Here is a 57,671-nt window from a genome sequence, read left to right as displayed (position 1 = left end):
CACCTGCCCGGCGAAGCGCCCGTCGATCTCGATCACAGTGGCCACGCGATGCCCGGTGCGGGCATTGGTGGCCGCCTCCAGACATTCACGCACCCAGGCCTTCTCGGTGTGTCGTTCGGCCCAGCGCAGCGGCGAGGTGTGCCAGAACGGTTCCAGGAAGGCGCGATCCCGCAGCCGGAGCGCCCGCCACTGCGGGAAGTCGGTGTAGCGCGGCAGCCGCAGCAGCAGGGTGCTGCCGTGTAGTCGCGCCGGTCCCAGGCGCAGTGCTGTCGGCTGCCCGCTCACGAGTGTGGCCGCTGCTTTCCCAGCGACGTGGTCTTGACCGCGCCGTCGGTCCCCACCGACATCCGCCAGTACACCCCGGCCGAATCCTTCAACACGATTCCCCCTTCGCTGCGATCGGAAAGATAAGCCCCACTGTTCAATACGGCCGACAGCACCGTGCCGTCGCGGTCCTGGACCTGGAAGATGTCGGTGCCGGGCTGGAAGGCCTGCGCCACCGTGGTTCCGGCGAAGCGCGCCCCGTGGATCGCCCCGCGCCCGATCACGTGCCAGCCGTCGGGGAAGGACTTGGGGTCCACGTCCTCGAACGACCCGGAGATCAGATTGATGGCGGTGCCCTCGGCCACGCCCTTGGGATCGACCCGCACCTCGATCGGCGGCGCGTCCAGATCCGGATCGAACTGCACATTGGCCAGATACGGCTGGCGGCAGCGGATCAGGTCCAGGCACACCTTGCGCGCGGCCACCTTGCAGTTGACCAGACCGAACTGGGCGGGCCCGCCGGCCGGGCCGCCGATGGCGAGCGCGGTGTCGGCCCCCTCGAACCACACATTGGTCAGCCACCAGTCATTGGCCGGGCCGTCGACGAACACGTGCTTGTCGGTGGTGCGGGGGTCGTTGTCGGAGACGAATTCCACATTGGCCATGGCCAATCCGGCATTGTGGTCGCCGCCGGTGCCCAGCACGCCGATGCGATTGTTGGTGAGCTTCGACGACGTCACATAGTTTTGGATGCAGGAGGTGACGATGCCGTAGCCGAAATTGTTGATGTCGGAGTTGATGACGGTGGTGCCGCCGGTATTGCGGTCCAGCACCAGCCCCCGCTGCTCCTGGAACCGGGGCGCGTTGTCGCTGAGGTGATTGCCGCGCAGCACCACCGAGTCGAAGGTGCAGCGGAAGCACTCCGACAGCCGCACGGCGGTCACCTTCGCGCCCGAGAAGTAGAAACCGAGGCGGGAGAAGCGGACTCGCTGCTTGCGCTGCAGCGCGATGAAGGTGTCATCGCCGTCGTAGTTGATGGTGGTGACATCCGCGCCGTCGCCCAGCACCGTCGCGTAGTCCGACAGTGCCGGGAAACGGGTGAGCACATATTGACCGGCCGGAATGTAGAGCACCAGCGGCCGTCCGCTCACCGCGGCGGCCTTCTCGAAAGCCTCGGTGTCGTCGGCCTTCCCGTCCCCGACCGCGCCGAAGTCCTTCACATTGCGGGCCGAGGGTTGATCGGTGACGTGCGGGGACCGGAACTCGGTGCCGTCCCCGGAATCCCCGCTCGAGCACGCCGCCGCCACCGGCAGGATGGCCGCGGCCCCCAGCCCGGCCATGAGCATGCGCCGGCGCCGCACGCCACTGCTGGTATTCGCCTCGCCGTCCGCGCCCGACTGGTCCGTCCCCCCGCCGCCCTCGATCACCGCTTCACCAGATCGAGGGGATGCCGGACCAGCTCGCCGACGCTCTTGTGCGGTCGCGAGAACACCACGGTCCCGATCATCCGCTTGTTGTCGAGGCCGAAGGTGGCCACCGCGCCGCGTACCTGATTGGAGGTGGTCTGACCGAGTTCGATGACGCCGATGGTGCCGTCACAGCGCCGCGCCAGCGCGATGGCGTCGGCCGCCGCGGTGACCGGCGCGCACTCCACGACGATGTGGTCGAACTCGCTGCGCAGCTTGGACATGATGTCGGCGAACCGCTCCGAGTCGAGCAGGTCGGGGGTGCGGAAATCCACGCCGCCCAGCGGCAGCACATTGATCCCCACCTCGGGCCAGGGCATGACGGCAGCCGAGGGATTCCCGTTGCTGCGCAACAGTTCCGAGAGCCCGGCCGCCGCGGCCGCGGGCGTGCGCCGGGTGGAGCCGTGCCCGGTGGTGTCGGCGTCGACCAGCACCACCCGCGCGCCGGTGTCGGCGAAGGTGCGGGCCAGGCCGATCGACACGTCCGGTTCCGAATGCGGGGAGAGCGAGGTCAGCAGCAGACTCACCAGTTCGGGATCCTCGGTGAGCCGGGTTCGCAGCCGCCGCAGCTCCCCGGCCGCGCCGGGCCGCCCGTCGTCCACGATGCCCAGGATCGGCACCGGGAGAAAGGCTTCCAGCTCGGTGGACGTGCGCACTCGCTTGTCGAGTTTGTCACGCACCACCGCCGCGCCCAGGCCCAGCATCAGCCCGGCCAGCACGCCGAGGATGTAGAAGCGCGTCTTCTGCGGGGCGCTGGGCTGGGTCGGGGTCTGCGCCTTGTCGATCACCTCGGCGCGGGCGGCGGGCGCGGCGTCGGTCTGGGTGACCTCGAGCCGCGAGACCAGCGCCCGGAACTGGGAGACCACCTCGTCGGCCAGGGTGCGCGCCCCGGCCGCGGTGGAGTCCTTCACCGTGATGACGATGATCGTGGTGGCCGGCGGCGAGACCGCGGAGATGCGACCGCGCAAGTCGTTCACCGACGCCTTCAGGCCCAGCTGGTCGTGGACGAAGGTGGCGACGGTGACGGAATTGGCCAGGTCGACATACGAGCGCACCCGCTGCTGCGCGGCCAGCCCGCCCTGATAGGAGTCGTTGACCGAGGTTCCGGTCGCCATGGACACGTACACCGTACTCGTCGCCGTGTACTCGGTCGGCAGGGTGCTCGCGTAGCCGTAGGCCGCCCCCGTGCAGATCACCACCGCGGCAACGATTATCGGCCAGCGCCGCCGAAGCAGTCGCCAGTAGTCGATCAAACCCATTGCGCTGTCCTCGTTTTCCCGGATGGAACGCCGGCCCCCGGCGGCTGCTCCACTCGTCTTCGGAATTCACCAACTACCAGATACGCCGTCCAGGCCAGCACCACGGCCTGCAGGTATTTGCCGAGCATCTCGACGGTGCCGAGGATGCCGCGCTCGAACAGCACCGGCACCTCGATCACCGACAAGCCGAGAATGGCCATGGCCAGGTACTTGCTGTACAGGGCCCGGATCCAGATCAGCAGCAGCACGAACGTGATGGTGACCCCCACCGCAACCCCGATGTAGCCGCCCAGCACATAGCCCTCGTTGATATTGCCCTCGGCCAGCGACACCTCCACCGTCGACATGTCCACCGACCCGCCGCGCACCTGCTCGGCCCAGGCCGCGCCGGAGCGGAACTTCTCCGCGCCCAGCAGCTGGGTGGGGATGAGACTCTGGAAGGCGTGCACCGCCACCTGCTGCGGCGTGAGCCACGAGTGGGGGCCCGCGAACCAGGCGTCGGTGGCGGCCTCGAGCAGATCGAAGCGGCGCAGCATGCTCAGGAACGGGTGCACCACCGTCGGATACTGCGCATCCACTTGCGCCGCTTCGGCTTTGGCGGCGGAATCGGTCTTGAGCGACTGTAGCCAGCCGAACCCGCCCAGCGCCAGGGCGATGATGCTCAGCACGCCGATCACAGTGCGGCGGGTCCAGCCGGTCATGGCGAAGCGCACGGCGATGGCCAGGGCCGCGCCCATGATCGGCGTCTTGGACTGCACGGTCGCGGTCCACAGCAGTTCACCGCCGACGAGCGCGCCGACCACCAGCAGTGTGGTGCGACCGGAGCCGCTGCGGAAGAACACGATCAGGCCGACCGCGCCCAGGGTGGCCAGAATGGTGACCAGGTTGATCAGCGGGTTGGGGCTCTCCAGTTCACCGGCCTTGCCGGTGGAGCCGGTGGCGTAGGCGGCCAGCCGGCCCAGGGTGCCGATGCCGTAGAGCAGGAACAGGGTCTGGGTGAAGACCGGGTCGCCCGCGAAAGGCGCTGTGCGCGGCGGGTTCCGCGGCGGCCGCGACCGCACCCACAGGACGTAGGCGATGATCAGGCCCGCGTAGAACCACAGGCCGAAGATCACCGGCTGTAGCACCGCGGCGATGCCGTCGTCATAGCCGTACTCGTACAGCCGCGGATCGGGCACATTGTCGCCGAAGCCAGGCACGGGTTTGACCCACAGCAGCACCACCGGCCGCGCGATGAACGACAGCGACCAGTGCGCGGTCTGCGCGATGAGGAACACCCGGGCCACCCCGGGCAGGAACATCGCGGCCACGACGATTGTCGCCAGCGCGGCGGCGACCAGGAATACGGCGAACTGAGCGGAGGCCATCACTCTCCCATCACCCCCTTATGTCGCCGGGCGTGCCACGTCGTTACCCGCTTGCGGGAAGGTCTTTTTCGCCGAGACCGCGCGGTTCATACCAGGGCGTCGACGATCTCGCGGGCGCGGTCGGCGTAGCTGTGCGCGCCCGAGATGATCCGGTGGTGCCCGGCCTCGGCGACCTTGGCGGCCTGCTCGGGGTACTTGGTGCAGCGGCGCAGGATCTCGCGCAGTTCGGCGGGGCCGGAGAACAGGTAGCACTCGGCGTCGTCCTGGAGCAGTTCGGCGTGCTCGTCGGTGCGCTCGCCGACGAAAAGCCCACCGGCGGCGGGAACTTCGAAGGTGCGGCAGGTATGGGTGTCGCGGTTGTCGGAGTTCAGCAGCACCAGGTTCGCGGTGACCGCCGCGACGGCCGCTGAGAAGTGCTCGCCGTAGACCGCGCCGCCGACGTCCGCGCCGGTCTGCCACAGTGCGCGCACCCGTCGCCAGCCGGGGCCGCGCAGCAGCATGTCCCCGTGATGTTCGCGGGCCAGGGATACCAGGAGGCCTTCACGATCGGGCCGGACCGCGCCGATGAAGCCGAGCAAATATGGACGCACGGTGCGGCGGGCGGTGATGTGGTGCAGCGCCGGATCATAAGCACTACGAACGAATTTCACGTTCTGCGCGCCGCGCGCGGTGAGCTCGGGGACGTTGTGCCATTTGGTGGTGACGATGAGGTCCCATTCGGCCTCGTGTGTCAGGTACTCCGGGCTGGTGTTGTACGGATTGGAGACGTCGTCGGGGCTGTAGTGCACATGCAGGCCGGCGCGGGCCGTGAGCAGCCGCTGCTGATCCAGGTGCACGGACTTGAACGCGAACAGCATGTCCGGCGCGAATGCCTGTGCGGCGCTGTCGATCTCGCGGTGCAGGGCCTCGACATCCCAGGGGGCGCGGCGGTGCGCGAACTTCGAGTACACCCACGGCGGCGACAGCCGTGCGGGCAGCGTCACCGCGGTGGTGTCGATGACGACCACCTCGTGTCCGGCCTGCCGGAATCCGTCGGCGAGCGAGCGCGCGTTGCTGCCCACCCAGTCATCCCCGACGAAGAGCACCTTCACGCCACATCCCCCTTGGTCAGCAATGCGGTGGCCGGTTCGATCGGCCCGTCCCGCCGGGTCCGTTCCCGGACCATGAGCCAGCGCACCCGGATGATGTACCACAGCGCGACACCGAATTCCGCGGAAACGGTGCCATAGACCAGGCTCCATACCGAGCCGGTCCGCATGGCCACCACCAAGGCCGTCGCCGCGACGCAGGTGCCGATGATCGCGCCGATCAGCACGCCCATGGTGTCTTCCTTGACCGGCAGCACCGCGGTGGTCACATACGAGGTGATGGTGGTGGCGGGCAGAATGAGGATCTCCACGCGCAGCAGCGAGATCGCGCCGGTGAAGTCGTCGGTGTAGATCAGGTGGATCAGGGTCGGCGCCATGATCCAGACCGCGACCACCGCCAGGCAGGCCAGGGTCACGCAGCCGACGATCATCTGAATCTGATTGCGCCAGAACTGATCGTCGCCGCTGCGCCGGGCCATGCGCGGCAGCAGGGCGAAACCGATCGGGTCCAGGGTGGACTGGATGGCGCGGACCAAGCGGTCGCCCGCGGAGTACAGGCCCAGCGAGGCCGCCTCGAGCACCGCGCCGTAGACGGCGGCCGACCCCTGGCCGTAACCGGTGACCAGTAGCCGGGAGGTGAAAATCGGTGCGGCCATGCGCAGTACGGCCTTCACGCCATAGGGCCGGGCGGGCGGGCCGAACCTGCGGAAGGAATCCCACCAGGTCAGCGACACGGTGGCGATCGAGGAGATGAGCAGGCACAGCACGGCCATGGATGCGCTCGGGAAGCGGGGTAGCAGCCCGACCAGCAGTGCCAGATAGCCGATGCGCCCCACGCCCTGATACATGGTGGAGGTCCCGAACCTGCCCTGGCCGATCAGCAGCCAGTCCTCCGACACCGACCAGAAGCCGCCGGCGAACAGCCCCAGCAGCACCATGTGCAGTTTGGGGGAGACCCCGACGGTCATGGTGGCCAGCAGGGCCGCGCCGATGAGGGTCAGGGTGGTGGCCCGGATGGCGAGATAGGTGCCACGCAGCCGGTTCACTTCGCGGTGGCCCGGATCGTCCTCGGGGACCTTGGCGGCCAGGAACGAGGTGACGCCGAGGTCGACCACCAGGGAGCCGATGAAGTACGAGGACATGCCGATGGCCAGCAGGCCGGTGCCATGCGGGCCGAGCATGCGGGCCAGCAGCGGGACGGTGACCAGGGTGATGACGTATTGGCCGTACTTGCCGAAGGTCACCAGGCCGATGTCGCGGATGATCCCGCCGATGCCGCCCAGGCCTGAGGACGGTTGTTTGCGGTGTTTACCGGTGTCGGCGGAATGATCTGCGACGAAATCGGATTCGCCGTCGGCGGGGCGGTACGCGCCCGACGCGTCGCGCTGCGGGACGATGACGGGCAGCCGGACGGTCGGCGGTTCGATGGGGTCGCCATAGAAGGTGGGGAGCACCGGTCCCCGGGAGGGGGCCGCGTAGCGGGCGGCGCGAGTCTCCTCGAACGATGGACGGCCGAACGCGGGCCCGCGGTCGAATCCGGCCGGGTGGGCGGGCCGGTGCGCGGCCGGGCCGTGGTCGCGGCGTGATTCGTCGTGTTCGAAGGCGGTGGCCTGCTGGTCGACTTCGGGGATGCGGTGCCGCAGGTGGCGGCGTTGCCGCAACTTGCCCAGCGTGCCGAGGCTCTCCATCTGCACGGTGGGCGGGTCGTAGGGGAACGGGTCGGTCGGATCATCCACGACGCCACCGCTTTCCGGGCAAACCGGTCAGGAAATCGGTGACGGTCCGGCCCGAGGCGGCCACGTCGAAGTCCCGCGCGCGCAGTCGCGCGGCGTCGGCCAGTTTGGTGCGCAGTTCCTGATCGGCGATCAGGCGGTTCAGGGCGCGGGTGAGTTCGGCGCGGTTCCCGGCGGTCACCAGCAGGCCGTTCACGCCCGGGTCGACGATCTCCTCCGGGCCGCCCGGCCGGGTCGCGATGACGGCGCAGCCCGCCCGCATGCCCTCGACCACGACCTGCCCGAACGGTTCGGGCAGCACCGAGCAGTGCACGAGGATATCGGCGTGGCGCAGATAGGATTCCGGGTCGTCCACATGGCCGGTGAAGGTCACCGGGAGGCCGAGGGCGGTGGCGTGCACCTCGAGTTCGGCGCGGTAGGACTGCTCGCCGAAGAAGGTGCCGCCGACCAGGAACACCTCGCGCGGCAGGGTTTTCGCGTCGGCGAGGGCACGCAGGAACAGGTCCTGGCCCTTCCACGGGGCGAGACGGCCGACCACGGCGATGACGGTCTCGGTGGCGGGACGCTGACCCTGCGGGCGGGCGTCGCCGAGGATCCCCGAATCGGCCCCGGACTCCGCTGATTCGTCACCGGCCGGGAATTCGACGCCCGGGTAGGCGACCACGGCCCGGCGTCGCCAGGTGTGGAGCGAGGCGAGAGTGCCGCGGCTGTTGGCGATGACGCCGCGGGCCACCACCCAGCCCAGCACCCGGATGATCAGCGCCAGCGCGCGGCCGAAGTAGTCGCGGGAAACCCGGTCGTGCACATGCCATACCAGCGGCACCCCGGCCCGGCGCGCGGCCACCGCGCCCATGAGCATCGCCTTGGTGCTGCCCGCGACCAGAACCGTGGCGTCCAGTTCGCGCACGGTTACGCCCAGGGTCCAGCCCAGCCGCAGCAGGCCCGTCGCGCCGACCAGCAGGCTGCGGACCCCGGCCTTGTCGATGGTCATGGCGCGGGAGTCGAAACCATTGCGCACGACGCGGGTTTCGATACCGCGCTCGGCCATCAGCCGCAGCATCGGGCCGTCCTCGGTGTACACCACGGCGGTGCGACCGGCCGGCATGGCCGAGACCAGGCGCAGGGTCGCCAGTTCGGCCCCGGAGGGGGCCGCGGTGTGTGCCAGGAACACGGCCTTCAGGGTCATCGCGCGGTGAGCTCCGCATACAGGTCACGGTGTCGCCGGGCCGCGACGGCCCAGGAGAACGTCTCCGCATGGGCGCGACACTGTTTCGGGTCCGGCCGCACCCCGTCCAGGGCCGCGACCAGCCGGGCCGCGAGCGCTTCGGCATCGCCCGGCGGAACGATGAGCGAGGGATCGAGCTCCCGGACCGAGTCCGGCAGGCCGCCGCAGTCGGAGACGACGGGCGGGCGTCCGGCGGCGAGGGATTCGAGGGCGATGAGGCCGAAGCCCTCCAGGGCCAGTGACGGCACCACGGTGAGATCGGCCCGGGTGTAGAGGTCGGTGAGCTCCGCGTCCGACACCGTGCCGGTGAACCGGACGGGGGAGTGCGTCGCGTCGACGAACCGGCTCGCCGCCAGTTCCCGCAATTCGGTCTCGGCCGTACCGGTTCCGACGATCACCAGCCGCGCGTCCGGATGCCGGGTGGCGACCGCGGACCAGGCGCGGAGCAGGACGTCGATGCCCATGCGCTTCTCCAGCCGCCGCACGCACAGCACGATCCCGGAGTTCGCGTCCGGCTCGGTGGCGGTGAAGCGGTCCAGATCGACGCCCGGCGGAATCACCCGGACCTTGTCCGCCCGGATGCCGTAGTCGCCGATCAGCAAACGCCGGAAATGGTCGGACAGCACGATGAATCGGTCGGCGCGGGCGTACCGCACACGCTCCACGAGGTACTTGGCCCGGACCGCGCGCGGGCCCTCGCCCGCCATGCGGCTCTCGGCGGCCCACGGTCCGTGGAAATGGACCACCAGCGGGTTCCGCACCGCCGCCGGACCGTACAGGCAGAAGTGCCGGTCGATCACGGTGTCGCGGGTGAGCGCGTCCCGATCCAGGAAGGCGGTGCGACCGCGATCGAGGGTGGAGCCGCCCGTCGGTCCCCAGGAGCCCGCCCCGGCCGGGGATTCGCCGAAAGCTTTTGCGCTGAGCGCTATTCCGCTGTCGCGGGCGAGTGCCTCGTAGAGATCGGTGAAGTACCGATTCAGTCCCCCGTGAGCGGCCGTGAACCACTCCGACCCCGTCATGAACACCCGAATGGGCCGTGTCACAACCCTCACCCCCGGGTCCGTCACCCGTATTCGGACCGACATCCCGATCCGAACGCCCTTGCAGCGCAAGTGTATGCCAATCCGAGGGTGGAGGAGGGTTAACGAACGGCAATCATGCGACTGGCCAGTCCGTATGGCGAGAAAGATCATGTCGCGCCGGAGCGGGCCGGGACGAATTCCGAATTATGTTGTGACACAGAATAAGCAATTCGCTTCCATCCGGAAGAGCGTCCCGGGTGATTAACGCTCGCGTCGCCGAACGGGATCTGGGTTACGGTGATCGGCGGGAATGATGTGGTCGGAGAGGCAGGCTGTGGGGCGCACACTCGCGCAAGGGCAGGTATTCGCGGGGTACACCATCGAACGGCTGCTCGGCGTCGGCGGAATGGGCGAGGTGTACCTCGCCAGGGACCGCGATCTGCCCCGATCGGTCGCACTGAAACTGCTGGCCGCGGGCAAGGCCGACGATCCCGAGGTCCGGGCCCGCTTCCTGCGGGAAGCCGATACCGCCGCGCGGCTGTCGCATCCGAACATCGTCGCGGTGTACGCGCGCGGCAACGACGACCACCGGCTCTGGATGGCCATGCAGTACGTCGAGGGCACCGACGCGGCGGCCATCCTGCGCGACGGCCCGGTGCGGCCCGACCATGCGGTGCGGATCATCGGCGAGACCGCGCGGGCGCTGGACCACGCGCATCGATCGGGAGTGCTGCACCGCGACGTGAAACCGGCCAACATCCTGCTGGCCTGGGGGACCGAACAGCAGGTCTTCCTGGCCGATTTCGGGATCGCCAAGGCGGTCGACCACACCAGTACCCTCACTCGCACCGGTGAGATGTACGCCAGCTTCCAGTACGCCGCCCCCGAACAGTTCGAGCTGCGCGGCGACACCGACCACCGCGCCGACGTGTACGCGTTGGGCTGCACGCTGTTCCACATGCTCACCGGACAGCTGCCGTATCCGGGGGAGAGCACCGCGCAGCTGGTCGCGGCCCACCTGGGCGCGCCGATCCCCCGGCCGAGCCAGGTGCACGGCACCGTGCCCCCGGCCTTCGACGCGGTCATCGAACGCGCGCTGGCGAAGAACCGCGACCACCGCTTCGGCAGCTGCGGTGAACTGGCCGCCGCGGCCGAGGCGGCGCTGACCGCCACCAACACGGCGCACGGGCCGTGGGTGCGGCAGGAGGTTCCCGTCACTTTCACCGGGGCGACGACCCAGCCCAGCCCGATCGGACAGCCCGGTTCGACGCGGGAGCGGTTCGAGCAGATGCCGACCCAGCTCGGTGCGCGGTCGGGACCGCGCTATCCGATCGTGGGCGGCAGTGGACCGCACCAATTGGATGGCGCCCCACATCGGTTCGCGACGGGTGCGCCCGCCGCGCCCGCTTCGAGTCGCGGTCGCAAGCGGCTGATCGCGGCCTTCGCCGTCGCGCTCGCGGTGGCGGGTGGCGTCGGCATCGGATTCGGCACCGGCGCGTTCCGTTCCGTGGCCACCGGCGGTGGCAGCTCGATCGGTCAGACGCCGGTGCCCGCGGCCGCGTCCAAGGAGGCCGCGGTCCAAGCCGCCTGTGACTACGGCAAGCTCATGAGCTCCTACGACTACAGCAATGGCGACGGCTGGCAGGCCACGGTGATCGCGGGCGCGACCGGCCAGTGGAAGTCGCAGGCCCAGTCGCTGTTGCCGACCATCCGGCTGCTGCTCGAGAACGACGCCGAGCACACCTGGTCCGACACCGCGGCGTGCACGGTGACCTCCGGCGGCGGAACCCATTACGAGCTGGCGGTGGACATCACCGAGCTGACCGCAGCCACCAAGAACACCCCCGACAAGGCCAAGCACCAGAACATCACCATGTCGATGGATTACGTGGACGGAAAGTGGCTGTGCGGCAAGTGGGTCAGCCCCCTGTTTCCGAGCTGACCTAGATGGTCGTGCGCCCAGTTATGATCTTGCGGGCGAATCGATTTCGCGTTGCGTGGGCCCTGCGTTCGTGTAGCGCGAAGGACTGGTCGTGCGATAGATTCGCACCGGATTCGTGCTCGGAACGGGCGTCGGAAGGAATCGCGTGGGGAACTCTGGCGCGGGGGATGGTGCCGGGACGTTGAAGGTGCTCGTGGACAACGGCGAGTACTGGCTCCGCAATCGCGGTGACATCGCCATGATGGTGATGACCGTGGAACGACTGCGGGAACACTGGCCGCACGCCCGCATCGGCATGCTGACCGACGAGCCGCACATCCTGCGCGGGGTGCTGCCGCAGGCCGAGCCGGTGGTGGCGCACGCGGGCGGGTCGTGGGGGCGCGACGGGCTCGCGGGACGGCTCGAGGAGACCGCCGGAGTGCACGTGCTCGGCCCGGCGGCGCTGCGCTGGCGATCGGCCACCGAGGTGCCCAAACACTATCTGCGCGGCGTGAAGAACTGGGCGCGCAAGGAAGTTCACGCGCTCGCCACCGGAGCGCCCGAGCCCGAACCGACCAGCATTCCGGAACTGCCGCCGGTGCCGGCCGCGCTGGCCGGGGCGGACCTGGTCATCGCCCAGGGCGGCGGCTATATGACCGATGTCGACCTGTATCAGGCGCATCGCACCCTCAACCTGCTCGAAGCCGCGCAGCGCCAGGGCATTCCGAACGTCATGATCGGGCAGGGGCTGGGCCCCATGCGCGACGCCGACCTGCTGCGCCGCGCGGCCGAGGTGCTGCCGGGGGCGGATCTCATCGCCCTGCGCGAGGGGCGGCGCGGGCCCAAACTGCTGGCCGAGCTCGGCGTGCCCGAGGACAAGATCCTGGTCACCGGCGATGACGCGGTGGAGTTCTCCTACCGGCTGCGCCGCCCGGGCATCGGCACCGATCTGGGCCTGTGCCTGCGCATCTCGGACTACTCCAAGGTGACCGACTCGGCCCGCGACACTCTCGGCGAGGTGCTGCGCCGCGAGGCCGCCGCCCTGAACACCGCGCTGGCCCCGCTCATCATCTCCGAATACGACGACGAGGACCGCCGCCACACGCTGCCGCTGCTCGAGGGCGCCGCCCGCACCCGGCCCGTCATCGGCCGCGCGGGCACCGCCCAGGACGTGGCGCGACAGGTCTCGCGGTGCCGGGTCCTGGTGACCAGCGCCTACCACCTGGCGGTTTTCGCGCTCTCCCAGGGTATTCCGGCCGTGGCTGTAACGGCCTCACAGTACTACGACGACAAATTCTATGGGTTGGCCGACATGTTCGACGCCGATACCGCCGCCGGACTGCGCATCGTGCACCTGGACGTGGATAATCTCGACGCCGAGTTGACACGTGCGATTCGCCAATTGTGGGAGTCCGCTCCGGAGCTGCGGGATACCCTGCAGCAGAAGGCAGTTGAGCAGATCGACGCCGGCCGTGCGGGCCTGGATCGGGTGTTCCGGCTCGTGGCGGGAGGTGAGGGCTCACCCGGCGAACCGGCCGAACCAGTTCAGGGGGAATGATGAAGAACCTTTCGGTGTGCGTCCCGGCCTACAATTCCGGCCGCACCCTGGAGACCACGCTGCGCTCGATTCTGGACCAGGACACCGACATCGAGGTCCTCGTCCTGGACAATGCCAGCACCGACGACACCGGCGCCGTCGCGAAATCCTTCGACGACCCGCGGGTGGTCATCCACCGCAATCAGGAAACCCTGCCCATCGGCGAGAACTGGAACAAAGCCGTCTCGCTGACCTCGGGCCGCTTCGTCAAGGTCGTCTGCGCCGACGACATCCTGCTGCCCGGCTCGCTGGACAAGCAGCTGGAGATCATGGGCGACAACGGCATCGCCATCTGCTCCTCGAAATTCCAGGTCATCGACGAGAACGGCCGCGTCGAGGAGAGCGATCTGGGTCTGCCCGATCTGCTGGGCCGCCGCGACGCCCGCGCCCTCATGCGCACCATCGTGCACCGTGGCCCCGCCGACTTCGGGCCCACCGCCGCGGCCGTGTTCCGCCGTCAGGACTTCGACCGGGTCGGCGGCTTCCGCGGCGACCTGGTCTTCCCCATGGACGTGGACCTGTTCGCCCGCGTCTGCGCCTTCGGCGACTTCTTCGGCATGCCGGAAATCCTGGCGGCCTGGCGCAATTCGAGCTTCAACCTGTGCAGCCGGACTTCGACGGTCAGCAAGCTCACCGAGATGCTGCGCTTCCACCACCGGATGGGGTCGGAATACCCGGAATACGTGGGCCGTGGCGCGGTGCTCGGCGGGGACTGGCGGCTGGCCCGCGCCGCCGCCGAACGCGTTCGTGTGCGCACTGTCGCGACTGCGCTGCGCCGCCCTGATCTCCTGCACTGAGCGGGGCGAGGTGCGCGGACAACGCTGCGCCGCACCATGTTCCGATCCGCGGGCCCGGGCGGTCGCGAAGCGCGAGACCGCCCGGACCCGGGGAATCAGATGCGGGCCGGCGGGCCGTAGGCCACCACGGTGTCGCCGGCGCTGCTGATCAAGCGCACGAACGGGCGGATGGTGGTGGTGCCCAGCACGCCGGTCACGGTGCCGTGGAAGCCGGACATCATGATGCAGCCGTCGGACCCGGAGACATCGCCGCCCGCCACGTCGACCGACTGGATGCCCGGGCCGAAACCGACATCGAGCTGCACGCCCAGCGTCGGGATCAGGTTGTAGATGTCGACCTTGGGGCCGTCCCCGCCGATCTCGAGTTCGAGGCCCGGGGTCTGGTACTGGAACGAGATCTTGCCCGACAGGGTGGCCGGGTAACCCACCTGGTAGCCCATGGTGAGGTGGCCGCTCCACGGATCGCCGGAGGGCAGGGCCACCTTGAAACAGGCCTTGCCGCTGTGGAACCACTCGCGGGTCAGCGGATTGCCGTCGAGGGGCGGCACGAAATCGATACGGGTGTCCACCGACAGGGCCTCGACGGTCCGGCCCTGCTGATCGACGACGGAATTGTTGCCGTCGATGGCGGCATCGGACGCGCCGCCGCTCAGGACGACGCCGATGGTGCTCGCGACCGCCACGGCCGCGGTGCGCGAAAGCACGGACTTGGTGTTGCGCATGATACTTCCCATTCCCTCATCAGGTATTGCTGCGTAATTACATACGCTCGCTTGATGATTCCCCTGTGCACTCAGGGCACGGGTGAACGTCCACCCGTACCCCTCGGCCGGTGATCTACCCCACGCTGAGGCTATCCCACTCGATTACCCTGCGTGCGGCCGCAATCGCATGATCGCGCTCACGGACCGACGAGTCGCGTGCCGGTGCCCCTCAGGTAGCCGGCGGACGAGAGTTGCTGGGTTCATAGCGATTCACGCACGTCGATCACCCACTTCCCGTCGAGTTCGGGCCACCGGGAGGAAACCTCGGGGAGTAGGTCCGGTAGCGTCAGCAGGACCCGATCTGGCTGCGCCGCAACGAGTTCGGCAGGCGACAGGATCGGGACGTCGGTTCCGGGCATGCGGCGGCCCTGCTTGGCAGGGGAGGCGTCGGCCACCCCGGCGAGCAGTCCGCGGTGCGCGCCCGCGAGATGGAGCAGGGCGACCGCGCGGGAGGCCGCCCCGTAGGCGTAAACGGTGCTGCCGGAAGCGTTCTCCGATTCCAGCCAGGCGCGCAGGGCCCGCGCCTGCTCATCGGCGGCCGACTGGAGTCCGCGCACCACGGCCGGGTCCGCGACCGCCGCCTCCGCGACGCGAATCCGGGCGATGGCCGGATCGGCGTCGGCGGGGGCGTGGACCGCGGCCACCAGGACGGTGCCGCCGTAGAGCTCGAACTCCCACGCCGTTACCGCCGCCAAGCCCGCCGACCGCAGCAGGGCCCGCAGCGAGTCCATCGAGTAGTAGGCGAAATGTCCGTGCCGCAACGCGTTCCACTGCCCCTGTTCGACGATCGCGCGCAGCGAGTGGAACTGCATCAGCAGCACCCCGCCCGGCGCGACGGCCGCCGCCCGCCGCGCGAAGGCCGCGCGCTGATCGGGTTCGTGCATGATGCCGAAGCAGTCGATCACCACATCGGCGGGGCCCTCGGTGACGGAGTAGCCGCGGTCGGTCAGCAGTGGCAGCCAGCTGCCGCCGTGCGGGCTGCCGAACTCGCGCACGGTGCCGCCGCCGGGCAACCAGCCCCCGGCGGCCACCCGGGACACCGCGTCCGCGGCCTGATCCCGCAGCGCCCGCGGCTCCACGCCGCGCGGTTCGGCGGTGACCGTGTCGTCCTCGGCGAGCTGCGCCAGCCCGCAGCCGGCGCACAGGTCCATGGCCAGCGGATGCGCCGCCTCGTCGCCGCCGGATATCGATTCCAGACTCGGAAAGTCGTCCGCCGCAGGCATTTTCCCGAGATCGAGCACCCGGACCAGGGGGCCGTGCCCGCAGCCGCGGCACCTCCGGCCCGGCTCCGTCCGCACGGCCTCCGCCGCCGTCCCGCTCATGGCAGCATGGCCTGGTGCGTATCGAAGCGACCGACCTCGCCGACGTCCTGCTGCTGACCCCGCAACCCTTCCGCGACGATCGCGGCCTGTTCACCCGCACCTTCGACGCCGAGGAATTCGACGAGCACCTGGGCCGGCCGGGCCTGGCCGCGAGCTTCGTGCAGGACTCCCAGTCGCGCTCGCGCCGGGGTGTGGTGCGCGGAATGCACGGGCGCTCCGGCCGCGGTGAGGCCAAGCTGGTGCGGTGCGCGCACGGCGCCGTGCACGACGTGCTCGTCGACATCCGGCCCGAGTCGCCGACCTTCGGTGTGCAGCAGGCCTTCCGGCTGGACGACGACGACTTCCGGCACCTCTACGTGCCGCCGGGCTTCCTGCACGGCTTCCAGGCCCTCACCGAGGTCGCCGACGTCTGCTATCGCATCGACCGCCCGCACGACCCGGCCGAGGACCTGGGTGTCGCCTACGACGATCCCGACCTGGCCATCGCCTGGCCGCAGTCGGTCACGGTGGTGTCGGAGCGGGACGCGGGTGCGGGATCGTGGCGCGAGTTGCTCGCCGCCCATCAGCTCACACCCCGGTCCTGATCCGGCGCAGTTCGCCGTCGAGCACCCCGGCCTCCTGCAGCGACGTCAGGTGCGCCAGGCGCGTGAAGCGCTGGAAGAAGGCCTCCGAGGTGAGCCCGCGCGCGGTGTACTCGCGATACAGCTCGGCCGCGCCGTCGGGAATGCTCCAGCGCGCCTCGAAGCCCAGTTCCTTACGGGCGTACCCGAAGTCGACGCGGTAGGAGCGCGGATCCGCGCCGCTCTCGCCGGTGATGGCCAGCGTGGACTCCGGGACCACGTCGACCACCGCCCGCGCGATCTCCGCGACCGTCAGATTGTTCGTCTCGGTCCCCACGTTGTAGGCGCGGCAGTGCACGGCCTCGATCGGGGCGTCCAGGCAGGTGGCGAAGGCGAGCGCGATGTCCTGCGCGTGCACCAGCGGCCGCCACGGCGTGCCGTCGGAGAGCACCTTCACCTCGCCGGTCAGCACCGCGTACCCGACCAGGTTGTTGAGCACGATGTCGGCGCGCAGCCGCGGCGAGAAGCCGAACGCGGTGGCATTGCGCAGGAACACCGGCGAGAAGCCGGAGTCGGCGATGGCGGCCACATCGTCCTCGACCCGCACCTTGGACTCGGCGTACGGGGTGAGCGGACGCAGCGGCGCGTCCTCGGTCACCAGGCCGGCACCGGCCGCGCCGTACACCGAACACGTGGAGGCGTAGAGGAACCGGCGCACCCCGGCCTCCTTGGCCAACCGGGCCAGCCGCACCGACGCGTGATGGTTGATGTCGTAGGTGATCCGGGGCGCCAGCGCGCCCAGCGGGTCGTTCGACAGTGCCGCCAGATGGACCACCGCGTCGAACCCGGCGAGCTGATCGACGGTCACCTCGCGCAGATCCACCGCGAGGGCGGGCGGCGGGGGCGGAGCGTCGCCCAGCACGCAGTCCGCGAAATAGCCGATGTCCAAACCGGTCACATCGTGCCCGGCCCGCTGTAGGAACGGCACCATGACCGTCCCCAGATACCCCTGATGTCCGGTGACGAGCACCCGCATGACTACGCACCTCCGAAAGTGATGACGGCCTTCTCGAGCAGAAATGCCTCGGCGTGCCGGGCGCGGCACTGCACCCCGCGCAGCCGCGAGAGGGCCAGGAAGGACTGCTCATCGAACCAGTCCCGATTGTGTTGCGAGGGATAGTGTTTCAGCAACAGGGCGGCCTTGGTCTCGGCCAGCCCCTCGGCGAGCGGATGGAACACCGCGGGCTGTGGAGTGTCGTTCTCCCACTTGAGTATTTCGTAGCCGAGCACCAGGTGGTCACGAAATTCCGTGGGGGCCAGCTCGGCCAGCAGCCGGTGGTCCTGGTGGGCGTCGCCGCGATGCGGCGCGAAGACCACCTGCGCCGCGCCGGCGCGGGCCAGCGCGGCCACCGCCTGCTTGGCCCGCGCCCAGTGCGCGGGGGCGTGGCCGTCGGGAATATCGAGAATGGTGAGGTCGAGTTCCGCTCCGGGACAGAAGGATTCGAGCGCGGCATGCTCTTCCTCGGCCCGCTCGGTGCCCGCGCCGGTCAGCACCAGCGCCCGCACCCGAAGACCGGGCCGCGCCTGCGCCAGCGTCAGCAAGGTGCCGCCCATTCCGATGGCCAGATCATCGCAATGCGCGGCCAGGAGCGCGACCTCGGTGATCGCGCCGGTGTCGAAGCCGATCATGCGCCGGGACGCTCCCACACCATCCACGGGCGATCGCCCTGCTGATATCCGGTGTCGAGCTCGGCGCGCTCCTTGAAGGTGTCGGCCGGCTTCCAGAAGCCGTGATGCTGATACCCGAACAGCCGACCCTGCCCGGCCAGCGCGCCGCAGGCGTCCTCCACCAGGTCCCCGCCGGGCGGCAGGTGGTCGAAGACCTCCTGGGTCAGCACGAAGTAGCCGCCGTTCTCCCAGATCGGCAGCTGCGAGACCGGGGTGATGTTCTTGACCTCACCCGCGGAGTTCACGTCCACGCAGTGGAAGGAGGACTGCGGCGGCACGATCATCATCGACGCGGCCGCCCCGGAATCCTGGAACTGCCCGATCATCTCGTCCAACGGGGCGTCGGTCAGCACGTCGGCGTAGTTGGCCAGGAAGTACGGCTCGCCCTCGAGGTGGCCGCGCACCCGGCGCAGCCGCTCGCCGATCGGCGACTCCACCCCGGTGTCGACGAAGGTGATGGTCCAGTCGCTGATGTCGGACTGCAGCAGCTCCACCTTGCCGCCGCGGATGACGAAGTCGTTGGACACCGACTCCTGATAGGTGAGGAAGAAGTTCTTGATGTGGGTGGCGCCGTAGCCCAGGCACAGCACGAAGTCCTTGTGCCCGAAGTGCGCGTAGTAGCGCATCACGTGCCAGATCAGCGGGCGCGGGCCCACCATCTGCATGGGCTTGGGGATGACGTCCTCGGTTCCGTTGCGCATACGCATGCCGTAACCGCCGCAGAACAGTACGACCTTCACGAGCTTTACCTTTCGGCAGGTGTGGATGCGGCGGCGTCGTCGAGCGTCGCATGATGAAGATGGGGGAGCGGGTAGATGATCTCGCCGCCCCGCTCGAGGACGTGACGCAGTTGCGTGGTGATCTCGCGCTCGAGATTCCACGGCAGCACCAGCACCACATCGGGGCGATCGGCGTCGATCCGCTCCGGTTCGTGTATCGGGATGCGGGTGCCGGGCGTGAACCGCCCGTGCTTGTAGGGGTTGCGGTCGACCGTGTACTCCAGCAGGTCGGTCCGGATGCCGCAGTAGTTGAGGAGGGTGTTGCCCTTGCCGGGGGCTCCGTAGCCGACGACCCGCTTGCCGGAGGCCTTGGCGTCCAACAGGAATCGCAGCAGATCCTGGCGCACCCGCTCGGTGTCGGGGCGCAGCTCCAGGTAGCCGGCGACCTCGTGCAGCCCGGCGTCGGCCTCGAGGCGCAGGACCTCGGCGACCCGATCGGTGGGGGTGCCCACACCCTGCGGTCGAGCCCAGATGCGCAGGGAGCCACCGTGTGTGCCGATCAGCTCGCAGTCGACCACCTCGAGCCGGGCGGTGGCCAGGGCGCGCTGGGCGGACAGCAGCGTGTAGTACTGGAAGTGCTCGTGATAGATGGTGTCGAACTGGGCCAGCGCCACCAGGTTCAGGGCGTGGTGCACCTCGATCGACAGCCAGCCGTCGTCGGCCATGAGCGCGCGCAGCGAGCGGGTGAAGCCGAGCAGATCCGGGATATGGGCATAGACATTATTGGCCACCACCAGATTCGCCGGTCCGCGCTCGGCCACCACGCGGGCGGCCAGCTCCTCGTCGAGGAAGCCCGTTTTGGTTGGTACGCCTTTGTTCCGTGCTGCCGCACCGACATTCACCGATGGCTCGATGCCCAGGCACGGGATGCCGGCGGCCACCGCGTGCTGCAGGAGATAGCCGTCGTTGCTCGCCACCTCAATTATGAAACAATTTCCGTTCAGTTTTAGCTGTTCGATTGCCTGGTCCACGAAGAGTTTTGCGTGCCGGACCCAGCTGTCGGAAAACGATGAAAAGTAGGCGTATTCGGTGAATGTCTCTTCCGGGGTGATCAGCGCCGGAATCTGTAGCAGCAGACAGTTTTCGCAGAGCCGCAGGTGCAGCGGATATGTCGCTTCGGGCAGGTCCAGCTCGTCGGCGGTGAGAAATTTCTCGCAGGGCGGCGTGGCGCCTAGATCAAGAACGCTGAGCAATCGATTCGAATCGCAAAGACGGCATTGCACGAAGTTTTCCCCATCTTTCACCGAGTCCAGGCTGCCCGCGCAGCACCGGATGACCAGTGGGTCGGCTCGGTACGGCCTTACGTTACAACAGGATTGCGAGGTGCCCGCGGGCTCGACGACGGACGGATAGTGCCAAAACAACTGTAAATTTGCGACCCGCAGAACCGGGCGTCCGGTCGGCAAACCGTCGAGCCCTGCGCCACAAGGGTTTCGACCAGCTCACACGGTGTGGCTTGCGTAGTTCAACCTGCGATTTTGCGAATAGGGGAAATGGGGGGATGGATGGGGGGAACCGGTCAGGTTCCTATCCGTTACTTTCCGGAAACGTTGAGGCCGTAAGAGATTGAGGGTGTATGACATCCGGTGTGTGTAACATTCGCCTTCTGGCCGCCGAAAGACTCGGCGGCATCATCGGTTGTCATGGTCTGAAAGCCCTTGGGAAACCGGCGTCAGCCTGGTCGTGGAACTGATCAGCGGGGATCGGAACCGAGTTCTCCCGTGGGGGAGGTGCGTTCGTTTCATGTCTTATGAAATCTCTGCCGGTCGCGCCGTGCGCGTGCACCGGCCGCCGCGTCCCGAGCCGCGCTCGGATCGTGAACGCTGGCAAGCAGATTACGCCAGTCGGCTATTTATCAGCGATCTTTGCGTATTAATCCTATCCGTCGGTTTCGCCCAGTGGATTCGTTTCGGCGGATCCGGTGCGGAGCCCCCGTTGGCGTCCCAACTACCGCTCGAGGTTCGCTACACCATGGTGTCCGCCGTGCTGGCGCTGGCCTGGTCGGTGACGCTGGCCCTCAGCGGAACCCGCTCGCCGCGCGTGATCGGCTGTGGCACAGAGGAATACCGGCGCGTGGTGTCCGCGTCACTCAAGCTCTTCGGCGGAATCGCTATTGTTTCGCTACTGCTGCGCGTGGATATCGCTCGCGGGTACCTCGCCATCGCCCTGCCGCTCGGCATGGTGTTGCTCATGGTGGAACGGCGGATCTGGCGGCGCTGGGTCGCGGGCCGGCGCGCTCGCGGCGCCTACCGCACCGCCATGCTGGTGGTCGGCAGTCCCGAGGCGGCGCGAGCGATGGTATCGGCCTTCTCCCTGGACCGTGACTCCGGCTATCAGGTGATCGGGGTCTGCACCCGCGCCGAGGGGCAGCTGGCGGAATCGGTGCTCGAGGTCGGCGGCCGGGAAGTCCCCGTGGTCGCGGGCGATCACGATGTCATCGACGCCGTGCGGCGCACCGGGGCGGACACCGTCGCGGTGACCGCCACGGACAATCTCGGGCCCGCCGACTTCCGCCGCATGGCATGGGAACTCGACGAACTCGGGGCCGAGCTGATCGTCACGCCCGGACTGGTCGACATCGCGGGCACCCGGCTCACCCACCGGGTGGTCGCGTCCATGCCGATGCTGCACGTGGAGAAGCCGCAATACGACCGGGCGAAGTCGATTCGCAAGGGCGTGTTCGACTTCTGCTTCGCCGTCGCCGCCGTGCTGGCCATCGCCCCCGCGCTGGCCTTGATCGCGCTCGCGGTGAAACTGTCCAGCCGGGGCCCGATCTTCTACCTGTCCGAGCGGATCGGCCGGGACGGGCAACCGTTCCGGATGATCAAGTTCCGCAGCATGTACGTCGACGCCGAATCGCACATCAACGCGCTCATCGACAGCAATGGCGGCAATCCGCTGTTCTTCAAGGTCCGCGACGATCCGCGCGTCACCACCATCGGCAAGGTGATCCGCAAGTACTCCCTCGACGAACTGCCGCAGTTCTTCAATGTGCTGCGCGGTGAGATGAGCATCGTGGGCCCCCGGCCGCAGGTGCAGCGGGAGGTGGACTCCTATGACGGCGTCATGCGACGGCGTCTGCTGGTGAAGCCGGGCGTCACCGGGCTGTGGCAGGTGAGCGGGCGCTCCGACCTCACCCCCGAGGACGCCATGCGCCTGGACCTGTCCTATGTCGAGAACTGGTCCATGGTGCTGGATCTGCTGCTGATCGCGAAGACGATCGGCGCGGTGACCCGCGGCGAGGGCGCGTACTGAAGCAAGCGACCGATATATAAGGCGCGCATCGCATCCAGCGGTGCGCGCCTTTCGTCTGCAACCCGTGGCAGACTCTCTGGAACAGTGACGTTCGGGGGAAGGACAGGGGAGGATGACGCTTCCAGATCCGGAAGCCGCGCGCGCGATCCTCATCGGAACCGTGCGCTACGCCCCGGATTCGGGCTTCGAGTCCTTCCCCGAAGTGGAGCGCAGCCTGCTCGACTTCGCCGAATTCCTGCGCGGTGAAACAGGACTGCCCGCGGATCACATCGATGTGGTTCTCGATCCGGGGGACAGTACGACCATCGCGGCCCGGGTCACCGCCGCCGCTCGCGCCGCGACCGGGCTGCTGCTCGTCTACTACGTCGGCCACGGGGTCGCGGTCGACAACCAGTTGCATCTGACCCACACGGGTTCGCGCTCGGCCGACGCCGATGTCACCGCCCTGCCGTATCCGGTGCTGCGGTCGCGGATCAAGTCCAACGCGCGCGGCCCCGTCGTCGTGATTCTCGACTGTTGCCACAGCGGAAGAGCCTTCGGCCGTGACGTTCTCGCCGGGGAAGGCGAGCCGCTGCGGGAGGCCACCGATATCGACGGCGCGTTCGTCCTCACCGCCACCGACGAGAAGACCAAATTCGCGCGGGCCACCGGGGGAGGCGGCCGCACCGCCTTCACCGGCATGATGCTCGACACCCTGCGCGCCGGGGTGCCGACGGCCGACCGGTACCTCACCATGACCGTCCTGTTTCGCGAGCTTCGCACGCGGTTGCCCGCCGCCAACATGCCGAAACCGAAAGCGCTGGAACGGGGCACAGCGGGACGAATCGCCTTGGCCGCCAACGCCGCATGGACCGGTCGCACCGAACCCGCCGCGCTGCCCGGTATCGGCGATACCCCATATCGGGCGACGATCCGCGACATCGCGCCCGCGGAGGGCCTGTCCGATCGCGACGCGGAGTTGACCGAGCTCGCCGACTTCTGCACCGGCGACGAGACGTACCTGTGGTGGCGGGCCGGACCGTGGGCGGGCAAGACGGCCTTGATGTCCTGGTTCGCCCTGAACCCGCCGCCGCGGGTGCGGGTGGTGGCCTTCTTCATCACCTCGCGCATGGCCGACCAGGACGATCATCGGGCGTTCACCGACGCTGTGCTGGAACAGCTCTCGGCCCTGCTACCGGATCAGGCCGCCACCGTGGCCAGCGCGACCGGGAGCCGGGACGGGCTGCGCCGCCACATGCTCGCGCTGGCCGGCGAACGGGCCGCGGAGCTCGGGCATCGGATCGTGCTGCTGGTCGACGGGCTCGACGAGGATCGCGGGCGGACCAGCATCGCCTCGCTGCTGCCGAAGAATCCCGGACCCGGCCTGCGGGTCCTGGTCTCCGGGCGGCCGAATCCCGGACTCCCGCTGGATGTTCCCGCCAACCATCCGCTCCGGCACTGCCGCCGCCGCGAACTCGGACCGTCGGCCAAAGCCTTCGACATCCGCGACGCCGCGCAGCTGGAACTGCGGGGGATTCTGGAACGCTCCGACGCGGACCAGCAGATTCTCGGACTGGTGACGGCCGCGCGCGGGCTGACCCGCGCCGAGCTCGAGGATCTGACCGGGTGGCCGCCGTTCCGCATCGAGACCATTCTCTCGGGCGTCACCGGCCGCACCTTCCGGGTCCGGACCAGCCGGTTCGGGGCCGACCACGTGTACCTGCTCGCACACGAGACCCTGCAACGCGAGGCCGAAGCGACGCTGGGCCGCGCGCTGCTCGCGGAATACCGAAACCGATTCCACGCCTGGGCCGACCGCTTCCGCGACCGCGGGTGGCCGGTGGAGACGCCGACCTATCTGCTGACGCGATACTTCTCGATGCTGCGCAGGCACGGCGACATGGTGCGGATGACCGAACTCGCCCTCGACACCGCGCGCCACGATCGGCTCCTACTGCTGTCCGGCAGCGACCAGATCGCGCGAACCGAGATCGCGACCGTGTCGGGTGTCTGGCTCGAGCAGCGGGATCCGGACCTGGTCGCGGTCGGCGATCTCGCCCTGCGGCGGCACCGGCTGACCCGGCGCGGACGCGACATTCCCGCGAAATTGCCTGCGGCACTGGCCGAGATGGGTGAACTCGTGCGGGCGCGGAGCCTGGCGGACGGACTGCTGGACCCGCACCGCCGCCTGCGCGCCCGGATCGGGGTCGCCTCGACTCAGTTTCTCCGCGACGATCCGCCACACAATCGGGCCGTGATCGACTCGCTGCGGGAGTCGGAGACCTCCGTCGTGCGCGACGCGGACCTCGCTCGCCTGGTCGACGCCCTCATCGCCGTCCCCGATATCGAGAGCGCCGAACTGCTGGCCGACGAGATCACCACACCCGTGGAACGGGTTCGGGTGCTCGCGCGACTGATTCCGGCCTGGCGGTCGATCGGCTCTCACGAGGCGATCGAGGCCGCGAAGACCGAGATCGACCGCCACGTGGTGTGGGCGCGCACCGCGGAACGCGACGAGGTCTTGCGTCCCGCGGTGCGCGCCTACGCGGCGCTCGACGATCACGACCGCGTCGAAGAGCTGAGCGGCGCCACCGAATCCGTCGGGGTGCGGGTGGTCGCCCTGGCTGCGATCGCCCGTTCGTTCGTCTCGCGGGGCGACACCGAATCGGCTGCCCCGCACGTGCGGTCGATCCGGTCGGAGCTCACGCTGATCAGCAGCAAGGTGGTCCGATCGCACGTGCTGGCCGCCATCGCCGACGATCTCGTCGCGGCCGGATTCTGCGAGGTGCTGCGCGCGGAGACCGACGCCGTGCTGATCGACATCGAGGACTGGCTCGCCCAGTTGGAGGCGTCGGACACCGGGTTCGATACCGCGTTCAACGACGCGATCAGCGGCATCTCCGACTACCCGTGGGGTCATATCGAGGCCGCGGTCGTACAGCTGGCCGAGTGCCTCGTCGCGCTGGGGGAAGCTGATCGCGTGGTCGCGCTGGCCCGCCGATTCACCCGGGGGACAGGCGGACTCGAGGTGGCTGTCCGCGCGCTGACCGCCCTGCTCGCGGCGGATCGGACGGCCGATGCCCGGCGGCTCGTCACCGAGATCGAACTCCGCGCGTACCAGAGCATCGACCCGCGCGAACGCGACCTGGTCCGGTACACGATGACGCGGGCGCTGGCCGTCGCGGGCGAGATGACCCGCGCTGTCGCGATCGCCGACCGGATCGACGGCGACGACCACCGGATCCTCGCCTTCACCTATCTCGCGACGCGGTCATCCGAATCCGCAACCAGCAGAAGCGTCTTCCTTGAACGAGCGATGAGCGCCATGCGCGTCGGCACCACGCTGCCGAACGGCGGCTACCCGCGGACCGACCGGTCATTCCTCACCACGGTCTTCGCCACCGACTGGCTCGGCGGCACCGCGGCTTCCGAGCCGAGTACGCCGCTGGCCGCGCTCGTTCGCGCGCTCCTGGACGATGCGGCGGTCGAGCGGGTACGCGATCTGACCGACCACCTCGTCGTGATGTATCACGGCTCGCTCGATCCGGTCGACGGTCTGGCTCCGGGGCTGGGCGGCCTCGCGGTGCTGCTCGCCGACACCGGACAGCTCGAAATGGCCCGCGAGCTGATCGACGGGATCACCCTGCTCCCCGTGTGGCTGACCTCGCGAATCCGTGCGGGCGCGGCGATCTGGAGTGAACCCGCCACCGTCGCGGAGCTGCTCGACGATGCCGAGCAGATCGCGATCGCGCTGCGAACCGTCGTCGAGGACGGCAGCGGCGAGCTCGCCGCCTTGGTCGCCGCCCGAGTCCGCGACGAGGCCGAAAGAACCGCCACCGCACGCGATTCACCCGACCTGCTGACGAATCGTGTGGTCAGCGCCCTGTTCTCGGCGGCCGTCGGCGATACCGACGCGGTGACCAGACTCCTGGCGACCCGATGGATGACCCCGCTCGGCGAAGAACGCGTGCTGGCGATGCTCGCCGGCTCGACCGCCCGCGCGGGCGCGGTGGACCGAGCGCTGGAGGTCGCCGAACGACTCACCGACGACCTCGCCCGATCCATCGCCTACCGAGAAATCCTGGCCGCCCAGGTGAAAGCGGGCCGCGAACCCAACGTGCTCACCCGCCGCCACTCGATCCCGGTGACCGGAGAGCGAATCCACGCCATGGCACAGGTGATCCCGGCGCTCGCCGACGGAGACCGATCGGAACGCTCGAAGACCGCGCTGGCATCCGCCACCGAACTCCTCTCCCAACTCCCCCCGGCCGAGACCCGCGACCGCGCGGCCGCCCGCCTGGTCGACGCCGCCCTCGCGATCGGCGCCCTCGACCAAGCCGTCGACCTCGCCCGCGGCACCACCCGCGAAATCCGCGGCCACCTCCTCACCCACATCGCCGACACCCTGGTCCGCACCTACCCCGCCGTACCGCCCGCCACCCAGGGCTTCGCCCGCCGCCGCATCCGCCGCCTCCTCGCCGAAGCCTGGAGCGTCGCCCCTTGGTCCTCGGTCCTGGACACCGTCGCCCGCTTCGACCCGGTCCTCCTGGTCGGCATCACCGACGAGGCCCTTCGCCTGGACTCGCTGGAACGCGTCACCAATCCCTGAACGTCGAACAGCGCCAACCAGAGACGGTCCGCTCGACGAACGGTCAGTTCGTATTGACCATGTGCCGCTCAATGGCTGAGTCGACCGGGTCCGTGGCGGTCGTCGCAGGCGAGGACTCGACACCGTCGAAAATCGCGTCGAGAATCCCGGCACGGTCGAGTGTGGCGCGGCATCCGTGGGACTCCCGCGCGCTGGCGATCACGGCGTGCAGCACCGCGGCATGAACCCGCGACCGTGGCACGGTCAACCGCCGGCCGCACCGTTCACTTTCACGCAGCCGTGCCTCGACAATGTCGAGCACATCCTGGATGACCTGTATCTCGATCGCATCGAAGTCATCGCAAGACATGGTGACCACCCAAAAACAGTGCACTGCAGCCCACTATCGCCGCTCGCACGATCATCGACAACGAGCGCCTCGCCTCGGCAGGGGACCGAACGGCCCGTTTGTCGAGCACCATCCGTCCCGCCGCCACGAGGGCATCTCGTGCCCGCGAGCGCACCAGACACGTGTCAATTCCACACCCGAGGTGTAGCTGCATCGCCGTATGCGCCTGTGTGGCAGTCAGTTTGCCGGGATCGGAGTAGCACGACCACAACCCGCGCACCGAATACCTCGCCACCGCGGGCTCCTCGATCGCTTGCTCGCTCGCCGCGGTCTGCCGCTTCTCGCGTTCGATCCGGTCGATGATCGCCTGCACCGACCACTGGTTGTTGCTGGACATAGTCACCTGCCTCCGTGTCATCGCTGTCGTGCCAGCACATCACCGGAACCCCGTGCAGGAACCCAAAATTCGGACGTTCCGATCACGTTGCTCCAAAGCGCCAGGGCGCAGTCCGTGCTCGGCGTACTGTCTGTTCCGCAATGACGTGTGGTTCGTTCCGAAACGTCAGGATGCAGACATGACCAGCGACGATGAACCTTCGACTTTGCCCAGACGGCAGTTGGGCCGGTTTCTGCGCGAGGCTCGCGACAGCCGTGGGCTATCGATGGATCGGGCTGCACAGCTGGTGGAGTTGAGCAAGACCGCCTTGCACCGCATCGAGACCGGTGGGGTGAAGAAGCTCCGTATCCGCGATATCGGAGCCCTCTGCGAGCTGTACGAGGTAACACCGGCTGATACCGACCGCGCCATAGAACTGGCCAAACAGTCCCAGGTCGCATCCTGGTACACGGCGTTCGGTGGGCTCTACAGCGATACGACCTTCAACATGTATGTCGGCTTGGCTGCCGCGGCGCGGCAACTGATCGCCTACCACGAGATAGTTCTCGGCCTGCTCCAGACCGGGGACTATGCCCGCTGCCTGATCACTGCGTTCTATCACGGCAGCAGCAACGAGGACATCGAGCGCCGAGTCGAGTTGCGTCTGAAGCGGCAGGCGATCATCACCCGAAGAGCCGACCCGGTGAAGCTCGAACTGCTCCTGCACGAATCGGCTTTGCACCGGATGGTCGGCGGCCCGCACGTGATGTCAGCCCAACTGCATCACCTGGCGGAACTCGGGAAGCTGCCGAACGTTTCGCTGCGCGTGCAGCCGTTCGCCGCAGGATGCAGTCGAGGGCTGCTCCACGGCCCGTTCGTCATTCTGGAGTTCGGGTTCGATGCCAAGTCTCGACCGATCGAACCGCCACTCGTCTACCTCGAGGGTTCAGGGAAGCCGGATATCTACATGGAGAACCGCGATGATGTACGGCGCTACCATGAAATCGCTTCGCTCATAAGGGAAACGGCATTGACCGAGGCGAAGACCCGAGACCTGCTACGGCGGGTAGCAAGGAGCTACACGGCATGAAGCCCGACCTGACCGGAGCACAGTGGTTCAAGAGCACCCACAGCAGCGGCCAGACCGACTGCGTCGAGGTTGCCTGGCTCCCGGAAGGCAGAGTCGGACTACGCGACTCGAAGAACCCGGCCGGCCCCGCACTGGTGTTCGCTCCCTGCGAGTGGGAGGCCTTCACGGCCGGGGTGATCGGCGGTGAGCTCGATCGTGACCGTTGATTCGACCGAGGGACACTGGTTCAAGAGCAGTTACAGCGAAACCGGTTCCCAGTGTGTGGAGGTCGCATTCCTTTCCGCGGGCCGGGTCGGAGTTCGTGACTCCAAGAACCCAACCGGCCCGGCCCTTGTGTTCGAATCCGGTGAGTGGGTCGCCTTCACGGCCGGCGTGATCGGCGGTGCGCTCGACGGTTCGGAGTGAAGGATCGTTGATCGTGAATGCTGTTCTCCTGAACGAGAATTGGATCGTGGAGAGCTGCCCTGCTGCCGTATAGTCGGGGTCCTACGACAGGCGTCGGTACGCGATCGCCGTCGGCAGGGGGTGCAGGGTGTCGGGCTCGTCTGATCTGCGGTCGCTGTTCAGCTCCGGTGGTGACGACATCGCCGCCGTTGACGTGTTCACCAATCGCCACGACGAATGGTCCGCGGTGGCCGAGAGTCTCGTCACCCATGTCAACGATCAACAGGCCGGTCGCTGTCGAGTCGATGATTTCTCGTCCCCGCGCCGGAATGTACTGGTGTTCTACGGCGTGGGCGGCATCGGGAAGACCACCTTCTCCCGACGCCTCGAAACTCATCTCGGCGTCACCGGTTCCCATGGCGCGGAGACCTTCTGGTCGCCCATCCCTGACCAGGTCGGGCGCGTGCTGCCGGTCCGCATCGACCTCGCACGTCAAGGCGGCGTCGGGTTCGAAGACGCATTGCTGGCGGTCCGGCTGGCGTTGGGAAAGCTGGGGTGTCCGCTGCGGGCCTTCGACATCGCCCTGCGCTGCTATTGGGAAGTCAACCACCCGAGCGAATCGCTCGAAGGCTACCTGCGACGGCACGGGTTGCTGCGCCGGCTTTCGGAGAAGGCAGCCGTCCCCGAGGATCTCCGCGCGGTGATGGAAGACCTGTCGGGTGCCGTCGAGATGCCCAGTGCGGTTGGCGCGACCGTACTCGGATTCGTCACCGGCCTTACCAAGGCCTTGCGGGAACGTCACGACAAAGTCCGCGCACTGTCGCGGTGCACCCGGCTACCGGACCTCCTCGACGCACCGCAGGACATCGACACGCTGTCCTACTTTCCACACCTGCTCGCCTGGGACCTCTCGCAGATTCCCGCGAAACATGCGGCGACACCGGTGATCATGCTCGACACCTTCGAGGACATCACCGAGCGCGGGCACCGGGACGTGGAGAAGCTGTATCAGCGGATGGTGTGGTTGATGCCGAACGCCCTGTTCATCATCACCGGTCGCAACCGGCTGCAGTGGGACGACATCAGCCTCGAAGGCCAACTCGACTGGACCGGTGGCCACCGATGGCCCAGTCTGGCGCCCGACGCTGCCGCTGAACCCCGCCAGCACCTCGTCGGATATCTTTCCGACTCCGACCGTGACCACTATCTGCGCACTCGCCTCACCCGTGGCGGCCGACCCGTGATTCCCGATGCGGTCCGTTCGGCGATAGCGGCCCGCTCCTACGGCCTTCCGCTGTACCTCGACCTCGCGGTGATGCGGTTCCAGGACGTCCTCGCCCGCACGGGCGCGGCCCCGGGGCCAGAAGAATTCCAGCGCGACTTCCCGGCGCTCGTTGCCCGCGTCATGCGAGACCTGTCCCCGGACGAGCGGACGGTCCTCAGGACGGTGAGCCTGCTCGACGCGTTCTCGATCGACTTGGCCACCAACGCATCCCGGCTGGCCCGGGACTCCGCCGCCCTGAACCTGGTGGAGCGACCGTTCATCACCTACAACCGGGAATCCCCCTGGCCCTACCGGCTCCATGAGCTGCTCCGCACTGCCGTCCGTGCCGCCGACGCCGCCACCGAGGACCGGTGGTCGCCTGCCGACTGGCGGCGCGCCGCACAGTCAACCTTCACGGCTCTCCGTGACCAGGTTCCCGCGGCCTCGGGCTACCGGTCGCGGCGGCAGCTGATGGCGTGCCTCACCCAGGGTCTGCGGCTGGGCAGCGAATTCGACCTCGAACCCGGCTGGCTACTCGAAGTCGCCTGGCGTTATGTCCTGGAATCCATCTGGGAACCTCTCGCGCTTCCCGCTCCGGGCAGTGACGGCGCAGCCGCGGCCATCGCGCGCACGCTGCACGCGATCTCCCTCGGACAACGGGCACATCGCCGCGACAGCGTGGACGAGCTGACAGCAGTGCTGTCGATGGCGGGGTTGCCTCCGAGCATGGAAGACCTCACCCGCTACTACCTCGGCGAGAATCAACGCCACCTCGGCCTCTACCGCGAATCCGCGGACAACATGCGCCATGTCGCCGCCGGTAGCAGTCCCCTTGCCAGACAAGCACTACGCGGGCTTTCACATATCGCGCGTCACCTCGGCGACTTCCCCGAGGCACTGTCCACCATAGAAGCGCTCGACCGCGACACTCACTACTTCCGTGCTCTGGGACACCTGTGGTGGGTTCACGGCGAAATCACCCTCGCCTGCTCCGCCTATCACACCGCCCGGCAGGTGGCCCTCGAACAGGATCAGCCCGGTCCCGCAGCCCTCGCCCAAGCCGGTCTCGCCTTCGCCGCGGCGTTCGACGATCCCGCGCGTGCCACCAGTCAGATCGCACTCGCGAACGCATTACTCCACGGACTCAACCAAACCTGGTCCCAAGCGCAGGTTTCCACCGCCGTCCTGCTGCAAGCGGCGGGCAGCGATACCGATATCGCCGGGCACGCCGCCGAACTCGAACACTCCTACACCCGTACAGGGCTCGGTTCCGCGCTCGCCTACCTGCGGTTCGCGGTCTGCTACCACCACGCCATCCGGGGCGAGCAGCCCGAACTCCGCAGCGCGCTGGACTCTTTGGAGGAATCCACCAGCGACGGTGAATACCGGTACCTCGTCGATATCGTGCACAGCCTCGCCGGCAACGAATCGGACCCAGACCATTCCGGCCCACGATGGATCGGCGGAACCGAGAGTGTTGTCGGACGATGGCGTGGCATGATCGCGGCTCGCAGAGCAGCGCTCGGGCTCCAACCCGTGGACCCGGCGTGGGACAGCGATACGCTCGACCCCATGACCGGCACCACGTCGTCCGCGTTCACCAGCGAATCCGCCACCCGCGCACTGCGACTCGCGGCACTCGAATCCGGCCTACCGATCGGCGACGCCCGCCTCATCCGCATCGGTGAGAATGCGATCTACGCTCTGCCCTCCGCCGGCGTCATCGCCCGCATCGCCCGCAGCGATGCCAAGCTTCCGCGGGTCGAGAAAGAACTCGCCGTCGCTCGATGGCTGGCCCGCAACGATTTCCCCGCCGTCCGAATCGCTGAGAATCTCCCGCAACTCGTGCGGGTGGACGGTCGCATCGTCACCTACTGGACCCTCGCCGACACCGCAGGCACCGTAACGATCGACGATCTCGCCACGCTGCTGCGGGACTTCCACGCCCTAGCGGCACCGGACTTCCCACTGCCGACGTTCGACCCGTTCTCCGCGGTCCCCGACCGCCTCGCCGACCCCGGGAACGCCGACCCCGTCGACGTCGCGTTCCTCACCGACCTCTACCAAGACCTGCGCACCCGCTATCAGTCGCTCGAATTCACCGACCTCGGCGTCATCCACGGCGACGCCCACCAGGGCAACATCATCCCCACCCCTGGCGGACCGCTGCTGTGTGATTTCGAAGTGGTCGCCTTCGGCCCGAAGGCGTGGGACACAACGACAATCGCCATGACCGTCGACCGCTTCGACCTCGCCGAATCCGACTATCAGCGGTTCACCGAGATCTACGGCGACGACGTCACCGAGCACCCCCACTACCGGCTCCTGCGCGATATCCGGGAGCTGACCATGGTCACCTGGCTCATGCAGCTCGTCGGCCTCAGTGACAGGCACGCCGCAGAATTCCGGCACCGAGTCATGAGCATGCGCGATGGCGACCGCCAGCAGAAGTGGAATGCCTTCTAAGTGTGTCCGGGTACCGCGAAATATGCTGTCGCAGTGGCCGATATCGTAGACCTGACCTTTCCCCCTGCTCTGGCGGAGGTCTTCGCCATCGGTTTCGAGTGGAACTGGGACGAGGAGACCGACGAATCCACCGGGTGCGACTTCGAACCGTACGGGCAATTCGAAGCGCCCGATCGTACGGCGTGGTGGTTCCGGCTCTGGACGGGCAACGACGAGGTCGACGGTCGCGAATTCCGGTTCTTCGGTTCCACCGGCGCCGGAGACTACGTTGGTTGCTGGCTGATCCGACCGGATGCGCCGCTCGCAGCCCAGCCCATCGTCTACGTCGGGTCCGAGGGTGAAACGGGTGTGATCGCACGGAGTCTCGGCGACCTGCTCTGGATCTTCGCGAACGGCTCGGGGCCGGCGGAGGCCTTCCTCTACCCGAGTATCGACACCGAGCCGAACGACGAGTTTCGTGCGATCGCCGAGCGCTATGCGCCGGGGGCAGGCCGTCCGACCGCAGAGATCGTGGCCGATGCCCGCGACGAGTTCCCCGGCTTCTCGGCGTTCATCGAATCTTTGTGTCGTTGAACGAGTCCGGCGAGACGAACGCAATTCCCTGAACGTCGATCAGTGGTCGCTGCGCGGGGACAGTTCGACGACGGGGATCACTCGGGTGGTGCGGTTCTGGTAGGTCGCGTAGCCGGGGTAGGCCTGGAGGATTTGGGGCCAGCGGGCTTCGCGTTCGGCGGCGGGGAGGACTCGGGCGGTCATGGGTTGGGACGGGCCGTGCTGGAAGGACACTTCCACCGAGGGGTTGGCGGACAGGTTGTGGAACCAGGCGGGGGAGATTTCGTCGCCGCCTCGGGAGGCCACGATCAGGTAGCGGGGGCCGTCGACGATCGGGACGGTCAGGACGACGGTGTGGGGTTTGCCGGTGCGGCGGCCGGTGGTGGTGAGGGTCAGGGTGGGCATGTTCTTGAAGCGGGTGCCGAGTTTGCCGGCGGTGACGTCGATCAGGCGGCGGTGCAGGGTGGTCGAGGTCTTCAGGAACAGCTCGGTGGCGGTGCGGTGGAGGTCGGGCACGGCGGGCTCCTCGGGTCGGTGGGACGGTTGGGAACAACGATCGAGCCACCCACTAGTAGACGACCAGTGACCGGTCAGTGGCCGAGGCGCGCCCGGGCCGCGGTGATCCATGTGGGGTTTCCACACGCCCGTCCGATATCGAGGGCGGCGCGGTGGTGCTCGGCGGCCAGGGCGGCCTCGCCGCGGCGGGCCGCCAGATCGCCGAGCACGGCGTCGACGGGACCGACCACATACGCGCCGGTGTCCGCGCCACCCAGCCGACCCCGGTAGACCAGCAGGTCGGTGTAGGTCTCGGCCGCCTCCCGTGGCGTGCCCAATTCCGCGACCACCATGCCGCGCAGGGTGAGGAAGAACGAGCGGAACCGGTCGTGGCGGATCGGTTGCGCTCGGCGCCACATCGATTCGGCGGCCGAGCGATCACCGGCGGCGAGCAGGACGAGCACATGGAAATCGACGACGGCGTCCAACGACACCGCGTCGGCCTGCTCGACGAACGTCGTGATCACCGGCGCCAGCTCGCCCAGCCGCCCGCGGCCCAGATAGACCGTGAAAATGGCCATCAGCACGATGCCGTCCGCGTTGAGAATGCCCGCGCCGGCGAGCAATTCACCGGCGCGCAGGTAATGGCGCTCGGCGTCGTCGGGGTCATCGGCGGCCAGCGCCAGCAGCCCGCGAGCCATCGCATTGGCCAGCTGAGCCTGCCGCCACTGATAGCGGTCGGCCGTCACCGTGGTCGCCTCGAGATGCTCGCGGGCCGCGGCCAGGTCTCCGGAGGAGGCGGCGGCTTGCAACGCGATGGTGTGGCCCAGCAGCTGATACGTGTGATCGCCGGTACGCCGCCCGATCTCGATCAACTCGGTGCCCAGCGCACCGCGATCCGGGGTGTCGTAGAGCGAAGCCCGAGCCTGAAGCACCGGTGCGAGCAGGGTGTCGTCGCCCAGCTCACGGGCGATCGCCTCGGCCTCGGCCGCCGCCGGGCTCGCCTGTTCGCCTGCCTCGCCGCCGATCTCGTCGACCAGCGCCACCAGCAAGCGGCAGCGGTCGGCCGGGGACAGGCCGGGCAAGCGCAGCGCGTTCTCCAACCGGGCGACGATCGGGTGCTCGACCACGCCGTACTGCCGGTTCATCCACGGGGTCGGCGCGTCCCAGGCGGTGAAGGCCCGCACCACCAGGTCCGGTCGATCGGCGTCCTCGGCCAGCCGCACCGCGCGGTCTCGGGCGGCACGCGCTGCCAGCGCGGACCCGGCGGAGAGGTGATCGTGACCGGCTCTGCCCAGCAACGCGACCCGTTCGTCGACGGTCTCGTCGCGGGGGAGTCGCTCCAAGGCGGCCACCGCGCGTTCGTAACCGGTCGCGGCGACGTCGTAGGCGAAACGCCGCTCGGCGCGGTCGGCCGCCGCCACCGCGTAGCGGGCAGCCCGCCGCGCCGTCTCCGGGGTCACCGATTCGCCGAAATGATGGGCCAGAGCGGTCAGATCGTCCGGAGCGATCTCCTCGAGCGCGGCCCCGATCCGGCGATGCCAGCGATCGCGGCGCACCCGCGACAGATCCCCGAGCAGGGTGTCGCGGACCAGGACGTGGGTGAAACGGGCACGGCCGCTGGCGGGTTCGTCGAGCAGATTCGCCACGCTGCCCGCCTCGACCGCATTGAGCACGTCCTCCTCACCCACCTCCGCGGCCCGCAGCAATACCGCGAGATCGAACTCCCGGCCGATCACCGCGGCCAGGCGCAGCAACGCCACATCGGTCTCCGGCAAGCGGGACAGTCTGCGGCGCAGTACATCTCGCACGCCCTCGGGGACCTCGGACGCGGCGACCAGCTCGCCCTCGCTGCGCAGCAGCCGCGCGGTCTCGGTGAGGTAGAAGGGGTTGCCGCCGGTGCGTTCGTGCAGGGTCGCCAGCACCGAGTCCGCGGGGGCGCTTCCGGTCAGCGCGGTGACGAGCCGGGCGCTGTCCTCGAGGCCCAGGCCGCGCAACTGGATTCGCGCCCGGATCGTGGTTGCGAGACCGGCCAGCGCCTGGGTCAGCGCGGGCGGCGCCTCGTCGGGCCGGTAGCCGATCACGACGAATACCGGAGCGCGGGTGGCCGCCGCGGCGAGCAGGGCCGCGGTCTCGGCATCACAGCGATGCACGTCGTCGAAGAGAATCGCCAGCGGTCCCTCGGCCGCGACGGCGGTCAGGTAGTCGCACACGGCCCGGTGCAGTAGGAACCGGCCGTGGGCGCGGTCGGCCTCGGGTGCGCCCGCGGCGTCGGTGAGCAGGGGAGCGAGCGCGGGAGCGAGCCCGGCGGGGTCGTGCTCGGCGGCCAGGGCCCGCAGGATCTCGACCCACGGCCACGCGGAGGGCGCGGCCTCGTCCTCAGGGCAATGACCCAGCACCACGCGATAACCCGAGTCCCGCAGGTCGTCGCGCAGTCGGCGCAGCAGCGAGGACTTGCCACTGCCCGCCTCACCCACCACGGTCGCCGTCCGTGGACCGGGAGCGGCGGCCGCCGCGTGCAGGGACGCGAGTTCGGTTTCGCGCCCGAGGAACTCGGGTACCGCCGGACCCGGAACCGGCTCGCGCGGCGGCGCGGGAACGGCGATCACCTGCTCCTGCACCGGGATCCGTTGGGCCAGGATGTCGGCTTCGAGCCGGGCCAGGGCCGGACCCGGATCGATGCCCAGCTCCTCGGCGAGCACCTCGCGCGCCTGCCGCAGCGCCGCGAGCGCCTCGGCCTGACGGCCCGCGCGATACCGGGCCAGCGCGGTGAGCCGCCACGCCTCCTCCCGCAACGGATGCTCCCGGCACAGCACCTCGGCCTCGGCCGCCGCCGACGCCGGCTCGTCCTGTTCGAGCAGCGCCACCGCGAGCTGTTCGCGCGCGCTGAGCCGCAGCTCCTCGAGTCGCACGGCTTCCGCGTTCGCCCAGGACTCCTGCGCGAACGCCCCGTACGCCGGACCCTGCCACGCGGCCAGCGCCCGCTCGAGCGCGCGCCGCCGTTCGCGCGGATCGTGCAGCCGTGCAGCCGCGTCCAGGTCGGCGCCGAATGCCCACGCGTCCACCTCGGTGGTGTCGAGTCGCAGCGCGTATCCGGGAGCTCGACTGATCAGCACCGTCGCCGGTGTCCGCGGCGCGCGATCCGGTTCCAGCAGCCGCCGCAGATTGGAGACGTAAGCCTGGAGCGAGCCCAGCGCCCGGGGCGGCGGCTCGCCGCGCCACAGGTCATCGATCAACCGATCGACCGGCACCACATCGCCCCCGGCGACCAGCAGTCGCGCCAGCACCCCGCGTTGCCGCGGCCCGCCGAGATCGAGTTCCCCGCGCTCGCCGGTCGCGGTCAGTGCGCCGAGTACCCGAATCCGAACCATGATCGCGTAAGTCTAGGACGGCCGCCCCCTAGTCCGCCTCGAGTCGATTCCAAGCGTGCCGAAGCACTCTCGTCGCAATCACCGACTTCGACAGGAGCAGCCATGAGCACCGACATCGCGCAGGCCCGGCCCGACACCTACGACATGGTGGTCGTGCACAACGCCTTTCGCCGCCACTTCCGCGCCCTGCCCGCCTTGGCGTCCGGCGTCGCCCCGGGCGATGTCGAGCGTGCCCGCGTCCTCGCCGACTTCCTGGCCGAACTGGGCACCGGGCTGCACAGCCATCACACCGGCGAGGACGAACTGATGTGGCCGCTGCTGCTCGAACGCGCCCCCATGGCCGCCAACCTCGTCCTGCGCCTCGAGGAACAGCACGAACGCATCGCCGAACTCTCGACCCGCGCGCAGCGCGACGCCGCCGAGTTCGCCACGGCCGCCGACCCCGCCGCACGAGACCGGTTCGCCGCCACCGCCACCGCCCTCGCGGCCGCGTTGGACGAGCACCTCGCCGAGGAGGAGACTCACATCCTGTCGGTCGTCGAGCAGGTCATGACCGTGTCGGAATGGCGGGCGCTCGGCGAACGCGGGCGCGCGCACATGCCCAAGGATCGCCAGCTGGTCTTCCTCGGCTTCCTCCTGCACGCCGCCTCGGCGCCCGATCGGCACAAGGTTCTCGCGGAGCTCCCGAGGGCCGCGCGCCTGGCTTGGCGGCTGCTCGGCCGTCGCACGTTCGACCGGGAATATCGCCAGGTCTACGGCACCGAACCGAACTGGTGACAGATCAAATGAACGCTATTTAGTAATACGTGTTCACAAACCGGCCTGTGGTGTGGTTCACTCGACGTCGAACGTGTTCCAAAGGAGGTTCCGTGTCCGCGCCGTCCATTCCCAACGGTTTCGACTTCACCAACCCCGACCTGCTGGCCGAGCGCCTGCCGGTCGAGGAGTTCGCAGCTCTTCGCAAGCAAGCCGCTCCGTTCTGGGTGCCGCAGGCCGATGGCCTGACCGGCTTCGACGACGGCGGCTACTGGGCCATCTCCCAGATGGATGACATCAAGGAGATCTCCAAGAACCCCGAGCAGTTCTCCTCCGAGGAGAACACCGCGGTCATCCGCTTCTACGGCGACATCGCCCGCGAAGAGATCGAGGTGCAGCGCTACCTGCTGCTGAACATGGACCCGCCCAAGCACACCAAGCTGCGCCGCATCATCTCCAAGGGCTTCACCCCGCGGGCGGTCGAGTCGCTGCGCAACGCGCTGCGTGAGCGCGCCGAGAAGATCGTGCACGAGGCCAAGAAGAACGGCTCGGGCAACTTCGTCGAGCAGGTCGCCTGTGAGCTGCCGCTGCAGGCCATCGCCGAGCTCATCGGCATCCCGCAGGAAGACCGTCGCAAGATCTTCGACTGGTCCAACCAGATGATCGGCTACGAGGACCCCGAGTTCGACGGTGACCACAAGGTCGCCACCGCCGAGGTCATGGGCTACACCTACAACCTGGCCGAGCAGAAGCGCGCCTGCCCGATGGACGACATCGCCTCCACCCTGCTGCAGGCCGACCTCGAGGGCGAGTCCATGGCCTCCGACGAGTTCGCCTGGTTCATGATCCTGCTGTCGGTGGCCGGCAACGAGACCACCCGCAACGCCACCACGCACGGTATGAAGGCGTTCGTGGACAACCCGGATCAGTGGGAGATCTACAAGGAGCAGCGTCCGCGTACCGCTCCCGACGAGATCGTCCGCTGGGCCACCCCGGTCATCGCCTTCCAGCGCACCGCGACCGAGGACCTCGAGCTGTCCGGCGCCTCGATCAAGAAGGGGCAGCGTATCGGAATGTTCTACAGCGCGGCCAACTTCGACGAGAACTACTTCGAGGACCCGTACAAGTTCAACGTGCTGCGCAACCCGAACCCGCACGTCGGCTTCGGCGGCACCGGCACCCACTACTGCGTGGGCGCCAACCTGGCCCGCCTGCAGCTGGATCTGATCTTCAACGCGATCGCCGACGTGATGCCGAACCTGCGCCAGGTCTCCGAGCCGGTCCGCCTGCGCTCCAGCTGGCTCAACGGCATCAAGAGCTGGGAAGTCGCCTACGAGTGAGCGATCGGGCCCCGGACGAGGTAACTTTTGTTACCCCATCCGGGGCCTTGCTCGTTTCTACATTGGAGTCAACCATGAGTGAACCTCGCCGACGCGGACGAGCGCCGGCGGTCAGCGACGCCGATATCCGGCGCGTCGCGCGGTCACTACTGGTCGACCACGGCCCGGACGCGATCACGCTCCGGGCCATCGCTCGTGAACTGGGCATCACCGCCCCCGCGCTGTACCGCTATTACGAATCACGCGACGGCCTGGTCGCCGCCGTCCGCACCGACGTCTGCCTCGACCTGGCCAAGGATCTCGAGGCGTCGGTCGAGGGCCTCCCCGACGACGCCGGGATCCGCTTCTTCGCCATCTGCCGCGGCTTCCGCCGCTGGGCGCTGACCCACTCGCGCGAATTCACCCTGGTCTTCGCCTCCCCGGTCACCGCCGGAATCACCAGCGCCATGCAGCAATTCGGCGAACCGGTCGGGCGCATCTTCCTCGGGGCCGCGGGCCGCCTGCTCACCGATTACCAGGTCGTGACCACCCCCACCGAGCTGATCCCGCCGGAACTGCGCGACGACCTGATCACCTTCCAGACGGAACTGCTTCGCGTGCTGGCGGATTCGGGTCAGAAGTTCCCCGCCGAGAAACTCGACCTCGGCGTCAGCTACGTCATGATCCAGTTCTGGGCCCGCCTCTACGGCCACGTCACCCTCGAGGTCTTCGGCAACTACCCGATCCAGATCTCGCACCCCGACGTGCTCTTCGACTCCACCCTGGCCGATATCGGCCGCGGCATCGGCCTCGTCGCGCGCTGACCCGGCGTCACGAACCATGGTGGCCCGCAACCGATCCGGTTACGGGCCACTGGTCGGTCGCTGCGGTCAGGCCAGCAGCTTGGCCTTGAGCGCGGCGATGTCGGCCGCGGTCAGCCCAAGGCCGTTGCTCACGTAGTTGGCGAAGCTGCCGTAGGACTTGTTCGCCTGGGCGAAGGCCGAGTCGAGCTCGGCGGCGGTCACGCCGTTGTTCACGTCGCCGGGGGCGGCGTCGCGGTAGTAGCTGGACAGCATGAAGTCGTAGTACACGGTGTCCTTGTCGACACCCAGCAGGGTCAGCAGCACCGCGCCCGCCCAGCCGGTGCGGTCCTTGCCCGCCGTGCAGTGGAACAGGACGCCGCCATTGTTGTAGGCGATATCGCGGATCACGGCGGCGAAGCCGGCGTTCGCGCCGGGAGCGGTGATGAACTCCGGGTACACGCTCGCCGCCGACGAACCCGAGGTCAGCAGCGATGTCGGCGGGAGGCCGCCCAGAATGTCGTCGTGGTGTTCGGTCGCTCCGGCGGGGATCTTGTCCGAGCCCGCGAGCAGCTGCTCGTAGCTGGTCCGCAGATCGTGGACCGAGACCACATTGTGCGCGGCCAACGCGGTCACGTCGGCGGTGGTGGCCGAACCCAGTGCGGCAGTGCGGTACACCAGACCGGTGCGCACGGTGTGCCCGTCGGTGGTCCGGTACCCGCCCGCGTCGCGGGCGTTCTGCACACCGGACAGGTTCAGCGAGCGCGCGGCCGGATCGAGCAGGACATTGGCGGTCGCGACCGGCGGATCGACCGCGAGCGCCAGGCCGGGCGAAACCCCGAAGGTCAAGGCGGCGGCCAGTACCACGGTCGCGCCGATCGTACGAGGTCGAATCATGGGTGTTCCCTTCGATAGACGCCCCGGCACCCGCCGGTGCGTACAACACCGGGCCGGGACAGCCGGGAGCTTAGCTGACGCCGTGTCTATCGAATGGATACTTTGTTAGCGAACACCGGGTGTGGCCGAAAAGGTCAGCATCAGACGCTGAGGCGCGAACCTCCTGCCGCGCCGACCATGTCGGCCACCGGGGGCTCGGCGGGGGCGCGCTCGTCGTCGAGGATGGGTTCGCTCAGGCCGATGCGCTGCTGGATGCGCTTCATCCAGGCCGGGGCCCACCAGCAGCGATCGCCCAGCAGCTTCATGACCGCCGGGACCAGCATCATGCGCAGGACGGTGGCGTCGATGATCAGGGCCGCGATCATGCCGTAGGCGATGTACTGCATGAGGACCAGGTCGGAGAAGGCGAACGCGCCGGTGACGACCAACAGGATCAGCGCGGCCGCGGTGATGATGCGACCGGTGTGGGCGGTGCCCGAGCGGATCGCCTCCTCGGTGCTCGCGCCGCGGGCGCGGGCCTCGACCATGCGCGACAGGAGGAAGACCTCGTAGTCGGTGGACAGGCCGTAGATGATGGCGATGATGAGGAACAGGATGTTCGCCTGAATCGGCTGCGGCGTGAAGTTGAGCACCGTCGCGCCGTGACCCTCGGTGAAGATCCAGGTGAGGATGCCGAGAGTCGAGCCCAGGCCCAGCACGCTCATCAACGCGGCCTTCAGTGGCAGCACCAGGGAGCCGAAGGTCAGGAACATCAGGATCGTGGTCGCGGCCAGGACCAGCGCGATCATGAGGGGGAGACGGTTCAGCAGCGCGGCGATGGTGTCGTGCTGGACCGTGGGGACGCCGGACACCATGAGGGTGGTGCCGTCGGCGGTCTCCAGATTGCGCAGGAAGTCGATCGTCTTGTCGTACTTACTGGAATCGACCAGATACGCCTGGGTCTTGTAAATCGTCGGATCGGTCTGGGACCGGGTCGGGATCTCGAAACCCGAGGGCAGCAGACCGGGGGCGAAGCTCGCCCGCTCGACCAGCGGGCCCACCTCGGTGCTGTCACCGGTCACGATGATCAATTCGATCGGGTCGGATTTGCGCAGCGGGAAGTAGGTGTCGATCTCGTGCTGGGCCACCCGCACCGCATTGTCCGGCGGCAGATACTTCTCGCTGAAACCGCCGAAGGCGATATTGCGCACCGGCAGGATCAGCACCAGCAGGCCGAGGATCAGCAGCGCGGTGATCTTGCGCGGATGCCGCATCACCCAGGCGGTGCAGCGGCCCCAGAAACTCTGCTCCACATCGCGGGCCGCGTCGGCGCGCCGGAATCGCTCGATGCCCAGGGCGTTCACCCGCGGGCCCAGGATCGCCAGCATCGCCGGCAGAATCGTGACCGCCGTGAACGCGGCCAGGCTGACCGTGGCGATCGCGCCGTAGGCGATGGACTTCAGGAAGCCCTGCGGGAACAGCAGCATCCCGGCCAGACTCGCGACGATCATGGTCGCCGAGAACACCACCGTGCGGCCCGCGGTCGTCACCGAACGCCGCACCGCGGTCGGGGTGTCGTACCCGTCGGCCACCTCCTCCCGGAAGCGGCTCACGATGAACAACGCGTAATCGATGGCCAAGCCGAGCCCGATCATCGAAACGACCGGAGCGACGAACGAATTCACCTCCGCGACATTGGTGATCGCGCGCACGATGCCGTTCGCGCCCAGAATCGTGAGCACGCCGATCATGAGCGGCAGCGCCGCCGCGACCACGCCGCCGAAGATGAAGAACAACAGAATCGCGACCGCCGGGATCGCCAGCAATTCCATGCGATGGGTGTCGGCGGAGATGGTGTCGGTCAGCGCGGTCCCGATGGGTTGCAGCCCACCGACCTTCACGTCGATGCCCGGTACCGCGAACGCGTTCTTCACCTGCACGTAGTGCGCCGACAGCGCGTCACCGGTCTCACCCTTGAGGGCGATGGAGGCGACCGCGCGCGTCTTGTCCTTGGTGGCCAGGCCCGACTGCGAGCCCAGGGTCGTGGTCACCCCGGGCCAGTAGGTGGCGTTGACCGCCTGCACCGCGTCGGGGAACCGCGTGGTGAGGCTGTTGAGACTGTCCACCACCGGCTGATTCACGGTGGGGTCGTCGACGGTCGTCCCGTCCGGGAAGTGGTAGATGATGACCATGTCCGCGGCGTGGTTCGGCCCGAACGCGCCCGCCGCCAGCTCCGCGGCCTGCACCGACTCCGAATTCGGGTCGTCCAGACCACCCGCGCTGAGGTGGCCCTCGAACCCCAGCGAGTACGCGCCGAGGGCCAGCAGGGCGGCCGCGACCGCACCGAGGACGAGGAAGCGATAGCGGGCGACGAGTTGTCCCCATAGCGCGAAGACATCGCGTTCGCGCGGGCGGCGGCTCGTGGTCATACTGCACGGTAACAGGCATGCTCAGAATTAATTAAAAGCCTTGTCTGGCAATACAATTAGAATTACACGAAACGTGATTTCATGATAGATGAAAGGTATTCATCGAGGTCGCGAATCAACCGGCCGCGAGCCGGGGGCGGCGCAACGAGCCCATGCGCCGGATGATGCGCGGCCGCCGCAGGTCACGGGCCATCCATTCACCCAGGGTGACGCCGGCGGCCAGCGCCAGACCGACCGCGAACGCGCTGAACAATTGGTTCAGCCCGATCAGCAGTTCGTCATTGAGCAACGCGTACAGCCCGCGATAGACCTTCAGACCCGGCAGCAGGGGAGTGATGCCCGCGACCGCCACCACCAGCGGGGGCGTCAGCGCCCGCCGGGCGAGCAGACCACCGGCCAGACCCACCACGGTGGCGGCCGCACCCGAGGAGACGACCGGCCCGAACCCGTAATGCTGGGCCAGCAGATAGACCACGGTCGCCGCGCCACCGCTGAACGCGGCCGCCGCGAGCGCCCGCTGCTCGGCATAACAGGCCAGCGCGAACGCACCGGCGGTCACCGCACCGGCGAACAGCTTGAGCGGCAGATTGGTCAGGTCGCGGGTCGAGGTCATCTCGACCGTCGGGACCGTCGCCTCGAACACCTCCGCCACCCGCAGCGTGAGCGCGATCCCGCCGATGATCCCGACGGTCATCATGATCACTTCCAGCATGCGCGCCGACGCGGTCACCGGTGCCCCGGTGATCGCGTCCTCCACCGCGCCGACCAGTTGTAAACCGGCCAGCAGCACGGCGATTCCGGCCGCGATGATCAGCGCCGGGTCCAGATGCAGCCCGGCCGCGAAGGTGGACACCAGTACCGCGGGCGTCGCGGCGATGACGCCGCCCATCATGTGCTGGAAGAAGAACGGCAGCCCGCGCCGATTCAGCAGCCGGTTGGTGCGGTCGATGAGCATGGTGGTCACGAAACTCAGCAGCCCGATCAGCCAGCCGCCGTTGAGCAACAGCGCCACGGCCGCCGCCATCAGCGCCCAGCCCAGTGTCGCCGACCACCGCGGGTAGGGATGCGGCGCGGAGGTGATCTCGTCGAGGGCGGACAGCGCGTCCTGCGGCGGCACCAGTTCGCTGCGGATGCGCCGGGTCAGCCGGTCCACCGCGGCGAGCCGGGTGAAGTCCAGCGCCCGATAGTGCACGACCCGCATGGTGGTGGCCGGCGGCAGCCGGGTGCCGCGGTCGGCGGAGATACGGATCGAGTTGTAGGTGACGTCGATATCGCAGTTGGACAGTCCGTAGGTGGCGGCGATGAACTCGATCTGGGTGGTGGTGTCCATCACCGCAGTGCCGGATGCCAGTACGACTTCCCCGACCCGCTCGGCCAGATCCAGCACCTCGGTCACGGTCGCGTCGTCGGTGAGATCGATCGGCTGGACCGGGGCCGGCGCCTCCACGACGGTGTCCACGGTGGCGCGCTGATCAGCGACGACGTGATCGGAGACGGTGGTGAGCAGGCGGCGCCACCACCGGGTGCGCAGCCCCGCGGGCAGACCCGGCGACTCGACGGCCACCTCATTGCTCACAGTAAGAAACGTACACGGGCGATCCAGATCACCAGGATGAGCACAGCCGTGGCAGTAGTGTTTTGGGTATGGCGACGAGCGGCGTTTCGATCTCCGAAGAGCTACGCACGGCACTCGACGGCCCCTGGCGGGAGGTTCGCCAACGGGCCCGCGCAGTCCTCGACGACGACCGCCTGTTCGGCGATCCGAGCCTCGATCTGAAAGCCGCGCGGGCACGCGTGCTGGAGCAGATGGAGCTGGTCTCCTCCTTCGGCTGGGTCGAATCCGGCTTCCGCCACGCCGACGGCACCCCCGGCGACGCGGGCGCGGTCGTCACCGCGCTCGAGATGCTCGCCTACACCGATCTGTCGCTGTGGGTGAAAAGCGGTGTGCAGTGGGGGCTTTTCGGCGGCGCGGTCGAGAACCTCGGCACCGAGCGGCACCGCGAGTACCTCGACGAGCTGATCCCGCTGCGACTGCTCGGCTGCTTCGCCATGACCGAGACCGGTCACGGCAGCGATGTCGCCAACCTGGAGACCACCGCCACCTACGACCCGGCCACCCGGGAGTTCGTGGTGCACAGCCCGACTCCCTCGGCCCGCAAGGACTACATCGGCGGCGCGGCCGAACATGCCCGCATGGCAGCGGTTTTCGCGCAGCTGATCACCGGCGGGCAGAGCCAGGGCGTGCACTGCTTCCTGGTCCCCATCCGCGACGAGGCGGGTGGCGACCTGCCCGGCGTGACCACCTCCGACTGCGGCTACAAGGGCGGCCTGCCCGGCGTCGACAATGGTCGAATCCTGTTCGACCAGGTCCGGATTCCGCGCGAGAACCTGCTCAACCGGTACGCCGACGTGGCCGAGGACGGCACCTACAGCTCCGAGATCGAGAACCCCAGCCGCCGCTTCTTCACCACCCTGGGCACCCTGGTGCGCGGGCGGGTCAGCGTCGGCGGCGCGGCGGCCGCCGCGGCCCGGGTCGCGCTGAGCATCGCGGTCCGCTACGGCGAGCAGCGCCGGCAGTTCGCCGACCCCGACACCGGCGAGGAGACGGTGCTGATGGACTACCGCAGTCATCAGCGCCGCCTGCTGCCGCTGGTAGCCCGCTCCTACGCACTGGCTTTCGCGCAGAACGACCTCGTGTATCGCATGCATCTGGTGCAGACCGGGCAGGAGACCGACCCGCAGGCCCGGCGCGCGCTGGAGAACCGGGCCGCCGGACTCAAGGTGGCGCAGACCCGATTCGCCACCGCCGCCATTCAGGAATGTCGCGAAGCCTGCGGCGGCGCGGGCTATCTCACCGAGAACCGCCTGGTCGGCCTCAAGGCCGATACCGACGTGTTCACGACGTTCGAAGGCGACAATGTCGTCTTGACCCAGTTGGTGGCCAAGGATCTGCTGACCGCCTACGCCGACGAGGTCCGCGATCTCGACGCGCTCGGCTGGGTGAAGTTCGCCGCCACCATGGCCCGCGACGTGGTGCGCGAGCGATCCGGTGTGCGCCAGATGATTCAGCGTCTGCGCGACCGCGGCGACGACACCGTCGACGAGGGCGACCTGTCGCGGCGCTCGATCCAGTTGCAGCTGTTCGCCGACCGCGAGGACTATCTGGTCCGGACGGCCGGACACCGGTTGCGCGCCCGCGCGAAGGAGACCGGGCCGTTCGAGGCCTTCAACAACGCGCAGGATCACATCCTGGCCGCGGGGTCGGCCCATATCGAGCGCTTGGTACTGGAGGCCTTCATCGACGGCATCGCCGCCATCGAGGATCCGGAGGCGCGGGCGCTGGCCGACACCGTCTGCGATCTGTTCGTGTACTCGGCCATCGAGCAGCATCAGGCCTGGTACATCATGCACCGGTTCATGTCGGTGGAGCGGGCCAAGTCGGTGCGGCGCGGGGTGAACGAACTCGTGGATCGGCTACGGCCGCAGGCGCTCACGCTGATCGAGGGCCTGGGGGTGCCGGAGGGTCTGCTGCGCGCGGCGATGCTCGACTGAGAACAGCATTGCCGCACTGAACCGGCCTGCCGCACTGAACCTTTCCCCGGCGCTGCCTCGTTGAGAGGTTGCCCCCACGCACCTCTACTACATGCTGTCGTATTTCAGGATGTGATTCGGGCCGCCCGGCACGGACGGCAATTCGCAACGCTGCGAGGGGGAATCATGATCCCGGTAGGTTCTCGGCCGCCCGCCGAGGGGGCCAGGCGATGATCGACAAACTGATCACACCGGCGCTCCGCACACCGAAACTGGTGCTGGCCCTGATCGCCATCGCCTTCGTGGTGTGCGGGGCGATCGGCACCCGGGCCGCCGCGCGCCTGTCCAATGGCGGCTTCGTCTCCACCCACTCCGAATCAGACCTGGCCCTCGCCGAGGCCCCTGTCGCGGCCGCTGCTGGAACGGGCCGCGCTGCGGGAATGAGCGCGGACGCTATCGTGCAGACGTGAGCAGACCGACCACCCCCGTCCCCGAGCTCCCGGCGGCCCGGCCCCACCCGGCCACCCTGCCCGCCGTGATCCTGGCGGGGGTGATCGTCACCCTGCTTGTGCCGCTGACCTTTCCGTCCGGCGGCGGCTCCACGAGCGCGGACCTGACCCTCGAGAACGGCATCCATGCGGCGCTCGACGCCCACACCTGGGTGTACCGAGTGCTGGTGTTCCCCAGTAACAGTCCCGTCGTGCTGACCCTGCTGGCCGTGTCCGCCGCGTGGCTGGCCTACCGGCGGCTGTGGTGGCAGGCGGGCTTCGCGCTGATCGCCCCGGAACTGGTGGTGGCGGTCAATACCTATGCGCTCAAACCGTTCTGGGAACGCAAGCTCGAGCACTATCTGGCCTACCCGAGCGGGCACACCGTGCAGTTGGTCGCCGTGGTGACCGCGTTCGCGCTCGTGACCGAATCCGCGCGGGTGCGCCGGGGCACGGTGATCGTCATGGCGGTGGTGCTGCCCGCCGTCACGATCGGAATGGTCGGTCTCGGATACCACCATCCGACCGATGTGGTCGGCGGCACCACGGCCGCCGTGGCGCTCGTGACCGCCCTCTACCTGCCGTGCCGCTACCTCGCGGCAACCACCGCGGGGCGGGCGGCTAAAACAGCGACGCCGCCCCCGCCAGAATGAACCAGACCACCCACAGCGCCGCGATGATGAAGCCCAGGGTGAGCATCACCCGCATGACCCCGCGCCCCACCTCGATCCGATCGCTGCGGCGCGGATAGAGCTTCCACGGGCTGAACCACGGCGACGGCAGGACGAAACCGCGGCCCGCCGAGGCGTGCTCCTGCTCCAAGCGGGCCTGCTCCAAGGCGTACGCCTCGGCCTGCGCCTGCTGGGGGCCGCCGTGCCACAGGGTCGGATCGACCGGGCCCAGGAAGCCCTCGTTCAGCAGGTCCTGCGGCGCGGGCAGATATGGCAGGATCCCCAGGCCGCGGAACGCCCACGCCACGTCATTGGCCGACCACTGCGGGCGCCCCCGCGACAGCAGACCCGTGAAGTGGTCGCGCAGCCGCCGCTCGTCGCCCAGCAGCACCTGGAAGCTCGGGTCGTTCCACAGCTGGGTGACCTTCAGATTCGACCCCGGCGGCGGCACCACCAGCACGATGCCGTGGATGACCCGCTGCCCGAGTCCCCGCTCGGCCAGCCAGGTCTGCAACGCGAAGGTGTGATCGCGGGACTTGTCCAGGGGGCTGCGCTTGTCGCCGCCCTCGAAGGTGACGATCCGGTCTCCGACCCGCCACGGGCCGTTGACCGGCACCTGCAGCTCGCCGTCGAGACGCTCGCCCAGCGCCTCGGCCTCGATCACCACGCAGCTGGTCGGCGTCCACACCACCGCGTCGAAGGGATGCAGCTTATCTCCGTGGAACAGAGTGCAATTGACGGTCGCGACACCCTGGGGGTCGGTGCTGCCCTTCCAGGTTCGCAGCCAGTCGATCAGCACCCTCTCGGCGTGCGTGCCGGCGGCGTTCTGCACACGGACGAGCATCGGCTCTCACCTTCCTCGTCGGATCGGTACCGCGAATGGTACGGGCACAACGCCCCAAACTACCGCCGGGCGCGCCGCCGCGCTCAGTTCCGGTGGTCCGCCGGGAAAATCGGCAGCCGCAACGCGCCCGGAGCGAACTCCGGCACCGCCGCCGACTTCGGTGCGACCGGGCTGATCCGACGGTACGCGGCGCCCAGCGGCGGCCGCGGATCGACCTCGTTTCGGTTGGGCCAGAACGCCATTGCGCGCTCGGCCTGCGCGGTGATGGTCAGCGACGGGTTCACGCCCAGGTTCGCCGTCACCGCCGAACCGTCGGCCACGTGCAGGCCCGGATGGCCGAACACACGCTGATACGGGTCCACCACACCGCTTTCCGGCCCCTCGCCGATGACGCAGCCGCCGATGTAGTGCGCGGTGGCGGGAATGTTGAACACGTCCATCGCCAGCATCTGCACATCGCCGTCGACGTGCTCGCCGAAGCGGCGGCCGACCTCGTGGGCCAAGGGGATCCAGGTCGGATTCGGCTTGCCCATACCCTGTTTCGTCTTCAGCTGCCCCCAGCGCCGGAACGAGGTCAGCGAATTGTCCAGCGACTGCATCACCAGTAGGATGACCGAGCGCTCCGAGGCCCGCCGCGCGTTGAGGCTGCGCGCGAACACCACCGGATGCAGCAGCATGGCCAGCAGGAAGCGCAGGAACCGGAACGCGCCGCCGTCGACGATCGGCACCGACAGCGGGAACAGGCCGTTCTGTCTCTTGCCGTAGTGACAGACCTCCACGTGGGTGTCGGGTTCGGGGTGGATGGAGGAGGTGATGGCGATGCCCTCGGCGAAATCGTCGCGCGACTTGCTCACCACATTGAGAATCGCCTCGGAGTTGGAGCGGGTCAGCTCGCCCAGTCGCGGCGACAGGTTCGGCAGCACGCCTTCGTCGCGCATCTTGTGCAGCAGCTTCTGGGTGCCCAGCGCGGCCGCCGCGAACACCACCTGCTCGGCGGTGAACACCTTGCGGCCCTTGCGGACCCAGCGGTCCGAGCGCTGCGTCTCGATGGCGTAGCCGCCGCCGGTCATGGGCCGCACCTTGGCAGCCGTGGTGAGTTCGAACACGTGCGCGCCGGCCTGCTCGGCCAGGTACAGGTAGTTCTTGGGGGTGGTGTTCTTGGCGTTGTGCGGGCAGCCGGTGAAGCAGCGCGCGCAGTGGATGCAGCCGTTGCGCCGCGGGCCCGCGCCGCCGAAGTAGGGGTCCTCGACCTCCTCGCCGGGGGCGGCCTCGTTGAAGAACACGCCGACCCGGGTGGGGTGGAAGGTGTCGCTCACGCCCAGATCGGCTGCCACCGAACGGATCACGTCGTCGGCCGGGGTCATGCGCGGGTTCTCGGTCACGCCGAGCATGCGCTGGGCCTGGTCGTAGTAGGGCGCCAGCTCGGTGCGCCAGTCGGTGATGTGGGCCCACTGGCGGTCGGTGTAGAAGGCCGGGAGCGGCTCGTAGAGGGTATTGCCGTAGATCAGCGACCCGCCGCCCACGCCCGCCGCCGAGAACACCGCGCACTTGCCCAGCACGCTGATCCGCTGAGTGCCGGTCAGGCCCAGCCGCGGGGCCCAGATCGCCTTGCGCACATTCCAGTTCGTCTTGGGGATGTCCTCGGCGTTCCAGCGGCGGCCGGATTCCAGCACGGCCACCCGGTAGCCCTTCTCACTCAGGCGCAGCGCGCTGACGCTGCCCCCGAAGCCGGAGCCGATCACGACGACGTCATAGTCGAAGTCGGGCATGGTCTTTCCTCTCGCGGTCCCAACCAGATGTGAGAAGGATTGCACACAACTCTCTCACGGAGTAGGTTCGCGTCCGGCGCGGCGGCGTGCCCGGATGGTGATGGCGCGCCGATTGGGGTAGGACGGGGACTGTGACAACCGAGCGGAACGCCGAACCGGTGTACAGCGACCGCATCCTGACCGTGCCCAATGTGCTCAGCTTGGTGCGGCTGATCGGCGTACCGGTGTTCCTGTGGCTGCTGCTGGTCGAGAAGGCCGACGGCTGGGCCTTCGCACTGCTGGTCGCCAGTGGTTTCACCGACTTCCTCGACGGCAAGCTGGCCCGGCTACTGGATCAGTCGTCCAAATTGGGCGCGATCCTGGATCCGCTGGTCGACCGACTCTACCTGCTGGCGACGCTGGGCGGCTTCCTGATTCGCGGCATCCTGCCCTGGTGGGTGGTGCTGATCCTGGTCGCCCGCGACGGCATCCTGACCCTCACCCTGGGCATCTACAAGCGCCGCGACCTGCCCCCGCCCGAGGTCATCTACCTGGGCAAGGCCGCCACCTTCGCGCTCATGTCGGCGCTGCCCTGGCTGCTGGCCGGGCAGATGGACTGGGCCGCCGCGGGTTTCGGCCGTGCCTTCGGTGGGGCATTCTTGATCTGGGGCACGGCGGTCTACGTCTGGACCGGAATCCTGTACCTCGGCAAAGCCCTCGCCGTGGCCCGAGCGATACCGCCCGTGCCACACCATGATCACTCCCGATAGGGTGTGCGACGGACGGATCGACGACGATCCCGAGAGGAACCGCCCGTTGAAAGGACACTGCCAGTGACCGCAGTACCCGAGGATTTGCGCTACTCCGAGGAGCACGAGTGGGTGAGCAAGGTGGGTCCGACCCGGGTGCGGGTGGGCATCACCGATTACGCGCAGTCGCAGTTGGGTGACGTCGTGTTCGTGCAGCTGCCCGCGGTGGACTCCGAGGTGAAGTCCGGCGACAGCATCGCCGAGATCGAATCCACCAAGAGCGTGTCCGACATCTACGCGCCGCTGTCGGGCAAAGTCGTTGCGGTGAACGAGCTTCTGGACGCCGAACCCGAGACGGTCAACTCCGACGCCTACGGCGACGGCTGGCTGTTCGACATCGAGACGGACTCCGCCGAAGCCCTCGACGCGGCGCTCGGCGAGCTCCTCGATGCCGCAGGTTATCAAGGAGTTATCGGAGGCTGAAGCAGCCTTCACAGTTCTACCTGCACGGGTACGCCCTGGCAGGGTACGGTCAATGCCAACAGAAGTGCGCGCAGCCGGTGCCCGGAATTTCCGGAACCCACCCGAGGCGGGGAGCGGCCGGAGCGCCGCATCGCTGAGGGCATCAATTGCTTGCATGGATTATTCGGTTCGAGGAGGAGAGCAAGGGTGAGCGAGAACAAGGACCCGGGTTACCAGGAAACGGCAGCAGAGACCACTTCGGTGTTCCGTGCCGACTTCCTGAACGAGGTCGACACGTCGCGCACCGAGCAGACCGGCGAGCAGCCGGTGCAGGGGGTGGAGGGTCTGCCCGCGGGCGCGGCCCTGCTGGTGGTCAAGCGTGGTCCGAACGCCGGCTCGCGCTTCCTGCTCGACCAGCCGACCACCTCGGCGGGACGCCATCCCGACAGCGACATCTTCCTGGACGATGTCACGGTCAGCCGTCGCCACGCGGAATTCCGCCAGGACGACGACACCTTCCAGGTCGTCGACGTGGGCAGCCTCAACGGCACCTACGTCAACCGTGAGCCGGTGGACTCCTCCGAGCTGCAGAACGGCGACGAGGTCCAGATCGGCAAGTTCCGTCTGGTCTTCCTGACGGGTCCGCGACCGGCGACGAGCGACTCGGCGCTATAGGGCCGAGCGGAATGACTGGCGCAGCGCAGTGGACGCGCGGAGGCATGTCGATCGGCTCCGTGCTGGATCTCCTGCGTCCGGATTTTCCGGACATCACCATCTCCAAGATCCGATTCCTGGAATCGGAGGGCCTGATCAGCCCGGAGCGCACGCCCTCGGGATACCGCCGCTTCCATGTGGCGGATGTCGAGCGCCTGCGCTTCGTGCTGACCGCGCAGCGGGACCAGTACCTGCCGTTGAAGGTGATCAAGGAACAGCTCGAAGCGATCGACAGTGGGGCGGCGACGCTCGGAGTCCGGGAAGCGCGGGCCCGGGCGAACGCCGTGGGAGGCATCGTGCCCAATTCCCGAGGTATCCCGGAAACCCCGGATGCCTTGTCCGCCAACGGGGGCGGCCGGCTGCGCCGGTTGAACGCCGTGCCCGGTGAGGTGTCGCCCGAGGAACTCCGGTTCGATCACGAAATCCGGATCACCCGGGCGGATCTGCTCGATCAGGCCGGCATCGACGAGAAGTTCCTCACCGAACTGATCCGGGCCAACCTGATCACCCCCGGCGCCGCCGGGTACTTCGACGGCGACGCCGTCACGCTCGCTCGCACCGCCAAGGCGCTGAGCGAATTCGGTTTGGAGGCAAGGCATCTGCGTGCCTTCAAGCTGGCCGCGGACCGTGAGGCCGCCATGGTGGCCCAGATCGCCGCGCCGATCGCCAAGAGCCGCGACGCCGATGCCCGCGCTCGCGCCGAGGAGACGGTCCGGGAATTGGCCGCACTGTCGCTGACGCTGCACACCTGCCTCGTGAAGACCTCGGTGCGCGCTTCCCTCGGCGGCTGAATTCTTCGCCTAGACTCGGTAATACAGCCGGGTTGGGCGGCCTGGTGAGGATCTGGGAGGCAGTGCCGTGAGTGAGCGAAGCGAGCGAACCAATAAATGCAGCGCGCCTTCGCGCATGGTCGTGGCGAGCGCTGGCGAGGTGCGGCCATGAGCGAAATGCGTGTGATCGGCATCCGTGTCGAACAGCCACAGAATCAGCCCGTGCTGCTGCTGCGTGAGGTGTCCGGGGACCGGTACCTACCGATCTGGATCGGGCAGGCCGAGGCCACCGCGATCGTGCTGGAGCAGGAGGGCGTCACGCCCATCCGCCCGCTCACCCACGACCTGATCAAGGTCCTGATCAAGGAGCTGGGCCACACTCTCAAAGAGGTGCGGATCGTGGATCTGCAGGAGGGCACCTTCTACGCCGACCTGGTCTTCGAGAACGATCTGCGCATCTCCGCGCGGCCCTCGGACTCGGTCGCCATCGCGTTGCGGGTGGGCTGCCCGATCTATGCCGAGGAGCCGGTGCTCGAGGAGGCCGGACTGGTCATGCCCGACGAGCGCGAGGACGAAGTCGAGAAGTTCAAGGAGTTTCTCGAATCGGTATCCCCGGATGATTTCAAGGCCACGGACAGCTGACCAACTCTTGACCGGGCAAAGCATCCGAAATGAGACATTTCCTAGTCTCTACCTCAGCTTTAGGGTGAGAAACACGCGCCCGGCCATGCTTTAACGGTGCCGATTTTGCGGCCACAATCAGGGGAGTAGCCTCGATTGTTAGGCCAACGCTCCAGAGTCGATCAAGAGCCCAGCCCTGATAGGCGCGCAGTAAGGGAGTAAGTCAGTGGGAGATCAACCGCAACCTCGGGATGTGGTGCAGCCAGGGCTGTTCCCCGATGACACGGTGCCCGACGAACTCGTCGGTTACCGCGTGCCCAGCGCGTGCCAGGTGGCCGGAATCACTTACCGGCAGCTCGACTACTGGGCCCGCACCGGACTGGTCGTCCCCTCCATCCGTAGCGCCACGGGATCCGGCAGCCAGCGGCTGTACTCGTTCAAGGACATCCTGGTCCTCAAGATCGTCAAGCGGCTGCTCGACGCGGGTATCTCGCTACAGAACATCCGCATCGCCGTGGACCACCTGCGCAGCCGCGGTGTCGAGGATCTGGCCGGAATCACCTTGTTCAGCGACGGGACCACGGTCTACGAATGCTCCTCCGCCGAAGAGGTGGTCGATTTACTGCAGGGTGGCCAGGGCGTGTTCGGCATCGCCGTGAGCGGCGCCATGCGCGAGCTCACCGGAGCGATCGCCAACTTCCCAGCCGAGCGTGCGGAGACCGCGTCCGCCATGGATCGCCCCGAGGACGAGCTCTCGTTCCGGCGCAAGGCGCGGATGAGCAAGACCGGTTAGTTCGGTCGGCAACATTCTTGTAACCTGCGGCCGCTTAGACTGACAGTGCGTCGCAGCCGTGCGGGAGAGTTCCGGGGATAGTCTCGGACGCCGAAGGAGCAGCACCTCCCCGTCAATCTCTCAGGCACAAGGGACCGTGCGGAGTTTCGACGCCTCTGGAAAGTGATGGCCGCGTGCCGTCCGCCCATGGTGAAAGGTCACCGGTCGCCAGGCCGGGGTCCGAATCTCTCAGGCATCGAGGACAGAGGGGGAGGGCAGACGACACGTCGACCCCATGGTCGACCCCCGCCCACCCCTTGGAGCAGCCGTGATCTGGACTCGATCCTTCGCCGACCGCCACATCGGCCCCGACAGCGGCGCTGAATTGTCGCGCATCCTCGAGACCGTGGGCGTCGAGTCGCTGGACGAACTCGCCACCAGGGCCGTGCCGGCCAGCATCCTGGACGCCCCCGAGGGCAATGGCCTCACCGTGCTGCCCGACGCCGTCTCCGAACACGACGCGCTGGCCGAGCTTGCGGCACTGGCCAATTCGAACACCGTCGCCACCTCCATGATCGGGCTCGGGTACTACGACACCCTCACCCCGCCGGTGCTGCTGCGCAACCTCGTCGAGAACCCGGCCTGGTACACCGCCTACACCCCCTACCAGCCCGAGATCAGCCAGGGCCGCCTCGAAGCGCTGCTCAACTTCCAGACCATGGTCGGCGACCTCACCGGCATGGAGGTCGCCAACGCGTCCATGCTCGACGAGGCCACCGCCGCCGCCGAGGCCATGACCCTGCTGCAGCGGGCCAACCGCAAGTCCAAGTCGGAGCGGCTGCTCATCGACACCGACCTGTTCCCGCAGACCCGCACCCTGCTCTACACCCGCGCCGAGCCGCTGGGCATCGAGATCGTGGAGGCCGACCTGGCCGACGGCGGGCTGCCCGAGGGCGACTTCTTCGGCGTCATCGTGCAGCAGCCGGGCGCGTCCGGCCGGATCGTGGACTGGGCCCCGGTCATCGACGCCGCCCACGAGCGCGGCGCGCTGGTCGCGGTGGGCGCGGACCTGCTCGCGCTGACCCTCATCACCCCGCCCGGCGAGCAGGGCGCGGACGCCTGCTTCGGCACCACACAGCGCTTCGGCGTGCCGCTGGGCTTCGGCGGGCCGCACGCGGGCTACCTCGCCGTGCACACCGCGCACGCGCGGCAGCTGCCCGGCCGCCTGGTCGGCGTGTCCGTCGACGCCGACGGCAATCTGGCCTACCGGCTCGCGCTGCAGACCCGTGAGCAGCACATTCGCCGCGAGAAGGCGACCTCCAACATCTGCACCGCGCAGGTGCTGCTGGCCATCCTGGCCGGCATGTACGCCTCCTACCACGGCGCGGACGGGCTGCGCTCGATCGCGCGCCGCGTGCACGGACACGCGCAGTGGCTGGCCGCCGGCCTCGGCGACGCGGTCGTACACCAGACCTACTTCGACACCGTCCTGGTGAACGTGCCCGGCGGCGCGGAATCCATCGTGGCCAAGGCGAAGGGCGAGGGCATCAACCTGCGTCTCGTCGACGCCGACCACGTGGCCATCGCCTGCGACGAGGTCACCACCGACACCCACGTGGTCGCGGTCCTCGACTGCTTCGGCGCGGCGGTCCCGGTCGGTCCCGAGGGCGCGCTGTTCCACGGCAAGCAGCGCCCGCACATCGAGGTCCGCACCTCCGAGTACCTGACCGCGCCCGCGTTCACCAAGTACCGCACCGAGACCGCCATGCTGCGCTACCTGCGCGCGCTCTCGGACAAGGACATCGCGTTGGACCGCAGCATGATTCCGCTCGGCTCCTGCACCATGAAGCTCAACGCGGCCGCCGAGATGGAGGCCATCACCTGGCCCGGCTTCAACCGGGTGCACCCGTACGCGCCGGTCGAGGACGCGCCCGGCCTGATCAAGCTGATCGAGGACCTCGAGGGCTGGTTGTGCGCGGTCACCGGCTACGACCGGGTTTCCTTGCAGCCCAACGCCGGTAGCCAGGGCGAGTACGCGGGCCTGCTCGCGATCCGCCGCTACCACCTGGATCGCGGTGACTCCCACCGGGATACGTGCCTGATCCCGTCCAGCGCGCACGGCACCAACGCCGCCTCCGCGGCCATGGTCGGCATGCGGGTGGAGATCGTCAAGACCAGCCCCAACGGCGACATCGACCTCGACGACCTGCGCGTCAAGATCGCCGACCACGCCGAGCGGCTGGCCTGCATCATGATTACCTACCCCTCCACGCACGGCGTGTACGAGCACGAGGTGGCCGAGCTGTGCGGCTTGGTGCACGAGGCCGGCGGTCAGGTGTACGTCGACGGCGCGAACCTCAACGCCCTGGTCGGCCTGGCCCGTCCGGGCAAGTTCGGCGGCGACGTCAGCCATCTGAACCTGCACAAGACCTTCTGCATCCCGCACGGCGGCGGCGGTCCCGGCGTCGGCCCGGTCGCGGTGCGTGAGCACCTGGCCCAGTACCTGCCCGGCGACCCGCTGGTGAAGGGCTCGCACGCGGTGTCGGCGGCCATGTACGGTTCCGCGTCGATCCTCCCGATCACCTGGTCCTACATCCGCATGATGGGCGCCGACGGCCTGCGCCGCGCCACCCTCACCGCCATCGCCTCCGCCAATTACATTGCGCGCAAGCTGGACCCGCACTTCCCGGTCCTCTACACCGGCGACAACGGCATGGTCGCCCACGAATGCATCCTCGACCTGCGCGAGATCACCAAGCGCACCGGCGTCACCGTCGACGACGTCGCCAAGCGCCTGGCCGACTACGGCTTCCACGCCCCCACCATGAGCTTCCCCGTCACCGGCACCCTCATGGTGGAGCCCACCGAGAGCGAGAACCTCGAAGAACTCGACGCTTTCATCGAGGCCATGATCGCCATCAAGGGCGAGATCGACCAGGTCGAAGCTGGTGTCTGGCCCGTCGAGGACAACCCGCTGCGCGGTGCCCCCCACACCGCCGAATGCCTGGTCGGCGACTGGAACCACCCCTACACCCGCGAAACCGCCGTCTACCCGATGGG

At 68.4% G+C, this 57,671-nt stretch carries 47 protein-coding genes and 1 riboswitch (1 of these 48 running past the window's edge); of the genes, 24 read left to right on the top strand and 23 right to left on the bottom strand.

Annotated features, from left to right (window positions below):
• From ACFV4K_RS06040 to ACFV4K_RS06005, 8 genes are all read right to left on the bottom strand, one after another.
• Positions 1-285 carry the 5' portion of a GNAT family N-acetyltransferase gene (locus tag ACFV4K_RS06040; RefSeq protein ID WP_379272450.1) on the bottom strand. It extends 1,020 nt beyond the left edge of the window, so only the first 285 of its 1,305 coding nucleotides appear in the window; the start codon lies at positions 283-285; the stop codon falls past the left edge of the window.
• Positions 282-1,610 carry a glycosyl hydrolase family 28-related protein gene (locus ACFV4K_RS06035; protein WP_379272463.1) on the bottom strand — a complete coding sequence of 443 codons (1,329 nt, stop codon included), beginning with the start codon at positions 1,608-1,610 and terminating at the stop codon, positions 282-284. Before ACFV4K_RS06035 ends, ACFV4K_RS06040 begins: the two co-directional genes overlap by 4 nt.
• A 77-nt stretch (positions 1,611-1,687) precedes the next feature.
• Positions 1,688-2,989, bottom strand: coding sequence for a Wzz/FepE/Etk N-terminal domain-containing protein (locus ACFV4K_RS06030; protein WP_379272449.1), 1,302 nt, complete (start codon positions 2,987-2,989; stop codon positions 1,688-1,690).
• Entirely contained in the window at positions 2,980-4,356 is a 1,377-nt protein-coding gene (locus ACFV4K_RS06025; protein WP_379272447.1) for a hypothetical protein, read from the bottom strand. The genes ACFV4K_RS06030 and ACFV4K_RS06025 overlap by 10 nt, the downstream gene beginning before the upstream one ends.
• 86 nt (positions 4,357-4,442) lie before the next feature.
• On the bottom strand, positions 4,443-5,447 hold the full coding sequence (locus tag ACFV4K_RS06020) for a glycosyltransferase (RefSeq protein ID WP_379272446.1): 1,005 nt from the start codon (positions 5,445-5,447) through the stop codon (positions 4,443-4,445).
• A complete protein-coding gene (locus ACFV4K_RS06015) occupies positions 5,444-6,727 on the bottom strand; it encodes an oligosaccharide flippase family protein (RefSeq protein WP_379272462.1) in 1,284 nt (427 codons plus the stop codon). The genes ACFV4K_RS06020 and ACFV4K_RS06015 overlap by 4 nt, the downstream gene beginning before the upstream one ends.
• Positions 6,728-7,172: 445 nt before the next feature.
• Positions 7,173-8,363, bottom strand: a complete 1,191-nt coding sequence (locus ACFV4K_RS06010) for a glycosyltransferase family 4 protein (protein WP_379272445.1) — start codon at positions 8,361-8,363, stop codon at positions 7,173-7,175.
• Complete coding sequence (locus ACFV4K_RS06005; protein ID WP_379272460.1) at positions 8,360-9,421, bottom strand: glycosyltransferase family 4 protein; 1,062 nt, start codon at positions 9,419-9,421, stop codon at positions 8,360-8,362. The genes ACFV4K_RS06010 and ACFV4K_RS06005 overlap by 4 nt, the downstream gene beginning before the upstream one ends.
• Before the next feature lie 337 nt (positions 9,422-9,758).
• Between ACFV4K_RS06005 and ACFV4K_RS06000 the strand changes: the two genes are divergently transcribed.
• The 3 genes from ACFV4K_RS06000 (at position 9,759) to ACFV4K_RS05990 (ending at position 13,739) form a co-directional block, all read left to right on the top strand.
• Entirely contained in the window at positions 9,759-11,366 is a 1,608-nt protein-coding gene (locus tag ACFV4K_RS06000) for a serine/threonine-protein kinase (RefSeq protein ID WP_379272444.1), read from the top strand.
• Positions 11,367-11,511: 145 nt separating this feature from the next.
• A complete protein-coding gene (locus ACFV4K_RS05995; protein ID WP_379272443.1) occupies positions 11,512-12,903 on the top strand; it encodes a polysaccharide pyruvyl transferase family protein in 1,392 nt (463 codons plus the stop codon).
• The gene (locus ACFV4K_RS05990) at positions 12,900-13,739 is read left to right on the top strand and encodes a glycosyltransferase family 2 protein (protein ID WP_379272442.1); all 840 of its coding nucleotides are present in this window, start codon (positions 12,900-12,902) and stop codon (positions 13,737-13,739) included. Before ACFV4K_RS05995 ends, ACFV4K_RS05990 begins: the two co-directional genes overlap by 4 nt.
• A gap of 95 nt (positions 13,740-13,834) precedes the next feature.
• Here the strand turns inward: ACFV4K_RS05990 and ACFV4K_RS05985 are convergent, their stop codons facing one another.
• Together ACFV4K_RS05985 and ACFV4K_RS05980 are read right to left on the bottom strand one after the other, a co-directional pair.
• On the bottom strand, positions 13,835-14,461 hold the full coding sequence (locus tag ACFV4K_RS05985; protein WP_379272441.1) for an MspA family porin: 627 nt from the start codon (positions 14,459-14,461) through the stop codon (positions 13,835-13,837).
• A 242-nt stretch (positions 14,462-14,703) separates the two neighbouring features.
• A complete protein-coding gene (locus ACFV4K_RS05980; protein ID WP_379272440.1) occupies positions 14,704-15,825 on the bottom strand; it encodes a class I SAM-dependent methyltransferase in 1,122 nt (373 codons plus the stop codon).
• 14 nt (positions 15,826-15,839) lie between these two features.
• On the opposite strand from ACFV4K_RS05980, the gene rfbC reads away from it, so the two are divergent.
• Positions 15,840-16,409 carry a dTDP-4-dehydrorhamnose 3,5-epimerase gene (gene rfbC / locus ACFV4K_RS05975; protein ID WP_379272439.1) on the top strand — a complete coding sequence of 190 codons (570 nt, stop codon included), beginning with the start codon at positions 15,840-15,842 and terminating at the stop codon, positions 16,407-16,409.
• On the opposite strand, the gene ACFV4K_RS05970 is transcribed toward rfbC, so the two are convergent.
• The 4 genes from ACFV4K_RS05970 to ACFV4K_RS05955 are packed head-to-tail and all read right to left on the bottom strand — an operon-like array spanning position 16,393 to position 20,115.
• Complete coding sequence (locus ACFV4K_RS05970) at positions 16,393-17,421, bottom strand: NAD-dependent epimerase/dehydratase family protein (RefSeq protein ID WP_379272438.1); 1,029 nt, start codon at positions 17,419-17,421, stop codon at positions 16,393-16,395. The two genes, rfbC and ACFV4K_RS05970, sit on opposite strands and share 17 nt — an antisense overlap.
• Before the next feature lie 2 nt (positions 17,422-17,423).
• On the bottom strand, positions 17,424-18,074 hold the full coding sequence (locus tag ACFV4K_RS05965) for a PIG-L deacetylase family protein (protein WP_379272436.1): 651 nt from the start codon (positions 18,072-18,074) through the stop codon (positions 17,424-17,426).
• Complete coding sequence (locus tag ACFV4K_RS05960; RefSeq protein WP_379272435.1) at positions 18,071-18,853, bottom strand: glucose-1-phosphate cytidylyltransferase; 783 nt, start codon at positions 18,851-18,853, stop codon at positions 18,071-18,073. Before ACFV4K_RS05960 ends, ACFV4K_RS05965 begins: the two co-directional genes overlap by 4 nt.
• 5 nt (positions 18,854-18,858) lie before the next feature.
• Positions 18,859-20,115: a methyltransferase domain-containing protein gene (locus ACFV4K_RS05955; RefSeq protein WP_379272459.1), complete on the bottom strand. Its 1,257-nt coding sequence runs from the start codon at positions 20,113-20,115 to the stop codon at positions 18,859-18,861.
• Positions 20,116-20,635: 520 nt separating this feature from the next.
• On the opposite strand from ACFV4K_RS05955, the gene ACFV4K_RS05950 reads away from it, so the two are divergent.
• A complete protein-coding gene (locus ACFV4K_RS05950) occupies positions 20,636-22,147 on the top strand; it encodes a sugar transferase (RefSeq protein WP_379272433.1) in 1,512 nt (503 codons plus the stop codon).
• A gap of 112 nt (positions 22,148-22,259) precedes the next feature.
• On the top strand, positions 22,260-26,735 hold the full coding sequence (locus ACFV4K_RS05945; RefSeq protein WP_379272432.1) for a hypothetical protein: 4,476 nt from the start codon (positions 22,260-22,262) through the stop codon (positions 26,733-26,735).
• Positions 26,736-26,778: 43 nt separating this feature from the next.
• On the opposite strand, the gene ACFV4K_RS05940 is transcribed toward ACFV4K_RS05945, so the two are convergent.
• Positions 26,779-27,093 carry a hypothetical protein gene (locus ACFV4K_RS05940; RefSeq protein ID WP_379272430.1) on the bottom strand — a complete coding sequence of 105 codons (315 nt, stop codon included), beginning with the start codon at positions 27,091-27,093 and terminating at the stop codon, positions 26,779-26,781.
• Entirely contained in the window at positions 27,071-27,460 is a 390-nt protein-coding gene (locus ACFV4K_RS05935) for a hypothetical protein (protein WP_379272429.1), read from the bottom strand. The genes ACFV4K_RS05940 and ACFV4K_RS05935 overlap by 23 nt, the downstream gene beginning before the upstream one ends.
• Before the next feature lie 178 nt (positions 27,461-27,638).
• Here ACFV4K_RS05935 and ACFV4K_RS05930 point away from each other — a divergent pair, with 178 nt between their 5' ends.
• From ACFV4K_RS05930 to ACFV4K_RS05910, 5 genes are all read left to right on the top strand, one after another.
• Positions 27,639-28,529 carry a helix-turn-helix domain-containing protein gene (locus ACFV4K_RS05930; protein WP_379272427.1) on the top strand — a complete coding sequence of 297 codons (891 nt, stop codon included), beginning with the start codon at positions 27,639-27,641 and terminating at the stop codon, positions 28,527-28,529.
• Positions 28,526-28,735 (top strand): DUF397 domain-containing protein, encoded by a 210-nt coding sequence (locus ACFV4K_RS05925; RefSeq protein ID WP_379272426.1) that lies wholly within the window; start codon positions 28,526-28,528, stop codon positions 28,733-28,735. Before ACFV4K_RS05930 ends, ACFV4K_RS05925 begins: the two co-directional genes overlap by 4 nt.
• Positions 28,713-28,934, top strand: a complete 222-nt coding sequence (locus ACFV4K_RS05920) for a DUF397 domain-containing protein (RefSeq protein ID WP_379272425.1) — start codon at positions 28,713-28,715, stop codon at positions 28,932-28,934. Before ACFV4K_RS05925 ends, ACFV4K_RS05920 begins: the two co-directional genes overlap by 23 nt.
• Positions 28,935-29,061: 127 nt before the next feature.
• Positions 29,062-32,643 (top strand): phosphotransferase, encoded by a 3,582-nt coding sequence (locus ACFV4K_RS05915; RefSeq protein ID WP_379272424.1) that lies wholly within the window; start codon positions 29,062-29,064, stop codon positions 32,641-32,643.
• A 33-nt stretch (positions 32,644-32,676) separates the two neighbouring features.
• The gene (locus tag ACFV4K_RS05910; protein WP_379272423.1) at positions 32,677-33,216 is read left to right on the top strand and encodes a hypothetical protein; all 540 of its coding nucleotides are present in this window, start codon (positions 32,677-32,679) and stop codon (positions 33,214-33,216) included.
• A 39-nt stretch (positions 33,217-33,255) separates the two neighbouring features.
• Here the strand turns inward: ACFV4K_RS05910 and ACFV4K_RS05905 are convergent, their stop codons facing one another.
• Both ACFV4K_RS05905 and ACFV4K_RS05900 read right to left on the bottom strand, forming a co-directional pair.
• Positions 33,256-33,711 (bottom strand): nitroreductase/quinone reductase family protein, encoded by a 456-nt coding sequence (locus tag ACFV4K_RS05905; RefSeq protein WP_379272422.1) that lies wholly within the window; start codon positions 33,709-33,711, stop codon positions 33,256-33,258.
• A gap of 74 nt (positions 33,712-33,785) precedes the next feature.
• Positions 33,786-37,061 (bottom strand): BTAD domain-containing putative transcriptional regulator, encoded by a 3,276-nt coding sequence (locus tag ACFV4K_RS05900; protein WP_379272421.1) that lies wholly within the window; start codon positions 37,059-37,061, stop codon positions 33,786-33,788.
• A gap of 102 nt (positions 37,062-37,163) precedes the next feature.
• Here ACFV4K_RS05900 and ACFV4K_RS05895 point away from each other — a divergent pair, with 102 nt between their 5' ends.
• The 3 genes from ACFV4K_RS05895 (at position 37,164) to ACFV4K_RS05885 (ending at position 39,960) form a co-directional block, all read left to right on the top strand.
• Complete coding sequence (locus tag ACFV4K_RS05895; RefSeq protein WP_379272420.1) at positions 37,164-37,838, top strand: hemerythrin domain-containing protein; 675 nt, start codon at positions 37,164-37,166, stop codon at positions 37,836-37,838.
• 92 nt (positions 37,839-37,930) lie between these two features.
• Positions 37,931-39,157, top strand: coding sequence for a cytochrome P450 (locus ACFV4K_RS05890; protein ID WP_379272418.1), 1,227 nt, complete (start codon positions 37,931-37,933; stop codon positions 39,155-39,157).
• A 74-nt stretch (positions 39,158-39,231) separates the two neighbouring features.
• Entirely contained in the window at positions 39,232-39,960 is a 729-nt protein-coding gene (locus ACFV4K_RS05885; protein ID WP_379272416.1) for a TetR/AcrR family transcriptional regulator, read from the top strand.
• Positions 39,961-40,026: 66 nt separating this feature from the next.
• Here ACFV4K_RS05885 and ACFV4K_RS05880 read toward each other — a convergent pair whose 3' ends face one another.
• The 3 genes from ACFV4K_RS05880 to ACFV4K_RS05870 all read right to left on the bottom strand — a co-directional run bounded on the left by ACFV4K_RS05880 (position 40,027) and on the right by ACFV4K_RS05870 (position 44,748).
• Positions 40,027-40,833, bottom strand: coding sequence for a tyrosine-protein phosphatase (locus tag ACFV4K_RS05880; protein WP_379272415.1), 807 nt, complete (start codon positions 40,831-40,833; stop codon positions 40,027-40,029).
• A 140-nt stretch (positions 40,834-40,973) separates the two neighbouring features.
• Positions 40,974-43,241, bottom strand: coding sequence for an MMPL family transporter (locus ACFV4K_RS05875; protein ID WP_379272413.1), 2,268 nt, complete (start codon positions 43,239-43,241; stop codon positions 40,974-40,976).
• 115 nt (positions 43,242-43,356) lie between these two features.
• Positions 43,357-44,748, bottom strand: a complete 1,392-nt coding sequence (locus ACFV4K_RS05870) for a threonine/serine exporter ThrE family protein (protein ID WP_379272457.1) — start codon at positions 44,746-44,748, stop codon at positions 43,357-43,359.
• Between the two features lie 137 nt (positions 44,749-44,885).
• Between ACFV4K_RS05870 and ACFV4K_RS05865 the strand changes: the two genes are divergently transcribed.
• From ACFV4K_RS05865 to ACFV4K_RS05855, 3 genes are all read left to right on the top strand, one after another.
• On the top strand, positions 44,886-46,793 hold the full coding sequence (locus ACFV4K_RS05865; RefSeq protein ID WP_379272411.1) for an acyl-CoA dehydrogenase: 1,908 nt from the start codon (positions 44,886-44,888) through the stop codon (positions 46,791-46,793).
• A 209-nt stretch (positions 46,794-47,002) separates the two neighbouring features.
• Positions 47,003-47,242, top strand: a complete 240-nt coding sequence (locus ACFV4K_RS05860; protein ID WP_379272410.1) for a hypothetical protein — start codon at positions 47,003-47,005, stop codon at positions 47,240-47,242.
• Positions 47,239-47,913, top strand: a complete 675-nt coding sequence (locus ACFV4K_RS05855; protein ID WP_379272408.1) for a phosphatase PAP2 family protein — start codon at positions 47,239-47,241, stop codon at positions 47,911-47,913. The genes ACFV4K_RS05860 and ACFV4K_RS05855 overlap by 4 nt, the downstream gene beginning before the upstream one ends.
• Here the strand turns inward: ACFV4K_RS05855 and ACFV4K_RS05850 are convergent.
• Complete coding sequence (locus ACFV4K_RS05850) at positions 47,882-48,775, bottom strand: nuclease-related domain-containing protein (protein ID WP_379272406.1); 894 nt, start codon at positions 48,773-48,775, stop codon at positions 47,882-47,884. The genes ACFV4K_RS05855 and ACFV4K_RS05850 overlap by 32 nt on opposite strands.
• Before the next feature lie 83 nt (positions 48,776-48,858).
• Entirely contained in the window at positions 48,859-50,544 is a 1,686-nt protein-coding gene (locus ACFV4K_RS05845) for a GMC oxidoreductase (RefSeq protein ID WP_379272404.1), read from the bottom strand.
• Positions 50,545-50,675: 131 nt separating this feature from the next.
• Here ACFV4K_RS05845 and ACFV4K_RS05840 point away from each other — a divergent pair, with 131 nt between their 5' ends.
• The 7 genes from ACFV4K_RS05840 to gcvP all read left to right on the top strand — a co-directional run.
• A complete protein-coding gene (locus ACFV4K_RS05840; protein WP_357085007.1) occupies positions 50,676-51,293 on the top strand; it encodes a CDP-alcohol phosphatidyltransferase family protein in 618 nt (205 codons plus the stop codon).
• 63 nt (positions 51,294-51,356) lie between these two features.
• Positions 51,357-51,755: a glycine cleavage system protein GcvH gene (gcvH, locus tag ACFV4K_RS05835; protein ID WP_379272402.1), complete on the top strand. Its 399-nt coding sequence runs from the start codon at positions 51,357-51,359 to the stop codon at positions 51,753-51,755.
• Positions 51,756-51,941: 186 nt separating this feature from the next.
• Positions 51,942-52,409 carry a glycogen accumulation regulator GarA gene (garA, locus tag ACFV4K_RS05830; protein WP_213555026.1) on the top strand — a complete coding sequence of 156 codons (468 nt, stop codon included), beginning with the start codon at positions 51,942-51,944 and terminating at the stop codon, positions 52,407-52,409.
• 44 nt (positions 52,410-52,453) lie between these two features.
• Positions 52,454-53,239, top strand: coding sequence for a MerR family transcriptional regulator (locus tag ACFV4K_RS05825; protein ID WP_379272401.1), 786 nt, complete (start codon positions 52,454-52,456; stop codon positions 53,237-53,239).
• A gap of 147 nt (positions 53,240-53,386) precedes the next feature.
• Positions 53,387-53,860: a bifunctional nuclease family protein gene (locus ACFV4K_RS05820; RefSeq protein WP_379272399.1), complete on the top strand. Its 474-nt coding sequence runs from the start codon at positions 53,387-53,389 to the stop codon at positions 53,858-53,860.
• 205 nt (positions 53,861-54,065) lie between these two features.
• Entirely contained in the window at positions 54,066-54,632 is a 567-nt protein-coding gene (locus tag ACFV4K_RS05815; RefSeq protein WP_357085017.1) for a MerR family transcriptional regulator, read from the top strand.
• A gap of 51 nt (positions 54,633-54,683) precedes the next feature.
• Positions 54,684-54,779, top strand: a riboswitch (glycine riboswitch).
• A 127-nt stretch (positions 54,780-54,906) separates the two neighbouring features.
• Positions 54,907-57,671 (top strand): aminomethyl-transferring glycine dehydrogenase (gene gcvP / locus ACFV4K_RS05810; protein WP_379272397.1); only part of this gene is annotated, 2,765 nt, incomplete at its 3' end.

Origin of the sequence: Nocardia sp. NPDC059764 (assembly GCF_042732555.1) — a bacterium.
In the GTDB taxonomy this organism is placed as follows: Bacteria; Actinomycetota; Actinomycetes; order Mycobacteriales; family Mycobacteriaceae; genus Nocardia.
The sequence above is the reverse complement of the archived record's forward strand: the minus strand, read 5'-3'. Positions and strand labels throughout refer to the sequence as shown.

Excerpts from the sequence above, each read along its gene's own strand:
- ACFV4K_RS06035 (WP_379272463.1), bottom strand. The coding sequence starts at position 1,610 with ATGCTCATGGCCGGGCTGGGGGCCGCGGCCATCCTGCCGGTGGCGGCG.
- ACFV4K_RS06030 (WP_379272449.1), bottom strand. The coding sequence starts at position 2,989 with ATGGGTTTGATCGACTACTGGCGACTGCTTCGGCGGCGCTGGCCGATA.
- ACFV4K_RS06025 (WP_379272447.1), bottom strand. The coding sequence starts at position 4,356 with ATGGCCTCCGCTCAGTTCGCCGTATTCCTGGTCGCCGCCGCGCTGGCG.
- ACFV4K_RS06010 (WP_379272445.1), bottom strand. The coding sequence starts at position 8,363 with ATGACCCTGAAGGCCGTGTTCCTGGCACACACCGCGGCCCCCTCCGGG.
- ACFV4K_RS06005 (WP_379272460.1), bottom strand. The coding sequence starts at position 9,421 with ATGACGGGGTCGGAGTGGTTCACGGCCGCTCACGGGGGACTGAATCGG.
- ACFV4K_RS05990 (WP_379272442.1), top strand. The coding sequence starts at position 12,900 with ATGATGAAGAACCTTTCGGTGTGCGTCCCGGCCTACAATTCCGGCCGC.
- ACFV4K_RS05985 (WP_379272441.1), bottom strand. The coding sequence starts at position 14,461 with ATGCGCAACACCAAGTCCGTGCTTTCGCGCACCGCGGCCGTGGCGGTC.
- ACFV4K_RS05980 (WP_379272440.1), bottom strand. The coding sequence starts at position 15,825 with ATGAGCGGGACGGCGGCGGAGGCCGTGCGGACGGAGCCGGGCCGGAGG.
- ACFV4K_RS05970 (WP_379272438.1), bottom strand. The coding sequence starts at position 17,421 with ATGCGGGTGCTCGTCACCGGACATCAGGGGTATCTGGGGACGGTCATG.
- ACFV4K_RS05965 (WP_379272436.1), bottom strand. The coding sequence starts at position 18,074 with ATGATCGGCTTCGACACCGGCGCGATCACCGAGGTCGCGCTCCTGGCC.
- ACFV4K_RS05950 (WP_379272433.1), top strand. The coding sequence starts at position 20,636 with ATGTCTTATGAAATCTCTGCCGGTCGCGCCGTGCGCGTGCACCGGCCG.
- ACFV4K_RS05945 (WP_379272432.1), top strand. The coding sequence starts at position 22,260 with ATGACGCTTCCAGATCCGGAAGCCGCGCGCGCGATCCTCATCGGAACC.
- ACFV4K_RS05935 (WP_379272429.1), bottom strand. The coding sequence starts at position 27,460 with ATGTCCAGCAACAACCAGTGGTCGGTGCAGGCGATCATCGACCGGATC.
- ACFV4K_RS05930 (WP_379272427.1), top strand. The coding sequence starts at position 27,639 with ATGACCAGCGACGATGAACCTTCGACTTTGCCCAGACGGCAGTTGGGC.
- ACFV4K_RS05925 (WP_379272426.1), top strand. The coding sequence starts at position 28,526 with ATGAAGCCCGACCTGACCGGAGCACAGTGGTTCAAGAGCACCCACAGC.
- ACFV4K_RS05900 (WP_379272421.1), bottom strand. The coding sequence starts at position 37,061 with ATGGTTCGGATTCGGGTACTCGGCGCACTGACCGCGACCGGCGAGCGC.
- ACFV4K_RS05895 (WP_379272420.1), top strand. The coding sequence starts at position 37,164 with ATGAGCACCGACATCGCGCAGGCCCGGCCCGACACCTACGACATGGTG.
- ACFV4K_RS05885 (WP_379272416.1), top strand. The coding sequence starts at position 39,232 with ATGAGTGAACCTCGCCGACGCGGACGAGCGCCGGCGGTCAGCGACGCC.
- ACFV4K_RS05880 (WP_379272415.1), bottom strand. The coding sequence starts at position 40,833 with ATGATTCGACCTCGTACGATCGGCGCGACCGTGGTACTGGCCGCCGCC.
- ACFV4K_RS05875 (WP_379272413.1), bottom strand. The coding sequence starts at position 43,241 with ATGACCACGAGCCGCCGCCCGCGCGAACGCGATGTCTTCGCGCTATGG.
- ACFV4K_RS05865 (WP_379272411.1), top strand. The coding sequence starts at position 44,886 with ATGGCGACGAGCGGCGTTTCGATCTCCGAAGAGCTACGCACGGCACTC.
- ACFV4K_RS05860 (WP_379272410.1), top strand. The coding sequence starts at position 47,003 with ATGATCGACAAACTGATCACACCGGCGCTCCGCACACCGAAACTGGTG.
- ACFV4K_RS05850 (WP_379272406.1), bottom strand. The coding sequence starts at position 48,775 with ATGCTCGTCCGTGTGCAGAACGCCGCCGGCACGCACGCCGAGAGGGTG.
- ACFV4K_RS05845 (WP_379272404.1), bottom strand. The coding sequence starts at position 50,544 with ATGCCCGACTTCGACTATGACGTCGTCGTGATCGGCTCCGGCTTCGGG.
- ACFV4K_RS05825 (WP_379272401.1), top strand. The coding sequence starts at position 52,454 with ATGTCGATCGGCTCCGTGCTGGATCTCCTGCGTCCGGATTTTCCGGAC.
- ACFV4K_RS05820 (WP_379272399.1), top strand. The coding sequence starts at position 53,387 with ATGAGCGAAATGCGTGTGATCGGCATCCGTGTCGAACAGCCACAGAAT.